The 57,671-nt window shown below is 43.8% G+C and carries 53 protein-coding genes (1 of these 53 only partly in view); 20 read left to right on the top strand and 33 right to left on the bottom strand.

The window, feature by feature from the left end; all coding sequences use genetic code 11:
* Positions 1 to 168 carry the 5' portion of an RNA polymerase recycling motor HelD gene (helD, locus tag FHS45_RS12660; protein ID WP_062442833.1) on the bottom strand. The gene continues 2,142 nt to the left of window position 1, outside the view, so 168 of the gene's 2,310 nt are visible here — the first part of the coding sequence; it begins with the start codon at positions 166 to 168; the stop codon falls past the left edge of the window.
* A gap of 265 nt (positions 169 to 433) precedes the next feature.
* On the opposite strand from helD, the gene cysK reads away from it, so the two are divergent.
* A complete protein-coding gene (gene cysK, locus FHS45_RS12655; protein ID WP_062442834.1) occupies positions 434 to 1,363 on the top strand; it encodes a cysteine synthase A in 930 nt (309 codons plus the stop codon).
* A 125-nt stretch (positions 1,364 to 1,488) separates the two neighbouring features.
* Here the strand turns inward: cysK and FHS45_RS12650 are convergent, their stop codons facing one another.
* Positions 1,489 to 2,100, bottom strand: a complete 612-nt coding sequence (locus tag FHS45_RS12650) for a trimeric intracellular cation channel family protein (RefSeq protein ID WP_062442836.1) — start codon at positions 2,098 to 2,100, stop codon at positions 1,489 to 1,491.
* Between the two features lie 264 nt (positions 2,101 to 2,364).
* On the opposite strand from FHS45_RS12650, the gene FHS45_RS12645 reads away from it, so the two are divergent.
* Both FHS45_RS12645 and FHS45_RS12640 read left to right on the top strand, forming a co-directional pair.
* Positions 2,365 to 2,889: a helix-turn-helix transcriptional regulator gene (locus FHS45_RS12645; protein ID WP_062442839.1), complete on the top strand. Its 525-nt coding sequence runs from the start codon at positions 2,365 to 2,367 to the stop codon at positions 2,887 to 2,889.
* Positions 2,890 to 2,910: 21 nt separating this feature from the next.
* Positions 2,911 to 3,066: a sporulation histidine kinase inhibitor Sda gene (locus tag FHS45_RS12640; protein ID WP_082411958.1), complete on the top strand. Its 156-nt coding sequence runs from the start codon at positions 2,911 to 2,913 to the stop codon at positions 3,064 to 3,066.
* Positions 3,067 to 3,235: 169 nt separating this feature from the next.
* Here FHS45_RS12640 and FHS45_RS12635 read toward each other — a convergent pair whose 3' ends face one another.
* The 12 genes from FHS45_RS12635 to pxpB all read right to left on the bottom strand — a co-directional run bounded on the left by FHS45_RS12635 (position 3,236) and on the right by pxpB (position 17,401).
* Positions 3,236 to 5,185 carry an aconitate hydratase gene (locus tag FHS45_RS12635; RefSeq protein ID WP_062442842.1) on the bottom strand — a complete coding sequence of 650 codons (1,950 nt, stop codon included), beginning with the start codon at positions 5,183 to 5,185 and terminating at the stop codon, positions 3,236 to 3,238.
* A gap of 752 nt (positions 5,186 to 5,937) precedes the next feature.
* Positions 5,938 to 7,350: an MBL fold metallo-hydrolase gene (locus FHS45_RS12630; RefSeq protein ID WP_062442847.1), complete on the bottom strand. Its 1,413-nt coding sequence runs from the start codon at positions 7,348 to 7,350 to the stop codon at positions 5,938 to 5,940.
* A 259-nt stretch (positions 7,351 to 7,609) separates the two neighbouring features.
* A complete protein-coding gene (locus tag FHS45_RS12625; protein WP_062442850.1) occupies positions 7,610 to 8,113 on the bottom strand; it encodes a DUF6933 domain-containing protein in 504 nt (167 codons plus the stop codon).
* A 150-nt stretch (positions 8,114 to 8,263) separates the two neighbouring features.
* On the bottom strand, positions 8,264 to 8,977 hold the full coding sequence (gene treR / locus FHS45_RS12620; protein WP_062442853.1) for a trehalose operon repressor: 714 nt from the start codon (positions 8,975 to 8,977) through the stop codon (positions 8,264 to 8,266).
* Between the two features lie 24 nt (positions 8,978 to 9,001).
* Positions 9,002 to 10,684, bottom strand: a complete 1,683-nt coding sequence (gene treC, locus FHS45_RS12615) for an alpha,alpha-phosphotrehalase (protein ID WP_062442856.1) — start codon at positions 10,682 to 10,684, stop codon at positions 9,002 to 9,004.
* 71 nt (positions 10,685 to 10,755) lie between these two features.
* Entirely contained in the window at positions 10,756 to 12,165 is a 1,410-nt protein-coding gene (gene treP / locus FHS45_RS12610; RefSeq protein WP_166761413.1) for a PTS system trehalose-specific EIIBC component, read from the bottom strand.
* A 21-nt stretch (positions 12,166 to 12,186) separates the two neighbouring features.
* Entirely contained in the window at positions 12,187 to 12,681 is a 495-nt protein-coding gene (locus FHS45_RS12605) for a PTS sugar transporter subunit IIA (RefSeq protein WP_062442863.1), read from the bottom strand.
* A 207-nt stretch (positions 12,682 to 12,888) separates the two neighbouring features.
* Positions 12,889 to 13,677, bottom strand: coding sequence for a putative hydro-lyase (locus FHS45_RS12600; protein ID WP_062442865.1), 789 nt, complete (start codon positions 13,675 to 13,677; stop codon positions 12,889 to 12,891).
* Between the two features lie 18 nt (positions 13,678 to 13,695).
* Positions 13,696 to 14,886, bottom strand: a complete 1,191-nt coding sequence (locus FHS45_RS12595) for an NRAMP family divalent metal transporter (RefSeq protein WP_062442870.1) — start codon at positions 14,884 to 14,886, stop codon at positions 13,696 to 13,698.
* 18 nt (positions 14,887 to 14,904) lie between these two features.
* Positions 14,905 to 15,675, bottom strand: a complete 771-nt coding sequence (locus FHS45_RS12590; protein ID WP_062442873.1) for a LamB/YcsF family protein — start codon at positions 15,673 to 15,675, stop codon at positions 14,905 to 14,907.
* Positions 15,675 to 16,688 (bottom strand): 5-oxoprolinase subunit C family protein, encoded by a 1,014-nt coding sequence (locus FHS45_RS12585; RefSeq protein ID WP_062442877.1) that lies wholly within the window; start codon positions 16,686 to 16,688, stop codon positions 15,675 to 15,677. Before FHS45_RS12585 ends, FHS45_RS12590 begins: the two co-directional genes overlap by 1 nt.
* Positions 16,685 to 17,401 carry a 5-oxoprolinase subunit PxpB gene (gene pxpB / locus FHS45_RS12580; protein ID WP_062442880.1) on the bottom strand — a complete coding sequence of 239 codons (717 nt, stop codon included), beginning with the start codon at positions 17,399 to 17,401 and terminating at the stop codon, positions 16,685 to 16,687. The genes FHS45_RS12585 and pxpB overlap by 4 nt, the downstream gene beginning before the upstream one ends.
* A 791-nt stretch (positions 17,402 to 18,192) precedes the next feature.
* Here pxpB and FHS45_RS12575 point away from each other — a divergent pair.
* The 5 genes from FHS45_RS12575 to FHS45_RS12555 all read left to right on the top strand — a co-directional run bounded on the left by FHS45_RS12575 (position 18,193) and on the right by FHS45_RS12555 (position 24,334).
* The gene (locus tag FHS45_RS12575; RefSeq protein WP_062442883.1) at positions 18,193 to 19,407 is read left to right on the top strand and encodes an MFS transporter; all 1,215 of its coding nucleotides are present in this window, start codon (positions 18,193 to 18,195) and stop codon (positions 19,405 to 19,407) included.
* A gap of 129 nt (positions 19,408 to 19,536) precedes the next feature.
* Positions 19,537 to 20,700 carry a CapA family protein gene (locus FHS45_RS12570; RefSeq protein ID WP_062442886.1) on the top strand — a complete coding sequence of 388 codons (1,164 nt, stop codon included), beginning with the start codon at positions 19,537 to 19,539 and terminating at the stop codon, positions 20,698 to 20,700.
* 260 nt (positions 20,701 to 20,960) lie between these two features.
* Positions 20,961 to 21,911, top strand: a complete 951-nt coding sequence (gene trhO / locus FHS45_RS12565; protein ID WP_062442889.1) for an oxygen-dependent tRNA uridine(34) hydroxylase TrhO — start codon at positions 20,961 to 20,963, stop codon at positions 21,909 to 21,911.
* Positions 21,912 to 21,972: 61 nt separating this feature from the next.
* Positions 21,973 to 23,388, top strand: a complete 1,416-nt coding sequence (locus FHS45_RS12560) for an amidase (protein ID WP_062442892.1) — start codon at positions 21,973 to 21,975, stop codon at positions 23,386 to 23,388.
* A 76-nt stretch (positions 23,389 to 23,464) separates the two neighbouring features.
* Entirely contained in the window at positions 23,465 to 24,334 is an 870-nt protein-coding gene (locus FHS45_RS12555; protein ID WP_062442895.1) for an SDR family oxidoreductase, read from the top strand.
* A 55-nt stretch (positions 24,335 to 24,389) separates the two neighbouring features.
* On the opposite strand, the gene FHS45_RS12550 is transcribed toward FHS45_RS12555, so the two are convergent.
* From FHS45_RS12550 to FHS45_RS12540, 3 genes are read right to left on the bottom strand one after another with little or no spacing between them, the layout of a single operon-like run.
* Positions 24,390 to 25,220, bottom strand: a complete 831-nt coding sequence (locus FHS45_RS12550) for an ABC transporter ATP-binding protein (RefSeq protein WP_062442898.1) — start codon at positions 25,218 to 25,220, stop codon at positions 24,390 to 24,392.
* A gap of 14 nt (positions 25,221 to 25,234) precedes the next feature.
* Positions 25,235 to 26,290, bottom strand: a complete 1,056-nt coding sequence (locus tag FHS45_RS12545; RefSeq protein ID WP_062442901.1) for a FecCD family ABC transporter permease — start codon at positions 26,288 to 26,290, stop codon at positions 25,235 to 25,237.
* The gene (locus FHS45_RS12540) at positions 26,287 to 27,291 is read right to left on the bottom strand and encodes a FecCD family ABC transporter permease (protein ID WP_062442904.1); all 1,005 of its coding nucleotides are present in this window, start codon (positions 27,289 to 27,291) and stop codon (positions 26,287 to 26,289) included. Before FHS45_RS12540 ends, FHS45_RS12545 begins: the two co-directional genes overlap by 4 nt.
* Positions 27,292 to 27,493: 202 nt before the next feature.
* Here FHS45_RS12540 and FHS45_RS12535 point away from each other — a divergent pair, with 202 nt between their 5' ends.
* A complete protein-coding gene (locus tag FHS45_RS12535) occupies positions 27,494 to 28,483 on the top strand; it encodes an ABC transporter substrate-binding protein (RefSeq protein WP_062442906.1) in 990 nt (329 codons plus the stop codon).
* Between the two features lie 287 nt (positions 28,484 to 28,770).
* Here FHS45_RS12535 and argH read toward each other — a convergent pair whose 3' ends face one another.
* The 3 genes from argH to thiD all read right to left on the bottom strand — a co-directional run bounded on the left by argH (position 28,771) and on the right by thiD (position 32,419).
* On the bottom strand, positions 28,771 to 30,195 hold the full coding sequence (argH, locus tag FHS45_RS12530) for an argininosuccinate lyase (protein WP_062442908.1): 1,425 nt from the start codon (positions 30,193 to 30,195) through the stop codon (positions 28,771 to 28,773).
* On the bottom strand, positions 30,192 to 31,451 hold the full coding sequence (locus FHS45_RS12525) for an argininosuccinate synthase (RefSeq protein WP_062442910.1): 1,260 nt from the start codon (positions 31,449 to 31,451) through the stop codon (positions 30,192 to 30,194). Before FHS45_RS12525 ends, argH begins: the two co-directional genes overlap by 4 nt.
* 164 nt (positions 31,452 to 31,615) lie before the next feature.
* Positions 31,616 to 32,419, bottom strand: coding sequence for a bifunctional hydroxymethylpyrimidine kinase/phosphomethylpyrimidine kinase (gene thiD, locus FHS45_RS12520; protein ID WP_062442912.1), 804 nt, complete (start codon positions 32,417 to 32,419; stop codon positions 31,616 to 31,618).
* A 151-nt stretch (positions 32,420 to 32,570) separates the two neighbouring features.
* On the opposite strand from thiD, the gene FHS45_RS12515 reads away from it, so the two are divergent.
* The 6 genes from FHS45_RS12515 to FHS45_RS12490 all read left to right on the top strand — a co-directional run bounded on the left by FHS45_RS12515 (position 32,571) and on the right by FHS45_RS12490 (position 39,344).
* Positions 32,571 to 33,719 carry a conserved virulence factor C family protein gene (locus FHS45_RS12515; RefSeq protein ID WP_062442915.1) on the top strand — a complete coding sequence of 383 codons (1,149 nt, stop codon included), beginning with the start codon at positions 32,571 to 32,573 and terminating at the stop codon, positions 33,717 to 33,719.
* Positions 33,720 to 33,781: 62 nt separating this feature from the next.
* Positions 33,782 to 34,210, top strand: coding sequence for a BrxA/BrxB family bacilliredoxin (locus FHS45_RS12510; protein WP_062442918.1), 429 nt, complete (start codon positions 33,782 to 33,784; stop codon positions 34,208 to 34,210).
* Positions 34,211 to 34,510: 300 nt separating this feature from the next.
* Positions 34,511 to 35,446, top strand: coding sequence for a PD-(D/E)XK nuclease family protein (locus tag FHS45_RS12505; protein WP_062442921.1), 936 nt, complete (start codon positions 34,511 to 34,513; stop codon positions 35,444 to 35,446).
* Between the two features lie 110 nt (positions 35,447 to 35,556).
* Positions 35,557 to 37,230: a M4 family metallopeptidase gene (locus FHS45_RS12500; protein WP_062442924.1), complete on the top strand. Its 1,674-nt coding sequence runs from the start codon at positions 35,557 to 35,559 to the stop codon at positions 37,228 to 37,230.
* Between the two features lie 191 nt (positions 37,231 to 37,421).
* Positions 37,422 to 38,942, top strand: a complete 1,521-nt coding sequence (gene exaC / locus FHS45_RS12495) for an acetaldehyde dehydrogenase ExaC (RefSeq protein WP_062442927.1) — start codon at positions 37,422 to 37,424, stop codon at positions 38,940 to 38,942.
* Between the two features lie 33 nt (positions 38,943 to 38,975).
* Positions 38,976 to 39,344 (top strand): DUF779 domain-containing protein, encoded by a 369-nt coding sequence (locus tag FHS45_RS12490; RefSeq protein WP_062442930.1) that lies wholly within the window; start codon positions 38,976 to 38,978, stop codon positions 39,342 to 39,344.
* Positions 39,345 to 39,379: 35 nt separating this feature from the next.
* Here FHS45_RS12490 and hutH read toward each other — a convergent pair whose 3' ends face one another.
* Together hutH and hutP are read right to left on the bottom strand one after the other, a co-directional pair.
* Positions 39,380 to 40,897, bottom strand: coding sequence for a histidine ammonia-lyase (gene hutH, locus FHS45_RS12485; RefSeq protein ID WP_062442933.1), 1,518 nt, complete (start codon positions 40,895 to 40,897; stop codon positions 39,380 to 39,382).
* A 98-nt stretch (positions 40,898 to 40,995) separates the two neighbouring features.
* Positions 40,996 to 41,433 carry a hut operon transcriptional regulator HutP gene (gene hutP / locus FHS45_RS12480; protein WP_062442936.1) on the bottom strand — a complete coding sequence of 146 codons (438 nt, stop codon included), beginning with the start codon at positions 41,431 to 41,433 and terminating at the stop codon, positions 40,996 to 40,998.
* 730 nt (positions 41,434 to 42,163) lie between these two features.
* On the opposite strand from hutP, the gene FHS45_RS12475 reads away from it, so the two are divergent.
* Entirely contained in the window at positions 42,164 to 42,343 is a 180-nt protein-coding gene (locus FHS45_RS12475) for a small acid-soluble spore protein H (RefSeq protein ID WP_062442939.1), read from the top strand.
* Positions 42,344 to 42,370: 27 nt separating this feature from the next.
* Here FHS45_RS12475 and FHS45_RS12470 read toward each other — a convergent pair whose 3' ends face one another.
* A complete protein-coding gene (locus tag FHS45_RS12470; RefSeq protein WP_062442942.1) occupies positions 42,371 to 43,810 on the bottom strand; it encodes a PAS domain S-box protein in 1,440 nt (479 codons plus the stop codon).
* Positions 43,811 to 44,040: 230 nt separating this feature from the next.
* On the opposite strand from FHS45_RS12470, the gene FHS45_RS12465 reads away from it, so the two are divergent.
* The gene (locus tag FHS45_RS12465) at positions 44,041 to 45,213 is read left to right on the top strand and encodes a pyridoxal phosphate-dependent aminotransferase (protein WP_062442944.1); all 1,173 of its coding nucleotides are present in this window, start codon (positions 44,041 to 44,043) and stop codon (positions 45,211 to 45,213) included.
* 76 nt (positions 45,214 to 45,289) lie between these two features.
* Here FHS45_RS12465 and FHS45_RS12460 read toward each other — a convergent pair whose 3' ends face one another.
* Both FHS45_RS12460 and FHS45_RS12455 read right to left on the bottom strand, forming a co-directional pair.
* Positions 45,290 to 45,451 carry a hypothetical protein gene (locus FHS45_RS12460; RefSeq protein WP_157620155.1) on the bottom strand — a complete coding sequence of 54 codons (162 nt, stop codon included), beginning with the start codon at positions 45,449 to 45,451 and terminating at the stop codon, positions 45,290 to 45,292.
* Positions 45,452 to 45,465: 14 nt separating this feature from the next.
* Entirely contained in the window at positions 45,466 to 46,485 is a 1,020-nt protein-coding gene (locus tag FHS45_RS12455) for an AimR family lysis-lysogeny pheromone receptor (protein ID WP_062442947.1), read from the bottom strand.
* A 256-nt stretch (positions 46,486 to 46,741) separates the two neighbouring features.
* On the opposite strand from FHS45_RS12455, the gene FHS45_RS12450 reads away from it, so the two are divergent.
* Positions 46,742 to 47,452, top strand: a complete 711-nt coding sequence (locus tag FHS45_RS12450; protein ID WP_062442949.1) for a nucleotidyltransferase domain-containing protein — start codon at positions 46,742 to 46,744, stop codon at positions 47,450 to 47,452.
* Positions 47,453 to 47,516: 64 nt separating this feature from the next.
* On the opposite strand, the gene FHS45_RS12445 is transcribed toward FHS45_RS12450, so the two are convergent.
* Positions 47,517 to 48,350: an STAS domain-containing protein gene (locus FHS45_RS12445; RefSeq protein ID WP_062442951.1), complete on the bottom strand. Its 834-nt coding sequence runs from the start codon at positions 48,348 to 48,350 to the stop codon at positions 47,517 to 47,519.
* A gap of 150 nt (positions 48,351 to 48,500) precedes the next feature.
* Between FHS45_RS12445 and FHS45_RS12440 the strand changes: the two genes are divergently transcribed.
* Entirely contained in the window at positions 48,501 to 48,950 is a 450-nt protein-coding gene (locus FHS45_RS12440; RefSeq protein WP_062442953.1) for a hypothetical protein, read from the top strand.
* Here the strand turns inward: FHS45_RS12440 and FHS45_RS12435 are convergent.
* A complete protein-coding gene (locus FHS45_RS12435) occupies positions 48,947 to 49,354 on the bottom strand; it encodes an HIT family protein (RefSeq protein ID WP_062442956.1) in 408 nt (135 codons plus the stop codon). The two genes, FHS45_RS12440 and FHS45_RS12435, sit on opposite strands and share 4 nt — an antisense overlap.
* 247 nt (positions 49,355 to 49,601) lie before the next feature.
* A complete protein-coding gene (locus FHS45_RS12430; RefSeq protein ID WP_062442960.1) occupies positions 49,602 to 50,360 on the bottom strand; it encodes a TrmB family transcriptional regulator in 759 nt (252 codons plus the stop codon).
* Positions 50,361 to 50,744: 384 nt separating this feature from the next.
* On the opposite strand from FHS45_RS12430, the gene FHS45_RS12425 reads away from it, so the two are divergent.
* Positions 50,745 to 51,902: an MFS transporter gene (locus FHS45_RS12425; RefSeq protein WP_062442964.1), complete on the top strand. Its 1,158-nt coding sequence runs from the start codon at positions 50,745 to 50,747 to the stop codon at positions 51,900 to 51,902.
* A gap of 425 nt (positions 51,903 to 52,327) precedes the next feature.
* Here FHS45_RS12425 and nagE read toward each other — a convergent pair whose 3' ends face one another.
* The 5 genes from nagE to FHS45_RS12400 all read right to left on the bottom strand — a co-directional run bounded on the left by nagE (position 52,328) and on the right by FHS45_RS12400 (position 57,596).
* A complete protein-coding gene (gene nagE, locus FHS45_RS12420; RefSeq protein WP_062442966.1) occupies positions 52,328 to 54,262 on the bottom strand; it encodes an N-acetylglucosamine-specific PTS transporter subunit IIBC in 1,935 nt (644 codons plus the stop codon).
* A 191-nt stretch (positions 54,263 to 54,453) separates the two neighbouring features.
* Entirely contained in the window at positions 54,454 to 56,193 is a 1,740-nt protein-coding gene (pabB, locus tag FHS45_RS12415; protein ID WP_062442969.1) for an aminodeoxychorismate synthase component I, read from the bottom strand.
* A 1-nt stretch (position 56,194) separates the two neighbouring features.
* Positions 56,195 to 56,797 (bottom strand): anthranilate synthase component II, encoded by a 603-nt coding sequence (locus tag FHS45_RS12410; protein WP_062442971.1) that lies wholly within the window; start codon positions 56,795 to 56,797, stop codon positions 56,195 to 56,197.
* Between the two features lie 106 nt (positions 56,798 to 56,903).
* A complete protein-coding gene (locus tag FHS45_RS12405) occupies positions 56,904 to 57,089 on the bottom strand; it encodes a YjzC family protein (protein ID WP_062442974.1) in 186 nt (61 codons plus the stop codon).
* A gap of 129 nt (positions 57,090 to 57,218) precedes the next feature.
* Positions 57,219 to 57,596: a DUF2512 family protein gene (locus FHS45_RS12400; RefSeq protein WP_062442977.1), complete on the bottom strand. Its 378-nt coding sequence runs from the start codon at positions 57,594 to 57,596 to the stop codon at positions 57,219 to 57,221.
* Positions 57,597 to 57,671 lie beyond the last annotated feature (75 nt).

The raw sequence follows: 57,671 nt of genomic DNA, 5'->3' as shown, positions 1-57,671 counted from the left end.
ATCAATATTGACGGTGACATCCTCCCAGAAGTTTTTACGTAGATCAATAATATTTTCTTTCAATTGTCCTGTGTTCTCTTCAAGACCCGTCCTTTTTGTACGGATTAGTTCAATAATATTATCGATACGTGATTGTTCAAGCTTCCATATACTTGTTTTCTTCTCCATCGGCCTCACTCCCCAACTTTTTATCCATTCCACTTGACAAGAGATTATCGATGCTGTAAAATTATAATCGGGTATTTGTAATCAAATATCACAAAACGAATAGACGTTTCTTATTTTACTATACGTTCAAAACAGATACAATATGAAAAGGGCACTTATGTGTCCTTTTTTGTTTGTGCTGACTAATCCCTATTACATTAGTAGGTATTAGAGGTTATGATATGTTAAAATCAATGATATATACAGACCTAAAGGATGTGACGACATGAAAGTAGTAAATAACATGGCTGAATTAATTGGAGATACACCCTTAGTCAAGTTGAATCGGCTGTCACCGGAAAACGGAGCGGATATCTACTTGAAACTGGAAATGTTCAATCCAAGCGGAAGTGTCAAAGACCGTGCTGCTTATAATATGATTGTAGAGGCTGAAAAAGCCGGGCATTTAAAAGAAGGATCGGTTATCATTGAACCGACCAGCGGCAATACCGGTATAGGTCTGGCTATGAATGCTGCCGCAAAAGGATATCGTGCTATTTTGGTCATGCCTGATACCATGACCCAGGAGCGCATCAATTTATTAAAAGCCTTTGGTGCTGAAATTGTTTTGACACCAGGAGCAGATAAAATGCCAGGAGCGATTGAAAAGGCAAAAGAATTAGTCGCCGAAACACCGGGGGGTTTTATGCCAATGCAATTCGAAAACGAAGCAAACCCGGACGCCCATCGCCATACAACAGCCACAGAAATTATCAAGGCTATGGAAAAGCTCGGTAAACCGTTATCTGCCTTTGTTTCAACCGCTGGTACGGGAGGAACGATCACAGGTACCGGAGAAGAGCTTAAAAAACATTTCAAAGATATGACGATTCATGTAGCAGAACCAGCTGGCTCTCCTGTTTTATCAGGAGGTAAACCTGGAAAGCATAAACTCGTCGGCACAAGTCCAGGGTTTATTCCGAGTATCCTGAACCAGGATGTATATGATGAAATCTTTAAGATCGAAGATGATGATGCCTATGACATCACACGACGTCTGGCACGTGAAGAAGGTATCTTGGTAGGAACTTCTGCAGGAGCTGCATGCTATGCAGCTATCCTGGCAGCAAAACAGAAAGAGCCCGGTGAAACTGTCGTTGCTATCGCCCCGGATACAGGCGAACGCTACCTCTCCGGCGATCTCTTCCGTATATAAACATCTTTTTAATAATGACAGATGAAATCGAGTATGAAATCGCATGGATTTTATACTCGATTTTTTATGATCCTGAGGGAAAGCGAAAAGAGATCTTTCCTTTTTTATTGTTAGAATAAAAAGCGTTACATTCGGTAGAGGTCCCGGAAGCGCAGATGCCAGCCGAGATGGTAGGAAAGCACACGCAACAAAATGATTACAAAAAACAGGAGGTACATTTCAAATGTATGGTTGATATCCACCCATCCTAAACCGATGGCTAACCCGGCAAACATCGCCCATACCGCATAAATCTCCTGGTGCAGGACCATCGGCTTACGCTGAGCCAATACATCTCTGGTCATTCCTCCGCCAACCCCCGTCAAAATTGCTGCAAAAATGACGCCTCCTAACGGAAATCCAGCGGCCACCGCAAAAGCGCCACCCTGAAGAGCAAAAGCAGATAGTCCAATAGCATCAAGGTAAATATTCCAGCGATCCCAGAACAGCACCCAACTTTTCGGAAAAAAATAGACGATGGCTATGGTTGCTACTGCTATATAGAAAAGATACCCCTGTTCCCATACATGAACTACAGGTACATCCAGCGCAATATTTCTTATTATACCGCCAGCGAAAGGCGTGGCAATCCCCAGCATAAATGTCCCGAATATATCGTAACGCTCACTTAAAGCAACAATCGCTCCACTAAAAGCAAACGCTGCTACGGCGACAATATTAAGTATTTCCCAAGTCATGAATAACGCTACCTTTCAACAATCTTTTAAACTTTATATTATCAGGATTAACGTAGGAGCACCACCGCTTCTTTCTTATTTGGCTTCTGATAGTCTAAAATAAATATTCTAAACGTTGTTGTTGACATTAATCATGTATTTAATTACCTAAGACCTATCTTTTTTATACTTTTCTATTATTGTTGCAATTTGCCACAAGGAAATCTAATGATAATGCCGAAATAAGTTTGTATAGAAGTATGGCTACAGTGAGGAAGCGGTTAAATGAGAACATGGCTGATCAAGCTTAGAAAAGAAAAAAGGTATACCCAGCAAGAAGTAGCATCCAAGGTTCATATCGATCGAGCCTATTATGCACAAATTGAAAACGGAACAAGAAACCCTAGTATTTTTGTCGCCAAACAAATCGCTGATTTTTTTCATATTCACCCATCGGTATTTTTCACGGAGCATATCAGCGATCCATTTCAAACGGCATTACTGCATTCACCGATAGTCCTCGCCCATTGTGGAAGAGATTTGCGTTATACTTGGGTTTTTAATGCTCCCCCTCCCCACAGTGAAGAAGTTCTCCTCGGGAAAAGGGATGATGAATTGGATGTAAACGAAGGGACATTAGAATTGATGAAAATGAAACAAGATGTAATCCATAACGGAAAGCCCCGCAGAAAACAGATACGCTTTCCCCTTCACGAAGAATTTGTCACCTATGATATATACGCACAGCCAATTTACGATCCACCAGGTACTATTATTGGGGCAGCTACATGTTCAACCAGGCTTTCCTGACGGGTGAAAGGAGTCGAACGCATGGAAAACCTATCCTATGAAATGCTGGTACAAGCCTATCGTGCTGCCCTCCAGTTAAATGTAGACGAGGATTTTATAAAGCTATTGAAAAATGAACTGAGACGCCGGGAAGAAAAAGGAGGAAAAACATCCCCAAGTTTCCCCTCTACCCGATAACCTCTTTCTGACCTCCTTCACATATTCCATTAGAAAAACTTGGCTTATCGCCAAGTACTTATGGCGAAAGCCTTAGATTTTCTTATACTTTAATCCTTTAACAAAGTTAAACATTCTTAAAGTATAAAAAAAGGACGCAGCTACCTACGCCCTTTATCAATCTTTCATGTCACCTGTTTAAACGTTCTTTTACCCAATTAATCAAGCCGCCCATCTGTATGAATTCTAACTGTCTTGGTGATAGGGCGTGCTCTACTTTAATCGTTTTGTCTTTCCCTTTCACCTTCACTTCCAATTGATTATTTTCCTGAATTTTATCCCGCAGCTGATTGAATTGCAGGACATCCCCTTGTTCAAGAACGTTCCAATCCTCTTTATCTACAAAAGTAACGGGTAATATACCGAAGTTAGCGAGGTTCTGCCAGTGGATTCTGGCAAAGTCTTTCACAATAGCTACTTTCAACCCTAAATACCGCGGAGCTAAGGCAGCATGCTCACGACTGGATCCTTGCCCATAGTTTTGACCTCCCACAATGGCATGACCGCCCTGATCGCGGATTTTCATCGCTCGATCATAATAAGTTTCGTCCACAATTTCAAAACAAAACTTACTGATTTCCGGAAGATTGCTTCGGTATGGCAGTACCCTTGCTCCTCCTGCTAAAATTTCATCTGTGGAGATGTCATCCCCCATTTTCAGCAGGATAGGAATTTCCAAATCCTGTGGAAGGGCATTCATTTTTGGAATCGTAGCTATATTAGGACCTTTTACCAGTTCTACCTGCTTCGCTTCTTCTTCCGGCAGTGGTACCTGGAGTAAATCGACGTCTACTGTCGGCTTTTTCGGTTCTTTCACATTCGGATATTTCATATCAAGCGTTCTTGGATCAGTAATCACCCCAGTAAGTGCAGAAGCGGCAGCGGTTTCGGGACTGACTAGAAAGACGCGGTCTTCCTTTGTCCCTGACCTCCCCGGGAAGTTACGCGGGGTCGTCCGCAAACTATTCCTGCCTGTAGCCGGTGCCTGTCCCATACCAATACAACCGTTACAGCCGGCCTGGTGCAATCGTCCGCCGGCCTGGATAAAGTTCGCAATGTGCCCCTCCTTCGAGAGGTCAAGCAACATTTGCCGGGATGTAGGGTTTAAATCAAACGAAATATTTTCAGCAACTTTGCGACCTCCCACTATTTTTGAAGCAATAGCAAAATCGCGATAACCAGGATTTGCTGAAGACCCGATATAGGACTGATAAATTGGTTCGCCGGCTACTTCACGGACAGGCACTACATTTCCTGGACTTGTTGGCTTGGCAATCATCGGCTCTAACTCTGATAGGTTGATTTCTTCTTCTAAATCATAAGTAGCATCTTCATCTGCAACTAGTTCGATCCACTCATCTTCCCTTTGCTCCTGCTTCATGAATCTTCTCGTTTCTTCATCAGAAGGAAAAACTGTACCGGTAGCTCCAAGTTCTGCTCCCATGTTGGCGATAACATGGCGATCCATAGCAGAAAGGTTCTTAACCCCAGGGCCATAATATTCAAACACATGGTTAGCTGCTGCTTTGACTCCATGCCTTCTGAGCATTTCCAAAATGACGTCTTTAGCACTTACCCAATCAGGCAGCTCCCCCGTCACTTTTACGCCCCATACTTTCGGCATTTTCACATAAAATGGCTCTCCAGCTATCGCCATGGCCACATCGATTCCTCCAGCTCCGATTGCCAGCATTCCCATACAGCCATTCGCGCATGTATGGCTATCTGAACCCAATAAAGTTTTTCCGGGTCTTGCTAACCGCTGCATATGAACAGGGTGGCTGACTCCGTTCCCTGGTTTGCTGTAATACAGGCCGAATCGTTTTGCAGCACTTTGTAGAAACAAGTGGTCATCCGGGTTCTTGCTATCCTCTTGAATCAAGTTGTGGTCGACATACTGGGCAGAGGCCTCCGTTTTCGCCCGATCGACTCCCATCGCTTCTAACTCTAACATGACCATTGTCCCTGTAGCATCCTGGGTCAATGTCTGGTCAATTTTCAAACCGATTTCTGCGCCCGGAGTCATTTCGCCCGAGACCAGGTGGTCCTTAATCAGTTTTTGCGCTACATTCAACCCCATCTTATTCCTCCTTTTCAATGAATAACTAGTAAGTATTTCTATTTGACACAGTATTATCCTTTATTATGTCTCTACCCGTGCCCGACTAATAGTATTCACTATATTTTATTAGAAATACTTTTCACTCCGTTAAGTTCCGGGTAAAGAGTATTCAAACTGACGACTAAACATTATTAATCATAAGGCTCCGTTAAACTTTTTTGTTGATTTATCATAATAGGCTTATTCCACAATAGGGCCGAAAAGTCGAAGACTTGATTTCAGATATCAAGGGTTCTTTGCCATAAAAGAGTCAGGGTTGGCTGGGAAACTACTCGCTTTCCTGCGGGGGAACTGGCGAGCTTCCTCGGGCTATCGCCCTATGGGATCTCGCCTAGATCCTTCTCCCACGGGAGTCTCGCAGTTTCCCAACCAACCCATCCGAAGGACGGAGAAAAGAACCCCCTGTTATAGTTAAGACTATCTTCTACAATCAATGGTTACAAACACGTTTTTACAAGTAGCTCCCCCTTTGGTTGGAGGACTGCATAAAGATGTTTCCGTTCCTCCAATAAACGCAAGGAGGTCCGGGAAATTGCGAGACTCCGATGGGAGGATAGTACATGGTGAGATCCCGCAGGGCTTTAGCCCGAGGAAGCTCACCGTACGCCCATGGAAAGCGAGTGATTTCCCGGAACTCCACACTGTTACTAACGTAACGGAAAGCCAATCATAAAAAAATGCACCCGCATTAGTTGCGAGTGCATGGTACATTATTTTTCTTCTACTACTGGCATGGCTTCTTTTACCCAGGCGTCAAAGCCGCCTTCAAGGTTTTTGACATCTTTATAGCCGTTTTTTTGCAAAACACTTGTGGCAATTGCAGAACGTGCACCAGATAAGCAATGAACAATTGGTGTTTTTCCTTCAGGAATTTCATCCAATCGATCTGGAAGTGTACCGATAAAGATGTGCTTGGCATCTTCCAGGTGTCCTTCATTCCACTCAGATTCTTCACGAACGTCAATGGTAACATAGTCATCATCATTACTATATTTTTCATGCAGTTCTTTTGGTGAAATGTTTTCATACGTTTCCAGGTTGGACTGTTTGGATACCTCTTCTGATTTTACATAAGCGACAGCACGATCGAGGCCGATGGATTGCAAAATGAGGTTGATATCATACGTCTCTTCCTCGTTAGTGATCAATATAATATCTTTATCATAATCCATCATCCAGCCTGCCCAGTTGGCAAAAGATTTATTGAATGGAATGTTGATTGTTCCTTCCAAGTGACCCTTGGCAAATTTCTGCTTTGGTCGCGTATCCAAAATAATGGCATCCTCTTTCTTATAGTCCGCTAGTTTATCGATAGAAATTTGCTCTAAATCTTTATCTTCCAGGAAGTCTGGTCCCTCTCTGTTGATTTTCTTCATCATTGCAAAGTATTTTGGTGGTTCAGGCTGACCATCAAGAAGGTTTTTCACAAAATCATCTTCATTTTCCTCTTTGACCGCCCAGTTATTTATTTTTTCATAACCTACGGTCGAAAGTGGTACAGCACCCAGTGACTTACCGCAGGCACTGCCAGCACCATGGCCCGGCCATATCTGCACATAGTCAGGAAGCTCTTTGAACTTTTTCAAGGATTCGAACATTTGGTGAGCACCTTTTTCAGAGGTACCTTCTTCTCCGGCCGCTTTTTCAAGCAAGTCCGGACGACCTACATCACCGACAAATACGAAGTCACCGGTAAAGATACCCATTGGCACTTCAGAACCGCCACCTTCATCTGTTAATAAGAAGGAGATACTTTCTGGTGTATGACCTGGTGTATGAATGACATCAAAACGTACTTTACCGATATAAAACTTATCATCATCGTTTAGCAGTTCATGATCGACATCATTCAGATACTGATACTCCCAGTCTCCTCCACCTTCATTGGAAAGATAAAGTTTAGCGTTTGTACGTTTAGACAATTCACGGGCACCCGAGACGAAGTCAGCGTGAATATGCGTTTCTGTTGTAGCTGTGATGTTAAATCCCTCTGCTTCTGCTGTTTCCAGATATGGTGTAATATCACGGGCAGGATCGACAACCAGTGCTTCTCCTGTTGCCTGGCAACCTACCATATAGGACATTTGTGCAAGATTTTCATCGAAAAAATATTTGAAAAACATGAAATACCTCCGTTTCTTGTGTTTTCATTGTATATACATTATATACCCCTACGCGTATATAGTAAACACATATGCTTCACTGATATATTGTGATTATATTATACCCATAACCGTTTCTGAAATATTTAAACGCAAGGAGGTACGGGGGGAGCTTTACTGTAATATTAGCTACGAAATTTAACAGAAAAAAGCCACCATATGAACTTCACCAGATTGTCTATGATGTAAGACAAAGGTGCATGTTCATTGGTGGCGTTCATTATTTTTCCTGAAAATAGTCATTTAGCGTATCCAGCGGGACCATTTTTTTCAATGGAGATAAAATGATCTGATTATTCTCTTCATTAACCTTTATAGCATCAATTTCATCATAAGATTGATCTATTATCCCATGCTCCATATATGACTTCACTTCATTCATCATACCAAGCACCCGGCGGTCATGTGTCTTTGTATAAACAATTTCCTGGCCAGCTTCCAGAAAATCATCAATAATCGTCTGATCGACCTTTAACAGCCTCAATAGTTCTCTTAACGAGCCCATCAGAACCTGATCGATATTTTTGAACTGTTCCTGTTTCAATCCGAATAACGTAAGGTTCAATCCTGTCTCGTCATTCATCAAAAGCACACATTTTCTTCTCTGGATGGTGAAAAAATTCATGTGCCATTGATAGATTTTTGGAACTTCCACGGAGTCAGCCGACTGGATCTCCCGCTTCAATTCTTTAGCCATTTTAGCTGTAGCTCCTATTTGCATCATTGCTGCTCACCCATTTCTAAAGGTCATTCATAGTCTATCCTTCATCATAAAGGAAAATCTATGTTTATCCAAGCGTAATCATTTCCGTAAATAAAAACACCTCTAGGGAGGAATTGCTTAATGCAATTCCTCCCTAGAGGCTTCATATAATTATTTACTGCGACGGGCGAAGTCTACGAACCTGAACTTATCCGGTCGATGCCGGGATTCTGTGAATTGAAATAACGTGGTATCTTCGAGGAAGACAAAGCTCCGAATGACGACCATCTGGTCATGCTCTTCGACGTCAAGCAATTCACGGTCTTCTTTTGTGACAGTCTCTACCACTATTTCTTTTTTAGCATAGCCGATGACAAGCTCTAATTTAGTTTCGATATATTCATATAACGAATTTTCACAAACTTCCTTTGTCAGTCCTGGCACAATATCTTCCCGGATATAGTCTTTATCCAAAATAACTTTTTCACCGTCAATTTCTCTGGAACGAACGAGGCGCCAGATCGGTGCATTGTTCGTATTATCTAACAGTTCTGCAAGCTTCCCGTCAGATTCCAATTGGTATAGCTCATGTACCTTTGTTCGGATCGTCTGGCCGGAGTGATGGGTTAACTCTTTAAAACTGGTCAAACCCGAGACAGGGAATTCATATTTGTCTAAATCCAGAACAATGGATCCCTTCCCCCTCACTTTTTGTATATAACCGTTTTGTGCCAATAAATGAAGGGCTTTACGGATGGTTTCGCGTGAAGTTTCATAACGGCTGCCGAGTTCGTGTTCCGAGGGCAGCCTTTCTCCCGCTTTAAAATTCCCTTCCCTTATTTCCATCACAAGCTCATGATAGATATCTAAATATTTCTTTTTCATAGTATCACCGCTATCATTGTAACATCAGTGGATGTGATAGACGACAGACTCATACGGCCTCAATCCAATTCCGTCCACGATGCTCTTGCTTGTGTCTTCATAATTGCTGATCAGAATGTCTACTTGTTTTCCGTGGACATTAAACTTTTCAGGTAATTGGAAGCGGGTGGCCAGTCCATAGAAATTGTTGACGACAAGAAGAGTTTCGTCGTTCCACTTACGTACATAAGCGAAAATCTGTTCATCGTCCTGGAGTATCCATTCGTAATCCCCATAAGTGATAATGTCAAATTCTTTTCGCAGTTGAATCAACTGTTGGTAATGATAGAATACGGAATCTTTCTGTTCTATCGCCTCTTTAGCATTGACCGTTTTATAGTTGTCAGCTACTCCAATCCACGGGTCAGCCTCAGAAAAACCGGCATTTACGCTATCATCCCATTGGACCGGGGTCCGTGAGTTATCGCGGGATTTCTGTTTCAAAATCTCGATGATTTCGTCTTCGGTGACCCCATCTCCTTTTAAAATTTGATACATATTCAATGATTCTACATCCCGGTATTGATCAATGGAATCAAAGTAAGGGTTGGTCATACCGAATTCCTCCCCCTGGTAAACATAAGGGGTTCCCTGCATCATGTGGATTGTTGTCGCCAGCATTTTCCCTGACTCTACTGGATAATTTACATCATCACCAAACCGGGAAAGTACGCGAGGCTGGTCATGATTGCACCAGAATAACGCATTCCAACCTTTACCTGCATTCATTTCTTTCTGCCAGGTAGACAGGATTTTCTTTAGCTCATAAAAATCAAAATCAGCTACGGTCCATTTTTCACCGTTCGGGTAATCGACCTTTAAATGGTGGAAATTGAAGGTCATGCTAAGTTCTTTACGTTCCGGACGTGTATAAAGAATACAATGATCGATGGTTGTTGAAGACATTTCTCCTACGGTAAGCAGGTCGTATTTTCCGAATACCTCGCGGTTCATCTCCTGCATGTATTCATGAACCCGAGGGCCGTCTGTATAATACTTACGCCCGTCTCCTGGTGCGACACTGCCATCATCATCCGGAAATGCCTGATTCTTGGAAATTAAGTTGATCACGTCCAAACGGAAACCATCCACGCCTTTCTCTGCCCAAAAGCTCATCATTTCGTAAATACTTTTTCTGACCTGTTCGTTTTCCCAATTCAAATCAGCCTGGGTGACATCAAACAGGTGCAAGTAATACTGGTCTGTCTGCTCATCATATTTCCATGCGGAACCGCCGAATTTTGATTTCCAGTTGTTCGGGGGACCGCCGTCCATGCCATCCCGCCAAATATAGTAGTCACGATATGGGTTGTCCTTCGACTGCTTCGCCTGCTGGAACCATTCGTGATCAGTGGACGTATGGTTGACGACGATATCCATAATCAGCTTCATACCCCGTTCGTGTACACCTGCAATCAATTCATCAAAATCTTTCATCGTTCCGTATTCCGGATGGATATCATAATAATCGCTGATATCATATCCGTTATCCCGCTGCGGAGATTTATAAGGAGGGGTCAGCCAAAGGACGTCGACCCCTAATTCGTTCAAATAATCCAGTTTTTCCACGATGCCTTGCAGATCACCGACACCATTCCCTGTCGTATCGTTAAAGCTTTTCGGGTAAATCTGGTAGACTACTGCTTTCTTCCACCAAGCTTGATTCATTAAAACACCACCAACATATAGTAATACTTAACTAATCATTTTAAAATCAGTCGTTTGTCACATAGGTAAAATCAGCAATCGCCTCTACGCTTCGCCCACAGATAAGTGATGACCATTGGCAGGATGATGACGATCGCCATTCCAACGAAGAAAGGCCCCCATTTTCCAGCGCTGATGGACAAGAAACCAGGGATGCCGCCGACGCCAATAGAAGTAGCGGTTACCCGAGCAACTGTAATATACATACCTGCAATACCAGAAGAAATCAGCGCTATTACAAACGGATATTTAAAACGCAGGTTGACACCGAATAAAGCTGGTTCAGTGATACCGAGGTAAGCTGAAATCCCTGAAGTAGAAGCCAGACCTTTCAACTTTTCATCCTTGGTCGCAAGAAACATAGCAAATGCTGCAGAACCTTGCGCGATATTGGACAAGGCAAGCATCGGCCATAGGAAAGTTGTACCTGTACTGCCGACCAGCTGTATATCAACGGCAAGGAACGTATGATGCATACCAGTGACAACTAGCAGTCCGTATAAACCACCATAGATCAAGCCGCCTAATGCAGCAAATTGGTCAAAAATGGATACTAATCCATCTGTCAGCAAGTTGCCGACAAAGAACATCGCTGGGCCGATTAATAAGAAAGTCAAGAACCCTGTCACTAATAAAGTTGTCGGTGCAACAATCAGTAATTGTAAAGAATCCGGTATACGTTTGCGCAGCCAAACTTCAGATTTAGCCAACACCCAGGAAGCTAACAAGACTGGCAGCACCTGTCCCTGGTAACCAATTTTTTCAATTTCCATTCCAAACAAGTTCCAAGTCGGGATATTACCTTCTTTTAAAGCATTACCATAATCCCAGGCATTCATCAGGTCGGGATGAACTAAAATAAGACCAAGAACAATACCGAACAAGGGACTGCCGCCGAACTTTTTGACGGCCGACCAGCCAATCAACCCTGGTAAAAACACAAAAGCTGTATTGGCGATCAGGTTTATCATTTCTGCCAGTCCAGCCCATTGCGGATAAACATCCACAAGGGATTGGCCTTCATAAAAAATATCCGGTCCGGCAAGAATGTTGTTCAGACCCATCAATAGACCCGCGGTAACAATTGCCGGAAGAATCGGGATAAAGATGTCTGCCAGTACTTTTATCGCTTTTTGAAGCGGATTCATTTTTTCTGAAGATGCAGCTTTGACATCTTCTTTTGTTTGTTCACCGATACCAGTGAGAGAAATCAATTCCTGGTACACTTTATCGACTGTACCTTGACCAATCACAATTTGAAACTGGCCGTTAGTTGAGAAAGAACCTTTTACTGCCTCTATGTTATTAAGCTTTTCCTGATCGACTTTACTTTCATCATTCAAGGCTAGCCGCAAGCGTGTGACACAATGGGTAGCGGCATTGATATTTTCCTTGCCGCCAATGGCTTCTAAAATCTGTTTCGCCTGATTATTTAAATCCATTATGGTTTCCTCCCGTAAAAGTTAGTTGGCCTTTGGCTTGATTTCCATAATTTCTGTGGACCCTGCTTGTACATCTCCCTGATTATAAAACTCCAAGGTATATTCATTACTATTCGTAATAATGACAGGAGTCACAGTGCTTGAAGCTTGTCCCTCAATTTTTGAAAGGTCGAAAGTGACTAATGTCTGTCCTGTTTTCACTTTATCCCCTTGTTTCACAGAAGCTTCGAACCCTTCACCATTCATTCCAACGGTTTCGAGGCCGATATGGACTAACACTTCAACACCGGCTTTATTTTTTAAGCCGATAGCGTGCTTGGTAGGGAATAATTGTACGACTTCACCGTCAAACGGAGCTACTGCCTTGCCTTCCGATGGTTCGATTGCAAGACCTTCTCCCATCATTTTCTGTGAAAATGTCGGATCCGGAACCTCCGTTAAATCTACCACTTTCCCTGTCACAGGTGCTGTCAGAATTGTCTCTTTATCATTTTTGCCAAAAAGTTTTTTAAACATTGGTTACTGCCTCCTCACAAATTCCTCAGTCGTCGTTACATGTATATACAAGTTATGATTCAAGTATAATTTGTATATACATGTTTTGCAAGCGTTCACACTTAATTTTTTTTAGTAAAATAGGCTTTCTTATCAAAATAGTGATGCCCATAAAAAAGGCTGCTCTTGAAAGGAATCAACAATCAAGAGCAGCTGCTAAGTTGCTTTTCAAATACTATATTCTTCATTTTTCTTATCGGTAATAAACATATGTCCTGGTGCATGGGTGATCATGATTTCCGGCTTCATATGCATGGCTACTGCCTGAGGAGTAACTCCGCAGGCCCAGAATACCGGAATTTCTCCGACTTTGATCGTTACCGGATCGCCAAAGTCCGGACGGGAAAGGTCAGTAATACCAATCGCTTCCGGGTCACCGACATGGACTGGTGCTCCATGTACTGAAGGAAATTTACTGGTAACCTGGACAGCTTTAGAAATATCGGCTGCTTTCACTGGCCGCATGCTCACAACCATCGGTCCGGAAAAACGGCCGCCAGGTACACATGGAATATTGGTTTTGTACATCGAAACATTCTTGTTTTCTTCTATATGACGAAGCGGTATTCCATAATCCATCAGTGCTTGTTCAAAGGTGAAGCTGCATCCGAGGAGGAAGCCCACCATTTTTTCGTCCCATTGTTCTGTTATGTCCCGCAGCTCTTCAGTGAGTTGTCCATTGCGATAAATACGGTAACCAGGAAGGTCTTTAAGAAGATCTGAATCTGGCGCAACGAAACGCGGTACGGGAGAACCTGGTTCTGTTACATCCAAAACAGGACAAGGCTTTGGGTTACGTTGACAAAACAATAAAAACTCAAAGGCCATTTCTTCTGGCAGGACGACCAGGTTTCCCTGTATATACCCCGGAGTCAAACCGGATGTCGGGCCTGTCCAGTATTGCGTTCGAATTTTTTCCCGTGCTTTAGCTGGTGTCCACTTTTCCGGTAATTCCATAAGTGTCTCTCCTTCCCTTTATTCAAATAGTTGCGGGATACCTTCGAGCAAAGTGACGAAGCCCATATAAGACATGACAATAACTATCAATGCACCGAAAATTGTCATCCACAGCGGATGCTTATAATCCCCGACGATAGATTTTTTATGGGCAGCGATAATCATAACTCCCAGCGCCAGTGGCAAAATCAAACCATTCAGGGAACCGACCAGAATTAATATACTGACAGGACGCCCAACGGAGACAAATACTAAAGTGGAAATAGCTATGAATCCTACGATAAACCATTTATGATGCTTTTCAATGGTGTTACTGAACGAACGGATAAAGGAAACGGATGTATACGCTGCTCCTACGACAGAAGTAACGGCAGCTGCCCAAATGACCACCCCGAAGATCTTATAACCGACATTCCCAGCCGCTGATTGGAAGACGGTGGCCGCCGGGTTGCCTGGATCCAATTGAATGCCCTGGGCAACTACTCCGAGGGCAGCCAAAAATAGAAAGACACGCATGATGGAAGCGAATCCGATTGCTGAGACCGCGCTGCGGTTGACATACCCCAGGGATTCCTTTCCCTTGACCCCCGCTTCTAATAAGCGGTGCCCGCCGGCAAAGGTAATATAGCCTCCGACAGTCCCGCCGACGAGTGTTACAATCGCAAGAAAGTCGATGGTGTCAGGGGCAATAGTCTTCACAGCTGCTTCTCCAAGGGGAGGGGTAGCGGTGAACATGACATAAACTGTCAAACCGATCATTAGGAAACCTAGCATTTGGGCGAAGCGGTCCATCACTTTACCAGCTTCCCGGACAAGGAAGACTCCAATAGCAACCAGACCGCTGAAGAGCGCCCCCATTTCTGGTGAAATTCCGAACAGTACGTTAGTACCCAATCCGGCACCAGCGATATTACCAATATTAAAAGCCAAACCGCCTGCCACAATTAAGGCAGATAAAACAAAGCCAAGGCCAGGAAGAAGCTTGTTGGCAATGTCCTGTGCCGGTTTTTCTGAGATCGCGATAATTCTCCAAATGTTCAACTGAGCACCAATATCAATGATAATCGATACCAGGATAACAAAGCCGAAGCTAGCCGCTAATTGTTCCGTGAAATGTGTCGTTTGCGTCAGGAAGCCAGGCCCGATGGCTGAAGTCGCCATCAAAAACGCAGCCCCTAATAGCAGCCTCATCCGTGATTTTTTGTCCATATGTTCCACTCCTCGCTGTTATTTCAATACATCCCTGACCTTTATTGTTTCAATGTCGGATTCCTTTAATGCCTGATTGATATATTTTGCAAAATCCAAAGCGTTTTCGCCATCCCCGTGAATACAAATCGTATCTGCCTGCACATCAATATCCTTTCCTTGGACAGTGTGTACTTTTTGCTCTTTGACCATCCGGATCACCTGGGAAACTGCCTCCTCATAATTTGTTATCAAAGCATTCGCTTCTTTCCTGGATGTCAATGTTCCATCTTCCTGATACGTCCGGTCGGAGAAAACTTCACTTGCTGTACGGAGGCCGGCCTGTTTACCTGCTTTCACTAATTCACTTCCAGCCAGCCCGAATAAAACAAGTTCCGGATCCACTTTGTAAACCGCTTCTGCTATCGCTTCAGACAAGTCCTGGCGTTTGGCAGCCATATTATAAAGAGCGCCATGCGGCTTCACATGCTGAAGGCTTCCTCCTTCTGCTTTTACAAAACCATTCAACGCTCCGATCTGATAGACTACCAGTTCGTAAGCCTCTTGAGGGGTGATATCTATATTTCGACGACCAAAACCCATCAGATCCGGCAAGCCAGGGTGTGCACCGATGCCCACTCCTTTTTCCATTGCCATTTCTGTTGTCTTTCGCATCGTCGTAAAATCACCTGCATGAAAGCCGCATGCTACGTTGGCCGATGTAATATGTTCTAGAATCTCCTCATCCCGACCTTTTTGATATGTGCCGAAGCTTTCTCCCATATCACAATTCAAATCTACGATTGCCATTATCGTACCTCCTCTTTTAATTTCAGGCGTATTCCCTGGGCAAGCTGCTGGATGCTCTTTTCTCTTTCTAAATAAAGCTGTTGGGCTTTTTCAAGTGAGATTTCCTGAAATCGTGCTTTCTCACCAGGTTTTAATTGCGCTACGACCGGTATGTCAACGGAAGCAACCTGGCCGATTTTCGGGTATCCCCCTGTGGTTTGCCTATCAGCAAGAAGGATGATCGGCTGGCCATTGGAAGGTACCTGGATTGTTCCGAACGCTACCGCTTCAGAAATCATCTCTTGTGCCTTATCCAGCTGCAGTTTTGGTCCTTCGAGACGGTAACCCATCCTGTCTGATTTGCTTCCGATCTGAAAGGGTTCGAAGAAGAACGCTTCCTGGCTCTCTTTTTTGAATAACTCATATTGCCTTCCCTTTATGACGCGTACCGGCTGTTCTTCTTTGAAGACAGGAATAAATTCAGATGCTACGTGCCAATCCATGCTAACGAGTGCTTCCCCTCCAGCTTGCTTCTGCAAGAAACTTTTGATCTTTGCAGCTGCTTCAGATAGTTCCTGTGCTGTAAGTTCGTCTCCTTCTTTTAAGGCTCGTCCGTGAAAACCACCCAGGCCGGCGCGAAGATAGGTGGACTTGCTCTCCATTACTTCCGGCACATTAAAGCTGCCGGCAACCGCTAAATAAACCCGGCACCCTTCTTTTGCCTGACCAAAACGAAGTTCACTTCCCTTCTTCACGTAAACCGGACGCCATGGTTTAACCTGCTTATCTCCGATTGATGCGGAAAGATCACCTCCACACAAGGAGATCAGCGCATCCTCCTGAAATTCCAGTACCGGCCCGCTCAGTGTTATTTCCAGCGTAGCAGCATCCTCCCTATTTCCTACAAGTAAGTTAGCGATACGGTGGGCTGCCGGATCCATTACACCACTGGCAATGACACCATATGTTTGATAGCCTGTTCTACCAAGATCCTGCACACTGGTAAGCAATCCTGGTTTCAAAACTTTAATCATGATTGCTCCTCCTTATAAGCGTCAAATTCGCTACGGCTGATTGCCTTGAATACAACTTTATCTCCAGCATGGAGCAAGGAAGGAGGCTCCTGGTCCGGTTTAAAAAGACGTACAGGCGTTTGACCAATCAATTGCCAGCCTCCAGGCGTTTCAATCGGATATACACCTGTCTGGCTCCCCGCGATCCCGACCGACCCAGCTGGTATGCTCAGACGTGGCTCTTCCTTTCTTGGCGTGGCAATCTCTTCTTTCATCCCCCCAATATAAGGGAATCCAGGGGCGAACCCTATCATATAAACCAAATAGTTACCGGCCGTATGAAGCTCAATGACTTCCTCTTCGGTCAAATCATTATGGTTGGCCACCTGAGTTAAGTCCGGACCTAAATCCCCACCATAGCAAACAGGAATTTCTACCACCCGGCCTTGTCTTTTTTCTCCCACTCCCAATTTAGGGAGCTCTTTCTTGATTGTTGCTCTGACAATTTCATAAGGTAAGGCAGAAGGTTTATCTTTCTGATCCATTACTTTTACAGGGTCGTAGAATACCGCCACGGTAGTAAAAGCAGGAATATACTCTATGAGCCAATCAAATGGTTTATCATTCAGAAATGCTGTTACTTGTTTGACTCGTTCATGAGACTCTTCATCAATCGTTTTACCAAGATCGATAATTGCTCCATGGTCGCCTAACGGGGATATGTTAAATTCCAAACCAGAACCTCCTCTATTAATCTTTCGTATCTTCTAAAAATTCTATATTACTAAATAGTAAATCAACTTTACTAATGGTTCAAATGAATATTCAGATTATTTTAGTGGTTAATTTCTATTTAAGCTCCCAATTACCGAAGACTCAGTTTTGAGATAGTTGGGTCCGTTACCGTAAGTGGAATGGGACGGGCAGGGAAACGACTCGCTTTCCTGCGGGGGACCTGGCAAGCTTCCTCGGGCTAAAGCCCTGTGGGATCTCGCCTAGCCCCTTCTCCCGCGGGAGTCTCCCCGTTTCCCTGCCCATCCAGTTATTTATGTAATAAACGGACCAGTCAAAAAGAGAAAGGACGTACAATAAAACCTTTATCCTCAGGCATTTATAAAGGATGTAAGGGTACCAAAATCTTCTTTATAATATCATAGGGCATTTTACAAGTGTGATTTCGAGAACTTCCTATGGCAAAGGGGCGTAGGGAAACGTTGAGACTCCTATGGGATATGCGGGATCGCTGAGACCCCGCAAGGCGAAGCCTGAGGAGACTCAGCACACGCCCACGGAAAGCGAATCGTTTCCCGGAGCCCCTATCCCCAATAAATATCTCGAAATCAAGTCTTCGACTTTTCGGCACTATTGTTGAATAAGTCTCTTGTAGTCTTTTATTGCAGGGAGTGTGCATTTTTCTTTCAACCAGGTAAAGAGTATGTTATAAGTTTATAATGATAGATTAATATTTAGGGTTACGAAATAATTAGTTTGAAAGAAGTGATTCATTATCGTAGACCAGGAAAGTATGGCTAAACGAAATTTGTTCATCATGTGGTTTGCTAACTTCTTTATCGCAGGAAGCATCACTATGGTACTTCCGTTTATTTCTTTATATATCGATAGCTTTGGCAATTTTTCTGAGTCCTACGTCCAACAATGGTCAGGCTGGGTATTTGGCGTCACATTCGTAACGGCATTTTTATTTGCGCCCATATGGGGGCGGGTCGGTGATCGTTATGGCAGAAAGAAAATATTAATCATTTCTGCCGTTGGCCTGGGGGTGTCCGTCTTTTTGATGGGGTTGGCTGATTCTGTCTGGCAATTATTCTTCCTGCGCTTATTCATGGGGGTATTTACCGGATTCATACCGATGTCACAAGCGTTGATCGCCACCCAGACACCAAAGCATATTGCCGGTAAAGTTTTGGGTACACTGCAGACTGGCAGTATTACAGGGAGTTTGATGGGACCGATGCTTGGGGGTGTGTTGGCTGACACATTCGGGTATTCCGCCACCTTCCAGGGGACCTCTATCACCGTCTTTCTATCAGCTTTTATCGTCATATTTGGAATCAAAGAATTCAAAATTAACGATGAAAGCAGTGATAGTAAGAAAAGTTATTCCCGGAAAGAAGTACTCCGTCATATCTTTCGCCATCCAGTATTGCTGATGGTTATGCTCGTATCCTTGTTTGTCCAAATCGCCCATTTCAGCATCCAGCCGATTTTATCCTTGTATGTTGCTGAATTACATGGTCCTGCCAATCTTGCATTCTTTTCCGGAATTGCCTTTTCCGCTGCGGGTCTTGGGAACCTGCTGATGGCAAGGCGCTGGGGCAGCATTGCCGACAAGGTCGGTTATATTAGAATCTTGGTGTTCCTGTTATTTATGGCAGGGATTGTCTATCTTCCAGGTGCCTTTGTTACAAGTATCTGGCAGCTGGTCATCATCCGATTCCTGTTGGGGGCCTCCATAGGGGGAATCATTCCCGTCCGCACTGCTTATATTCGTCAGGAGGCTCCACTTGCCATGCAAGGGGAAGTGCTCGGGTATAACACAAGCATTCGCTTCTTAGGAAATATGATTGGGCCCGCGCTTGGCGGGATGCTTTCCGGCTACTTGGGATTCTCTTCTGTCTTTTATGTAACCAGTGCTTTATTGGCAGCATCAGGAATAGCCATGTATCTGACCATACAGCGAAACCCTCGTACTGCCAAACGCCATGCTCATTCCGTATAACAACAGTCAAACCCCTCCTTTCTTGTCGAAGATTGGTGGGATTTGTTTTTATTTTTTTGAAAACGCTTTATACTATAGGTAAAAGGTCTTTCCAATTCCGACTATCTACTTATTGAAGGGGCACTTCTTATGAAAAAAATCTTTTTGCTGGTAATGCTTTCGTTTGTGCTGGCAGCTTGTGCGCAATCGCCCAACAAACAGTTTTTCGCCAATGACTTAACCGCAAAATTGTCTGACGACCCTACTAAACAAGAATATCCTGTTAATCCTAAAATAACACTGGCTGCCATCGGTGATATATTGATTCATGCCCCTGTCTATCGTGATGCCCAGACCGCTGATGGATATGATTTCACGCCGATGTTCAAGAAAATAACTCCCTACTTGAAGGAAGCAACCTTAGCCATAGCTAATCAGGAAACAATGATCGGCGGGACTGATTTCGGTTTATCCGGGTATCCAGCCTTCAACAGCCCGACTGAAGTCGGAGATGCCTTAAAGGAAAGTGGAGTCGATGTCGTTTCGATTGCCAATAATCATACCCTTGACCGAGGAGAACAAGCGATTAATAATGCCCTTTCTCATTGGGAGTCTATTGATATGACCTACACAGGAGCATACAAAAGCCAGAAAGACCAAAAGAAACTTCGCGTGGTTCAGACAGAAAAAGGAATCGATGTTGCATTTTTAAGCTATACGTACGGCACCAACGGTATCCCTTTACCATCGGGGAAGAATTATCTCGTCAATTTAATTGACGCACAAAAAATTAAATCAGATATCACACAAGCGAATAAACAAGCGGATGCTGTGGTCGTCAGTTTGCATTTTGGTTCGGAATATGAGCGTATGCCCAATCGCTACCAGAAAGAATTAGCTCAATTAATGGCTGATTCAGGAGCCCATGTTATTCTCGGCCACCATCCTCACGTCCTGCAGCCAATCGAAATGCTTGAAGGAAAAAAGGGAAATGAGACCCTGGTAATCTATTCACTTGGAAACTTCATCTCTGCACAGGAAGAAACCCACCGGAGGATCGGCGGTATCCTCCAGGTAGAAATCGAATTAGATAGACACGATGATTCCATAGCTTTGAACAAGCCTTCCTTCGTCCCTACTATTGTCGATTATGAACCATTCGCTGACGGGCAAGCCGGTACAAAATTTCAAGTAATTCCGATGCACGAAACTACAAGAGAAATCATACCTGACCAAAAGGAAACTTATAAAGAAATAAAAGACCATATGTCTCAATGGCTGCCTGAATTAATCTTTCCTCGTACTTCACAATGACCTTTGGCTTTTTCTTTTCAAAATGCTATGTCAAACATTGTAGTTGATTTTCCATAGGAGAAATTATCAAATTATTAGGGCGTAAAGTCGAGGACTTTATTCCGAGATGATTGTGGTAATTCCCGCAGCCAATAGAACATACCAAATAAAGGTTCTATTGAGAACGATATCTAGTTGAATTTTTTTCTAAAACTAGATATTATGTAGTGTGGCACAAAAATGTTATCACACTTGCAATGTGAAACAGGAGGAATAAATAAATGAGTACTAAAGACTACCGAGTATTGTTGTATTATCAATATGTCGACTTACCGGAATATGAAGAATATGCCGCTGATCATTTAAAGTATTGTAAAGATTTAGGTCTGAAAGGCCGGATCATCGTTGCCCCGGAAGGAATCAACGGCACCGTATCCGGAACTGTAGAACAGACTAATGAATATATGGAACACATGCATGCTGACGAACGTTTTAAAGATATGGTTTTTAAAATAGATGAAGTGGAAGAACATACCTTCAAAAAAATGCACGTACGTGCGAAATCTGAAGTTGTCAATTGGAGTATTGACAATGATGACATCGATCCAAAAACCTTTACCGGCAAACGGCTGAAGCCTAAAGAGTTCTATGAAATGCTTCAGGACGAAGATACGATCGTCATTGATGGCCGTAATGAATATGAATACCGGATCGGTCATTTTCGCAATGCAATTCAGCCGGAAGTAGAAACGTCCCGCGAGTTCCCTGAGTGGATCGCTGAAAATGCAGATCAGTGGAAAGATAAAAAAGTCCTTACCTATTGTACGGGAGGCATCCGTTGTGAAAAGCTTACGGGCATCCTGATGAAAAACGGTGTGGAAGACGTCTACCAGCTCGATGGTGGAATCACCACTTACAGTAAAGATCCAGAAACAAAAGGGCGTTATTTTGATGGAAAAATGTATGTGTTTGATGAGCGGATTTCTGTCCCTGTCAACCATACCGAAGAAGATACCGTTATCGCGGAATGTGAACATTGTGGTAAAAAAGAAGACCGCATGATCAACTGCAGCAATCCGGTCTGCAACCGTCAGTATGTCTGCTGTGAAGCATGTGAAATCGAGCAGTATGCTGCCTGTACCACCGAATGCCGCGAACACCCGGAAAACCGCTGGGATGTTGACAAACAAAAACAAATCGACAAATATGATAAAATCCCGAACAAAAACTAAAACGACGTTGGTCTGTATTCAGGCCAACGTTTTTTCTTAATCTTTAAGGAGGTTTTCAGCCATGTCAGATATAGCTTACCTTGATGCTACAGCACAGAAACAACTGATAGACAAAAGAGAAATTTCCCCCTATGAACTGACCGAGCATTACATAGAAAGAATTGAAGAGCTCAATCCTGAATTGAATGCTGTGGTGCATACCATGTTTGATGAGGCGCTCGAACAAGCAAAACGGTATAAACCGAATAGCTCTTTATTTGGTGGTCTCCCTTTTCTTATTAAAGACTTGAATAACATAAAAGGCCACCCGACAACCTCTGGTTCGAAGCTGATGGACGGATTTACGGCTGGAGAAGACGATGTTTTTGTGAAACGTTACCGGGAAGCAGGAATGTCTTTTCTTGGTAAAACCAATACACCTGAATTCGGCTTTTTACCCACAACGGAACCAGACCACCTGGGGGCAACAAAAAATCCATGGGCACTGGACAGGTCTGCCGGTGGTTCCAGCGGAGGTGCAGCGGCAGCAGTAGCTTCTGGAATGGCTCCTTTCGCACATGCTAGTGATGGTGGCGGATCGATACGGATTCCTGCCTCTGCATGCGGGCTGTTCGGTTATAAACCATCCAGAGGTCAAGTACCCTACGGTATGTATATGAATAACTTCGGTGTTAACCATGCACTGACCAAATCTGTCAGAGACAGTGCCGGACTGCTGGATATCATAAAAGGACCCGGGCCAGGAGAAAGCTACCCTCCCCTTCCCGCGAGAACTCCCCTTCTTCCCAATATCGTTCAAGATCCTGGCAGGCTTAAGATAGCAGTAGATCCTGACTGGAAGGGACGGGTCTCTATTTCTGAAGAGGCCAGGGAAGCGGTCAGCCATGCCGTTCTTCTGCTTGAATCTCTGGGACACGAAATCGAATACCAGCCGCTGCCGTTTGACTTTGAAGCTTTTGCCAACCATTTTATTACGAGCTGGATTGCCGGCGGATCCCTGTTGATCAAACATATGGCTGGGTTAGTAGATGTCCAGCCCACAAAAGAAAATCTGGAGTCGATATCCTATCATGTCTACAATCTAGGGTCACAGCTTTCTGCTTCTGATTATGAAGAAGCAAGAGTTATGCTTATGCGGGAATCACAGAAGATTCATAGCTTCCATCAACAGTATGATATCCTATTGACTCCTGTATTAAATGGATTGCCGGCAGTTCTTGATACTTTTTCTAATGGAAATGATGCGCCGAAAGATATGTTGTATAACTTCACGGATATATGCAGTTTTACACCGATTGCGAATGTAACCGGCCAGCCTGCGATGAGTGTCCCTTTATATTGGACAGAAAAAGGACTTCCGGTTGGCGTTCAATTTACTGGAAGACTTGGCGAGGATGACCTGATGTTCCGACTAGCTGCACAGCTGGAAAACGCACAAGCCTGGCAGTCCCATTACGATAACTTGAACCGGTACTAGGAATTTTCCAATTTGTTTACTGTAATCCTTTAGGTGGTAAAGTCCACTATCGACAAAATATAAGGAGGCAGTATTCATGAAACCAACAGATCGTCAAACAGAAGGACAACCTAAACAGGTACAGGACAGACAGCCGGGATTTCGTGAAGAAATGGATCCCAAGCCTATTGTAGAAGATGATGATTATAAAGGCAGCGGTAAGCTGAAGGATAAAGTAGCATTGATTACAGGCGGTGACAGCGGAATCGGACGCGCCGTGGCAGTTGGATATGCAAAAGAAGGCGCCCACCTTGCTATTGTCTATCTCGATGAACATGAGGATGCAAAAAGCCTTAAAGAGCGGGTAGAGCAAGAAGGCGTTAAGTGCCTCTTAATCTCTGGGGATGCCGGCGAAGAACAATTCGCCAAGGACGCCATTAAACAGACGATCGATGAATTCGGGGGACTGAACATTCTGGTCAATAATGTAGCGGAACAGCATCCACAAGCCAGTCTGGAAGAAATTTCGACCGAGCAGATGGAGCGTACATTCAAGACCAACTTTTATTCTTACTGGCACTTTACCAGGGCAGCGGTCCCTCACTTGAAAGAAGGAGATGCCATCATTAATACGACTTCCATTAATGCCTACCGGGGAAACAAAGAGTTGATCGATTACACCGCTACAAAAGGTGCTGTCGTCGGCTTTACACGTTCGATGGCCCAGGTATTGGTAGATAAAGGGATCCGCGTCAACATGGTAGCTCCAGGACCGATCTGGACACCACTGATTCCATCCAGCTTTGACGAAGACAAAGTCGAAGTATTCGGTACCAACACACCAATGGACCGTCCTGGTCAGCCGGTCGAACATGTAGGCAGCTATGTACTATTAGCATCTGATGATTCTTCTTATATGACTGGTCAATGCATTCACATCAATGGCGGCCATTGGATGAGCAGCTGATAATAAAAAAGTAATGCCCCAGGAGAGCGTTTAGTTCTCCCGGGGCATTTTTTGTTTAGGATGAAATTTGGCTAGCCTGCTTTTGGGCCGCTTTAATAAGGCAGCGTCCTTTTCCATGCGGGATGCACATCGGGGTACCAAACAATGGGTCCTCTCTGACATCACAAGTCATATCAAAAACATCCTGCACCATTTTACACGTAACGATTTCTTCCGGTTTCCCTTGCGCGTATACTTTTTTATCTTTCAACGCCACGATATGATCGGCATATCGGCAAGCAAGGTTAATATCATGAAGTACCATTACAATGGTACGGCCATGCTCCTGGTTCAAATCAAATAAAAGGTCCAGGATTTCAATTTGATGTGTCATATCCAAATAGGTCGTAGGCTCATCCAGTAACAACGTATCCGTGTTCTGAGCAAGCGTCATCGCTATCCATGCCCGCTGCCTTTGCCCTCCGGATAAAGAATCAACAGAACGGTCCTTCAACTCCAGCATGTTAGTGGCTTCTAAAGCCGTCTGTACCGATTCCTCATCCTGCTTAGACCATTGGCGCGCCCAGCTTTGGTAGGGGTAGCGCCCCTGCTTCACCAATTGCAGCACGGTCAGTCCTTCAGGAGTAACGGGGCTTTGCGGCAGGATAGCCATCTTTTTTGCCACTTCTTTCGTGCGCATCTTTGAGATGTCTTTATTATCCAGTACAATATGCCCGGATTTCGGCTTCAGAAGTCTGGCTAAGGAACGGAGCAAGGTGGACTTCCCGCAGCCATTCCCTCCGATCAATACCGTTACTTCCCCTTTTGGTATGGAAATATCCAGTGAATCGATAATAAGATCTTCTCCGTAGCTTAGCGACAATTCATTGGCAATCAGCGTTTTCATATCAATCTCTCCTTTTAAGACCGCTTGCTTTTATATAGCAAAAAGATGAAGTAAGGCGCCCCGATCGCTGCCGTAAAGACTCCGGCAGGGACTTCCAGCGGGGAAAACATGGTGCGTCCGACCAGGTCCGCTCCTAAAACAACAATGGCACCGACTAGTGCAGATACAGGTATCAATGCGCCGTAAGAAGACCCTACTAAACGCCTGGCAATATGGGGAGCCATCAAACCGACGAAACCAATCCCGCCGGCAAAGGCAACTGCGGCTCCTGTCATGGCAGTACATAATGTGAGAAAAATCAACCGGTCCCGTTGCAGATGGGCACCGATGCCTGCCGCGGCTTCCTCCCCTAACTCTTGCGCATTAATCCTTCTTGCTACCATCAACGATAATACGAACAAAACAAGGACGACAGGGACCAGAATTTTCACTTCAGCCCAATTAGATCCATACACGCTTCCCGTCAGCCATATATTAGCCTGAGAAGCACGGAAGATCGGTCCCAATATCATGAACATCGTCGTCAGGGCTTGTGTTAATAATGAAATCCCAATCCCTATCAGAACGAGCGTCATGGGCGAGATGCCATTTTTATAGGCAAGAATATATACCATAAATCCGACCACCACCGCTCCGATGAAGGAAGCAAAAGGCAGCCATTGCAGACTTACTGTCAAAGCATTGTCAGCATTGCTGAAAATCGCCAGGAAAGCGACAACAGCAACTCCTGCACCACCTGTGATTCCGATAATGTCCGGAGAAGCGAGCGGATTTCTAATCATTCCTTGTAGAATTGCTCCACTTACAGATAAGGCAACCCCGACAAAAAGTGCTGTCAAAATTCTCGGCATTCGGAAAGAGTTGACGACCATCTGATTCATTTCATTTCCCTGCCCGATTAAAACTTTGATGACATCCAAAGGGTGTACAAAAATTTCACCCAAAGCAGCTGAAAATAGAAACAATGCAGCTAAAGCAATAAATAGCAGGGCTGTTACGATAATAGACCTGGGATCGAAAAGAAACGATATCCAATCATTTTTTGTACGAAATACGCGATATCTGCTCATGTGCTTTTCAATCCTTTACGGGCAATGTAGATAAAGAATGGCGTTCCGATGATGGCAGTCATGACACCGACTGGAACTTCCTCCGGCATAATGACGTACCTGGCAGCAATATCGGCAGCTAATAATAAGGTAGCTCCTAATATCCCTGCGTAAGGAATCACCCAGCGATGATCCTGCCCGACAATCGACCTCGCGAAGTGAGGAACCACGATGCCAATGAACCCTATAGGTCCGGCGATGGCAACCGCTCCACCCGCTAACAGTACAATCAAAATACCAGAGGCTGCTTTTATCCATCCGGTCTTCTGACCAAGACCCTGAGCCACATCCTCTCCCATAATCAAGATATTGATATGACGGGAAATTAACAGTGAACCAATCCATGCAGCTGCCAGATATGGAAAAACGGAGGATAAATACTCCAGGCTTCTTCCTTGTACGGATCCAGCAAGCCAGAACAACACTTCGTCCAGGGCTTTTTCATTCAAAACAAGCATCCCCTGGGTGAAAGATGAAAATAAAGCGGCAATCGCAGCACCGGCTAATGTAAGCCGTACTGGTGTTAAACCTTGCCGGCCAACAGAGCCTACCACGTAAACGATGATAGCAGCCACTGCTGCCCCGGCAAAGGATATCCAAGTCATTCCTTGGAGAGAAATGACTTGAAAATAAGAGACCGCGAGAACAACGAACAAGGAAGCACCTGCATTGATGCCGAAAATCCCGGGAGATGCAAGCGGGTTCCTTGTAAGTGCCTGCATCAACACCCCGGCAATTGCTAAGGACGCCCCTACTACGGCGGCAATTAATGCCCTGGGCAGCCGGACGTCTTTTATAATGATATGTGTATTGGTTTGTTCAAAATGAAAAAAAGCCTGGTATGCTTCTTTTAGTGTTACATCGGTATAACCTAATACGATACTGCAGCAAAGAAATACAATCAGCAGCAACAATCCGGCAAGAATACCTGACCATTTCAACCCGGCTGTCCTCAACACCATAATTTTTATCCTCTCATTATACAGAAACTAGTAAATTCTCTACATTATCAAGTCTATTTGACCTATGACATGCTGTCAATGATTTTGAGAATCATTTTCATTTATGTCACAAAATATTTCAAATTTCAGTTGACTAAAGGGAAAATTTTATATAAGCTACTAATTGTGAATGATAATCATAATCAATTAGGGAGTGGGAATTATGAGTAAAAAATATTTACCCGCATTTATTTTAATGTTGGTATTATCTCTTGTATTAGCAGCCTGCGGAGGTTCATCCAGTGAAGATACTTCCGATGAGCAAGAGCAAAATAATGAGGACAGCAGCAGTTCGGAGGACTTCGAACCTTATACCATTGAACATGCGATGGGTGAAACTACAATCGAAGAGAAGCCAGAACGTGTCGTTATACTTACAAACGAAGGTACGGAAGCTTTATTGGCTCTTGGTGTCCAGCCGGTAGGTGCTGTGAAGTCATGGCTGGGTGATCCTTGGTATGACCATATCAGCGACCAAATGGAAGGCGTTGAAGTAGTCGGTGATGAATCAAATGTAAACATAGAAAAAATCCTTGAATTGCAGCCTGACCTTATCATTGGTAACAAAATGCGTCAGGAAGATATTTACGACAAATTGAGCAAAATCGCACCGACTGTTTTTGCTGAAACCCTGCGCGGCGAATGGCAGGAAAACTTTATGACCTATTCTAAAGCATTGAATAAGGAGGAAGAAGGTCAGCAATTGATTGAGGAATATGATCAGCGATTGGAAGACTTCGCAGATCAGGCCGGTGACAAACTGGATCAGGAAGTATCCGTGGTGCGCTTCATGCCGGATCATGTCCGTATTATGCATAAAGACTCCTTCTCAGGTGTCATCCTGGATCAAATCGGCTTTAACCGTCCTGAGTCACAGCAAGCGGAAGACTTCATGGAAAAAGCGACAAAAGAACGAATTCCAGCGATGGATGGCGATATCCTTTTCCATTTCACTTACGAAACAGGTGACGGCGCAGCAAAAGAAGTACAGCAAGAATGGCTGCAAGACCCTTTATTCAAGAACCTTGAGGTTGTAAAATCTGGAGAAGTACACGAAGTAAGCGACGCAACCTGGAATACAGCAGGTGGATACCTGGCTGCCAATGAAATGGTCAATGATCTGGAAAAAATATTCCTGGAGGAAGAAGAATAATTGTTAATCATAGGCTGCCCCCTCAGGGCAGCCTTTCTTTATATTACAAAAACCGCCCTGCCGTATGCTGCCGGCCAGGGCGGTTTTTCTTCTTGTAAGAGAGACAACTGCAGTGTTTATGAGCTAATAATGCAAGCTTCTGAGACAATTTTTAAAGTTTTTGAGACAAAATCGAAATTTCATGAGACATATTTGAAAATTTATGAGATAAAAAATTTATTTATGCGCTCACTTATTAATAAGAGAGACAATCCAACTTCCAATGGGTACCAGACATCCTTTCACAGTCAGCCATCCAATTTAACCGCAGATTGCAGCGACTGTACCCAGCTTAAGCTGGCTGTAATCGACTTTTCGGCACTGAGAAACTGTTCCTGTACCCGGTTCTTCGCCGGCCCTCCAGGCACATTTCGTGCTGCCACTACCGACTCAGGTGTCAACGCTTCATAGATATCTTCTTCAATAGCGTCAGAGAATTGATGGAACTCTTCCAATGACAGGTCGAGAAGATAACATCCTTTATTGATGCAATGAAGCACTACCTGACCGACTACAGCATGGGCTTCACGAAAAGGTACATTCTTCCCTACCAGGTAATCGGCAAGGTCGGTCGCATTGGAATAGTCTTCCGCTACCGCTTTGTACATCGCCTCTTTGTTGACATGCATCGTTTCGATCATTGGAGCAAACAACGCTAACGCCCCTTTCAAGGTTTCAGCTGTATCAAACATCCCCTCTTTATCTTCCTGCATATCTTTGTTGTAAGCGAGCGGCAACGACTTCAATGTCGTCAGCATACCGATCAGGTTGCCATAGACCCGGCCGGTTTTCCCGCGGACCAGTTCAGGGACATCGGGATTTTTCTTTTGCGGCATCATGCTGCTTCCGGTACAAAACGCGTCATCCAGCTCGATGAAGTTGAATTCCGTGCTTGACCATTGGACAAGCTCCTCCGAAAGCCGGGACAAATGCATGGAAATCATCGATGTATTCGCCAAAAATTCAATGACAAAATCCCGGTCACTGACGGCATCCAGACTGTTTTCGCATAGACCGTCGAACTGCAGCTTGTCGGCCACCTGCTGACGGTCAATCGGGAAGGTCGTGCCTGCCAGGGCTCCCGCGCCAAGCGGCATCTGGTTGATCCGCTTGAAGCTGTCCTGCAAACGCTCGACATCACGCTGGAACATGAAGACATACGCCATCATATGGTGAGCGAACGAAACAGGTTGTGCCCGCTGCAAATGCGTATATCCTGGAAGGATCGTATCCAGATTGGTTTTTGCCTGGGTAAGCAAGGCTTGCTGCAATTGAACAAGCTGCTCCACCATATCGACGACTACCTCACGCAGATAGAGACGCATATCAAGGGCAACTTGATCGTTACGGCTTCTTCCGGTATGAAGCTTTCCACTGAGCGGCCCGATTTCCTTGCTCAACAGCTGCTCGACGTTCATGTGAATATCTTCATGGCCGACATCCAGCTCCACTTTTCCGCACTCGATTTTATAATCGACTTTATTCAGGCCTTCAATGATGATAGCCGCCTCCTGGTGGGTGAGAATCCCACAGGAAGCGAGCATATCTACATGAGCCATGCTGCCGATGATATCGTAACGGGCAAGCTTTCGGTCAAAGTTGATAGATGCTGTATATTCTTCTACGAGTTGATTGGTCGCTTTCGTGAAACGACCTCCCCATAATTTAGTCACGACTTAACCGCCTCTTTCAGGTCTAATTTGACTTTATCTAAAGAGCTGCCTGTGATTTTTTCCCCTTGGGTGACAGATGCATGGACTTTCGTCGGCAGCCCCCAAAGTTTGATGAACCCAAGTGCTGCTTCATGGTCAAAGGCATCATCCGGGTTATAAGTCGCCAGGTTGAAGTCATAAAGGGAGAAATCAGATTTCCGGCCAATTACCTGCGCCTGCCCCTTATACAATTTAACTTTCACAACACCGGAGACATGTGTTTGTGTCTCTTCGATGAATGCTTTTAACCCATCCATCAATGGAGAATACCATAGGCCTTCATATACCATTTGGGCGAATTTTTGTTCCACGATCGGCTTGAACTGAGCCACTTCACGAGGCAGCGTCAAGGATTCCAATGCCTGGTGAGAGGTGATCAACGTTGTTGCAGCAGGAGTTTCATAGATTTCTCTCGATTTGATACCGACAAGACGGTTCTCGACGTGGTCGATACGTCCGACGCCATGCTTCCCTGCGATGTTATTCAGCTTCAAAATCAAATCTTCCAATGGAAGGGTCTCGTCATTGATAGCTACAGGCATCCCTTTCACAAAAGTAATCTCCAATTCTTCCGCTTCATCTGGTGCTTTTTCTGGTGCTGTCGTCAGATCATAAGCTTCTTCCGGCGGCTGTGCCCAAGGGTCTTCCAGAACACCACATTCGTTACTTCTTCCCCACATGTTCTGGTCGATACTGTAAGGATTGTCAACATCAACTGGTACCGGGATGCCATGTTCTTTCGCATAGGCGATTTCTTCATCTCTGGACATTGCCCATTCTCTGACAGGGGCCACGATTTCCAATTCTGGATTCAACGCTGTAATCGCGACATCGAATCTTACCTGGTCGTTCCCTTTTCCAGTACAACCATGAGCTACCGCTACCGCTCCCTCTTTTTCCGCGATTTCTACCAGTACTTTAGCAATCAACGGACGGGATAATGCGGAAACGAGCGGGTACTGCCCTTCATACATGACATTCGCCTTCAAAGCCGGCAACAGATAATCCTCCGCGAACAATGCCTTCGCATCTACGGTATAAGATTTCAATGCACCGACGTTCAATGCTTTTTCTTTTACAAAATCAAGGTCTTTACCTTCTCCGATATCTAAACCGACAGCGATTACTTCATAGTTGTATTTATCCTGCAGCCATTTCACCGCTACCGAAGTATCTAATCCACCTGAATACGCTAATACTACTTTTTGTTTTTCCATTATAGTCAGCTCCCCTTTGCTGTTGTTTTCTTCGTTCTTTTAAGATATGAATTATTATGCATTATTAAGTATATTAATTCAACCGTTAATCGTGAATTTTTTTAAAAAGTTTTTGAAGGAATAAAAAAAGCGCGCAGTGACAGGGTTCTGCGCGCTTATTACTTTTATATTTTTTTGTTGCGGCAGGCGGCATGATTGGTGGATCCGATTCCTCGTTCGAATGACAAAGCATGACGAATCGCCTCAGTAACAAACGATTTAGCCAATCCTACTGCATCTTTCATTTCTTGCCCTTTAGCCAGTTCAGCAGTGATTGCCGCTGCATAAGTACAACCTGCCCCACTTGTATGAATCGTATCAATACGCTCTGAACGAAATTCCTTGAAATCTTCACCATCATATAAAATATCGACTGCCGGGTAGTCAGCAAGTGCACCGCCTTTGACTAATACATAACGCGGGCCTAGTTGATGGAGTTCTTTAGCTGCCTGATACATCGCTTCGATATTATCAATCGTTTCCCATTCTAAGAGCTTAGCCGCTTCCATCGTATTAGGAGTGATAATATCGGCAAGGGGGAAAAGCTGTTCTTTCATCGCCACAATCGCGTCATCTCTCAATAACTGTGACCCCATTTTGCCAATCATGACCGGGTCCACAACAATATGGCCTGTATTTTCTTCTTTTACTATAGCAGAGACATGATCAATGATTTCTTGCGTGAACAACATGCCGGTTTTCAAAGCATCCACCCCGACATGTTCGAATGCCGCGTATATCTGTGCTTCAATCGCCCCCAGCGGCTGGGTGAAAATTCCTTGTTCCGTTTTGGCATTATTAGCAACGATAGCAGTGATGGCACTCATGCCATATACATCCCGCTCCTGGAAAGTCTTCAAATCTGCCTGGATACCGGCACTCCCTTGTGCAGCTGACCCTGCAATCGTCAATGTCCGGGCAATAGTCATAGCGAAAATCCTTTCTTCTCTCTTTTTTTCATCATCATACTACGACTCCTGTTATTAACCAATCAGGATGCTGCAGGCTGCGGGAATGGATAGCAGCGCCAATCTCTGTTAAAATCATCAATAAGAATAATGGAAAAAGGGGGACAACCATATGAAAATCGTGTCGATTGAACCGACGCCGAGTCCCAATTCAATGAAAATCAACCTCGATGAAGAGCTCCCAGCAGGTGATACCTATAACTATAAACAAGGGGATAACCTGGAAGAGGCACCCCAGCATATAAAAGACCTTCTTGCTATCGAAGGAGTGAAAAGTCTCTACCATGTCATGGACTTTATCGCACTCGATCGTAACCCGCGCTCTTCCTGGGAAAATGTCCTCCCTGAAGTAAGGGAAGCACTTGGTACAAAAGAGGAAAATCGAGAACAGGAAGCTAAGCAGCAACAGACCGAACAAGCAAAAGATGCTTTCGGAGAAGTGAAAGTGTACGTTCAAATGTTTCGTGGGCTCCCCATGCAGATTAAGCTTGATGACGGTAATGAAGAAAAGCGGGTCGGGCTGCCGGAGATGTTTATGAATGCAGCTATGAAAGCATCCCCCGCTTCTCCTAATATGGTCATGGAACGAAAGTGGGTCGAACAGAATCCTCGTTATGGCGATATGGAAGAGATTGGCCAGGAAGTCGCCGAGGAACTGGCTGCAAGCTACGATGAACAACGACTGGAGGCACTGGTTGAGCGGGCTTTTGAAGAAGGAGCAGAAGTACCCGTCGAGCCTCACAGGGATAATCAAGAAGATATTATGTCAACCCTTGACAATCCCGATTGGAAGGTGCGTTATGCCGCACTTGACCGTATGAACCCGAGTTATGATGATCTTCCGGTGCTAGAAAAAGCGCTGCATGATGAAAAAGGATCGATTCGCCGGCTGGCAACCGCCTACCTTGGTATGATTGAAGAACCGGAAGTCCTCCCTTATTTATACCAGGCGTTGAAGGACAAGTCCGTCACAGTCCGGAGAACAGCCGGGGACTGTTTATCGGATTTAGGTTTCAAAGAAGCTATGCCAGAAATGATTGTTTCCCTTTCTGACCCGAATAAACTTGTCCGCTGGCGGGCGGCGATGTTTTTATATGAAATCGGGGACGAAACAGCAATCACTAAGCTGGAAGAAGCTATTGACGATCCGGAATTTGAAGTAAGGATGCAGGCGAAAATGGCACTGCAGCGGATCAAAGGCGGCGAAGAAGCAAAGGGCTCCGTCTGGCACCAAATGACCCAGGCCCGAAAAAACAATTGATTTTTTCACTAAAGGGATCCATTATCTTATAACTACGTTAATTATTTAAAGGAGGATTTAACATGAATGCTTATGAAGAATATATGAAACAAATGGCGCAGCCAATGCGCGATGAATTGACGAATGCTGGTTTCAGAGAATTAACCACGCCCGAGGAAGTAGACGAATTCATAGCGAATACAAAAGGCACAGCACTCGTGGTCGTTAACTCTGTATGCGGATGTGCAGCGGGGCTTGCCCGCCCGGCAGCCCGTGAATCCCTGGCTTACGAAAAAACACCAGAACACCTGGCTACTGTATTTGCAGGTCAGGATCGTGAAGCAACAGCTCGTATGCGTGAACACTTTGAAGGGTTAGAACCTTCTTCTCCCTCCATGGCACTGATGAAAGATGGCAAAGTCGTTCATTTCATTCCACGTGAGGATATTGAAGACTTTGAAGTTGAAGAAATCGTAGATAACCTTACCAACGCTTACGACAACCATTGTTAAACAAGTATTCGCAGCTATACAAATTGACAAGCCCCCTCTTCCGATATACCATTATAGGTATATAACGAGGAGGGTTTTTTCTTGAGCAAAGAAATCAAGAAACATTGTTACCAGAGCTCCTGACAAATTTCCAAATCCGATGATGGTCAAAAGGGGAATAACGGTGGCAAGCCGAAAATCCCACCAATATGACCAGGTACCATCGGAATACTCCTGGCAGGAGTATATATTGTCATCATGCCGTTGATGCGCTAAAGAGGGCCTTTTGTGCCCCTCTCATTACATATTCGGAGTGATTATATGTTTGAAGTCAAACCCCATCCGGAATTATCATGGTCGATTTCCCGTCACAAAACACTGATGGAATGTCCGAGAAAATATGGTTACGACTATTACGTTTCTCATAATGGATGGCTTCGTGACGCAGATTCCCTCGCACGTCATACCTACCGTCTAAAAAAGCTGACCAATCTGGAAATGCTCTTCGGAAGTATTGTCCACGATACCATCTATCAAGTAATCCAGCATTTCTTAAAGACAAGGCAAATCCCATCCGAGCAAAAGCTGGTTGACCGGATCAGGCAGCAATTGAATCAGGGATTCATTGACTCGACTCGACGGGAGCACCTTTGGCATGACAAGCCGAAGCATTATACAATGCTGCATGAAATCTACTATAGCCAGCAGGATAAGCTCCCTCCCAACAAAACAGCTAAGATCCAGTCGCGTCTGGGCACAGCGATGAATAACTTTCTCAAGAGCCAAACGTTTCAGGATATCCAGACACCGGAAAATATTCGCTTTGTCGCCTCTGAGGACTTTCGCTATATGATGATTGGTGATGTGAAAATCTATATCGTTATGGACCTTGTCTACCGAGACATTAACCAGGATAAATGGGTGATCGTCGATTGGAAGACAGGGAAAGCATCAGCAGAAGACCGCAATCAGCTGGCTTTATATGCCCTTTACCTGAAGCAAAGGTATCAGATAGATTCCTTAGATAAAATCGTTATCAGAAATGAATATTTGCTGGAAGGCTACCATAAAGAACATGCTTTGAATGCTACGGATTTGATAAACGTGCAGAACCTGTTCGGAATGAGCATCCAGGAAATGTCCCATTACCTTGCCGATGTAGAAAAAAACGAACCCTTATCCATCGATCAGTTTCCGAAATACCAGGAAGACCATAAGTGCGCACGGTGTAACTACCAGGAATTATGCTTTGGCTAGTAGATTAATAGAAACAGAACTTTTGAACTAAAAAAATAGTACGTAATATTCTGACTTTTCTGTCTCCTCTCTTTTATAATGGGTATCAAACCATTCGAGGAGGAATTTTTTTGAAGAAAAAACGTTTATTACCAGCAGTCGTGTTATCAACGGCCATGCTCGCCGGGACGTTTGCCCCACTCCCTGCCGAAGCTGTACATACGAATGTTTCAACAGAGGCTATCGCACAAAAACATGGCCTTGATAATGGAAACAAGCCTATGTTCGTAATCGAAAAGCAGGCTGAAAAGCAGCACGCCAGCAATGCAGCTGCAGCGCTTGATCATTTAGAAAAGAATACAAATAAATATAAAATCAAAAACCCGAAAGCCAGCTTGTTGGAAAAAAAGACCGAAAAAGATGAGCTGGGCATGACACATGTCCGTTTGCAGCAGAGCAAAAATGGCATCCCTGTAGAAGGGAGTGAAGTGATTGTCCATTTTAACGAGAATAATGGCGTAACTGCTGTAAACGGTGAGTTCAATACGGTTGTAGATAAGGCTGAAATGGATACCGACCCTTCTATCACACAATCTCTAGCGTTAGCTGCGGCTAAGCAAGCGGTGAAAGCCCCTAAAAAGCTGGAATATCAGCCAACAAGTGAGCTGGTTGTCTATCCTTTCGAAGGGGATAGCTATCTCGCCTATAAAGTAAATGTCAATTTTATGGGTGAAAAACCCGGGAATTGGTTTGTATATGTGAATGCACAGACTAATGAAGTAATCGATCAATACAACGCCTTGATGCATGCCGACGGTTTCCTGCCAGCTGAGGGATCAGGTTTAGGTGTCCTTGATGATCACCGCAAACTACATGTCTCTCATAAGAATGAAAAGAATAGAGAAGGTACAAAGTTTTACCTTAGTGATTACTCTCATAATAATTTAGATGGCATCCATACCTATGATCTGGCAAACCAGTGGGGAGGCACTGGTGAAGTGCATTCAAAAATAGGCAGTGCCTGGAAGGATGACTACGACCGCCCTGCTGTTGATGCCCACTATAATTCCGAAAAAGTATATGAATACTACTTAGAAGAACATGACCGTAATTCGATTGATGGAGAAGGAATGGCCATCGTATCCAAGGTCCATTTTGGTGAAGATTATAATAATGCCTTCTGGAATGGACGTGAGATGACTTATGGCGATGGGGACGGAGAATTCTTCATTCCACTTTCAGCCGGCCTTGATGTGGCAGCCCATGAAATGACGCACGGGGTCATCACTCACTCTGGCGGCCTTAAATACCGAAACCAGTCTGGAGCTTTGAATGAAGCCTTCGCAGATATATTCGGAGCACTTGTAGATGAAGACGATTGGGAAGTCGGTGAGGATATCATGGCTGATCCTGCCAAGGAATCTGGCAGAACCTCTCTCCGCAGCCTGAGTGATCCGAGTAAATATCCTGTAGGTGCGGATTATGTGCCATATGGTGATGGCAGTGGCATGTACCCTTCTCATATGGACGAATATTATGACCTTCCGCTTAATCTTGATAATGGCGGTGTCCATATTAATTCATCGATCATCAACCATGCCGCCTACCTTACAGGCGGGCAGATCGGAAAGGAAAAACTTGGACAAATCTATTACCGGGCACTGACTGTCTACTTTACCCCTGATACTAACTTCAGTCAGGCCAGACAGGCTTTGATCCAATCTGCAGTTGATCTATATGGCGAATCCAGTGAAGAAGCACTTGCTACAGAAGACGGATTGAACCAGGTAGGTATTACAGAATAGTTCAAGGATAACTACCCCGGAGCCCTCCAGAATTTGGAGGGTTTTATTACTGCGTATAGTTTTAACAATCAATACAAATAATTGACAATATTCTGATAAAATGGTAATCTCGTTGTACACTAAGTGACAAGTTTAGTGCTTTATTTTGTAAGCGGTTGCAAATATAGAAAAGTGAAATGGAGGAATCAAAAATGGTTTATGCATTTCCGAATACTGAAGGATCAATTGTTGAATTTAAAAAGAGGTATGATAATTACATAGGTGGAAAATGGACGCCTCCAGTCAAAGGGCAATACTTCGAAAATGTCACACCGGTGACCGGCAAATCATTCTGCGAAGTAGCGAGATCGACGGAAGAAGATGTAGAACTTGCACTGGATGCCGCGCATGAAGCCAAGGAATCCTGGGGTAAGACCTCTGTAACCGAACGCTCCCTTATTTTGAACCGCATCGCGGATCGCATGGAAGAAAACCTTGAAAAGCTTGCGGTAGCGGAAACATGGGAAAATGGAAAAGCGGTACGTGAAACATTGAATGCCGATATTCCGCTTGCCGTGGATCATTTCCGTTATTTTGCTTCTGTCATTCGTTCTCAGGAAGGAACAATTGGTGAAATTGACGGAGACACTGTTGCTTATCATTTCAATGAGCCTCTTGGTGTTGTCGGACAAATCATCCCTTGGAACTTCCCATTACTGATGGCAACGTGGAAGCTTGCCCCTGCTCTGGCAGCCGGGAATGCCGTTGTTCTTAAACCGGCAGAGCAAACACCGGTGTCTATTCTTTATTTCTTTGAAATGATTGAAGACCTGCTTCCACCTGGTGTTGTAAATATTGTGAACGGTTTTGGTCTGGAAGCTGGTAAGCCACTCGCCTCCAACCCACGAATTAATAAAGTAGCATTTACAGGAGAAACGACTACAGGTCGTATGATTATGCAATATGCGTCGCAAAACATCATTCCTGTTACGCTTGAACTTGGAGGAAAATCACCGAACATTTTCTTCGAGGATATTATGCAAAAAGATGATGATTTCTTTGATAAAGCGATTGAAGGTCTGGTCATGTTCGCTCTTAACCAGGGAGAAGTCTGTACCTGCCCTTCCCGTGCCTTGATTCAGGAATCCATTTACGATGAGTTCATGGAGCGTGCGCTCGAACGAATCAAACAAATTAAAATCGGTAACCCGCTGGATCCGGAAGTAGCGATGGGAGCCCAGGCTTCATCGGAACAAATGGAAAAAATTCAATCTTATCTTCAAATTGGTAAAGAAGAAGGTGCTGAATGCCTGATTGGAGGTGAGCGTAATAAGCTTGAAGGAGATCTGTCTGAGGGGTATTACATTCAGCCGACCGTATTTAAAGGGAATAATAAGATGCGGGTTTTCCAGGAGGAAATTTTCGGACCGGTCCTTTCAGTTACTACGTTCAAAGACCATGAGGAAGCGATGGAAATTGCCAACGATACACTTTATGGTCTGGGAGCAGGGGTATGGTCGAGAGACATCAATACTGCCTACCGATTCGGTCGTGGTATCGAGGCTGGGCGCGTGTGGACAAACTGCTACCACGCCTATCCAGCACATGCGGCATTCGGCGGTTACAAGATGTCTGGTGTCGGACGCGAAAACCATAAGATGATGCTGTCTCATTATCAACAAACAAAGAACTTGCTGGTCAGCTATAGCCCGCAGAAACTTGGATTTTACTAAAATCAGGCAAGTTCGAAAAGGAGCGTGACTACGATGGTTGAGCGCGTAACTGCAACAGATTCCGCTCTCCAGCTGATCGAAAAATTGAAGGTGAAACACGGTCCCCTCATGTTTCACCAGTCAGGCGGCTGCTGTGACGGCAGCTCCCCGATGTGCTATCCGGAGGGTGACTTGATTATTGGGAGTCAGGATGTACTGCTGGGTCAAATTGGCGACACGCCATTTTATATCAACAAACAGCAGTATGAATATTGGAAACATACGCAACTGATCATCGACGTCGTCGACGGACGTGGCGGCATGTTTTCCCTGGAAGGTGTCGAGGGTAAAAGGTTCCTTAGCCGCTCCCGCGCTTTTACAGACGAAGAATACAAAGAGCTCAAATCCGAAGGAGCACTATAGAAAAACAGGTCCGCTGAAAGTCAGCGGACCTGTTTTTAATTGGTGACCGACACAGATACAGTCTCCCAGGAAAAATCGCCTTCTTTTAACCAAACTGCAAGACGTTCGATATCTTCCGAAAAAACTCGATCTTCTGTAATCGAAGGGATAAAACTTCTCACTTTCTGATAAAGCTCTCTTGTTGCGGAGGCCATGTTTTCGACTCCACGATATTCAACAGCCTGCATGGCGCAAATCAATTCGACGGCTAACACCCGGCGAAGGTTTGTGATAATCTGATAGGCGTGGCGGGATGCAATCGTCCCCATGCTGACATGGTCTTCCTGATTGGCTGAAGAAGGAATCGAATCAACACTCGCCGGATGAGCAAGCGTCTTATTTTCTGAAACGAGTGACGCGGCAGCATATTGCATAATCATTGCACCTGACTGTAACCCAGGGTTTGGGCTTAAAAACGGCGGAAGGTCATTCAGCTGCGGGTTAACCAGCCTCTCGATCCGCCGTTCTGAAATATTGGCGAGTTCTGCTACAGCTACTTTCATAAAGTCCATCGCAAGAGCTATTGGCTGACCATGGAAGTTCCCTCCTGAAACGATCAGCTCACCATCTTCGAGAATCAACGGGTTGTCTGTAGCTGCATTCGCTTCGATTTCCAGTTTATCATGCACATAGGCTAAGCTTTGCCAAGAGGCACCATGCACTTGAGGAATGCACCGAATCGAGTATGCGTCCTGGACACGCTTTTCCCCCTGGCGTGTGGTAAGTGCGCTGTCAGCAAGCAAGCTCCTCATCCTTTCTGCTACATCCATCTGTTCCGTGAAACCTCTCGCCTCATGGATCGCCGGGTGAAAGGCATCGATGATTCCATTCAAACCTTCCATCGTCATAGCTGCTATCCATTCGCTTTGCCGGGCCAGTCGTTCTGCTTCGATCATATTGATTACCCCCATGGCAGTCATAGCCTGGGTGCCATTGATCAACGCCAGACCTTCCTTCGCTTTTAATTTCATCGGCTTGATACCAAGACTGTTGAGTGCATCAGCCGCAGGCATTTCTTTTCCGTGAAAATGAACACGCCCTTCTCCTATCAAAGCTAAAGCCAGGTGGGAAAGCGGGGCTAAATCCCCAGAAGCCCCAAGTGATCCCTGGCTTGGAATGATGGGATGAATATGTTCATTAACAAACAGACACAAGCGATTCACGACAGCTTCCCTTACCCCGGAAAAACCTTTTAAAAGTGCGTTCAACCGCAGCAATACCATGGCACGTGATACTACTTCCGGAAATGGCTCTCCAACCCCGCAGGCATGGGATCGGATCAAATGTAATTGCAGCTCATTAACATCATCTTCTTCAATGGATACGTCACTGAATTTGCCGAATCCAGTATTAATACCATAAACAGTCCGATGTTCCGAAACAATCTTCTCTACCGCCTTTCTCCCTTTACGTACCGCTTTCAAACTTTCTTCAGCGATACTGATTTCTTCTCCATCCATACATATTTTTTTTATATCCTTGATTGTCATTGATTTACCATTTAATTCAATCATGCCCATCACTCCTTTTCAATAATAGAAAAAGGAGACGACAATGAACTATGAAATAGCCATTGTCGCCTCCTATTATCTAAATACTCTAGGCAACATTTTTATATATGATTGATTCCTAACCCCATCGTTTCATGCTCAAGGCCCTTTACAGGTGCTCCGATTGTTCCATAAAAAGCTACCGCCAGCCATTCCCCTTCTCCATTCCGTGCATAGGGTTCCCCTCTTACAACTGCGAATTTCAGACCTACCGTCCGCATCATATCCCCTATCGCTATCTGACCCCTGGTCACTCCTTCCAGTGCTTCCAGAATAGCATGATACAGGGAGTGGGTCTCCCGGTATACCTCTTCAGAAATGATGTGCTGACGCTTTGCAGCCGTCTCTACAGCTGCTATTACCTTTTGCATGTTCATGGAACCAGCCCGGCCGGTGCAAAATTTCACGCCCTCCAGCTGATCTTGAAAAGGTGTAAGTTCCTCCTTATCCAAAGAAGCAAGTAGCACAGCTAATTTTCCGATCTTCACACGTTGACTCATTACAACCACCAACTTCGTAAGCTTAACTAGTCACTAGTATCTAGTTTAATTGTAATCGCTTTCATAATTGTCTGTCAATACAAGAATGGAAATTTTAGTAAGTTACCATACTAAACAAATAAATCAATAAAATCTTTTGTGTAGGTTCTGTTAACCTTGTGGTTGATTGCTCATAAGAGTATTTATTCAATTATAAGACCGAAAAGTCGAAGACTTGCTTTCGAGGTATTGGTTGGAGGAGCGGGACGTGGGGGAACGAGTCGCTTTCCATATAAGATACTCGAAACCGTGTTTGGAAAGTCCAACCCTATTTTGAGATGAGAATCCTATTACAATGGTTAATTGTACGTACTTTCTGCTTCAAAAGCACTCTATTTCTGATCGAAGTTTCGAGAAACTAACGAACGTATGGTGGCTGGGAAAACGGTGAGACTCCTCGAAAATGCTACGCATTTCCTTCGTGCGGTGTCTTTTCGAGGAAGCATTTCAAAGTCCTGTGGGATGAACATGAGCGGTGAGATCCCGCAAGGCGAAGCCTAAGGAAGCTCACCACATGCCTACGGAAAGCGATCCGTTTTCCCTGCCACCATAATCGCTGCCTAAAGTCTTGAAACTGAGTCTTCAGTAAAAGGGAGCTTGAATGTAAAATCAACACGGAGATTTAACAGAGTCTTTGTATAAAATATAAGTTGCTCTGCAAACTAATAAGAAAATATATGGAGGTGGCCAAATGCAGACACATCGAGCCAAAGAAATCACAGAAGCTCCGAACATGATCAACGTTACGTACAATGGAACCCCTATTTACATCCAGCATGTGGACGAAAAAAATGAAACCGCCAGAATCTATCCGTTAGACAACCCACAGGAAGAAATGGAAGTAGCTCTACGTGGTTTAGAAGAAAAGTAAAAAAGTGCTGGGTGTCCAGCACTTTTTTCATTGTCCTGAAACAGGAATGATAAGCGAAACTTTTGTACCTTCACCGACTCGGCTTTCCACTTCCATCTCTCCATCATGACTTTTAATGATGTTATTTGTGATCATCATTCCAAGACCGGTTCCATCTGTTTTTGTGGTAAAAAATGGGGTGGTAACCTTCCGTAATTCTTCCTCTGTCATGCCGCATCCTTCATCGGCAAATTGGATGGTTATATTACCATTCCATTTGCGGATTGTAATATGGAGATTTCCTCCACCCTGCATTGCTTCAATAGCATTTTTAATAATATTAATGAATGCTTGCTTCATTTTATTTTCGATTGCCTGGATCAACGGGATTGGTGGAACCTTTTCTAAATGGATCGTTACGTGATGAGCTGTGGCGTGTGCGTTTAGTAATCGAATGGATTGTTGTAAAGCTTCGTGAAGATCGGTTAGTTTCATATCTTCTTCTGATGGCTTGGCTAAGGTAAGAAATTCATTGACCATGAGATGAATGCGATCGATTTCAGAAAAAATGAGGTTTTCATATTGAGTGTATGCTTTATTTTGTTTGCTGATTTCAATCAATTGGATGAACCCTTTCAAAATGGTGAGAGGGTTTTTAATTTCGTGTGCGACACTGGCGGCAAACTCACTGACCAGATTCATCTTTTCATACTGCTGCAATAGATAATTGCTCTTCGTTTCAAACTCTTTTTGCGCTGTATTGTTCCGAAATACAGCCTGAATCGCTTTTTTCCCTTGATAATTGATGACAGATCCTGTGCTTAAAATATCCATAAGCTTCCCGTCAGGCAGGACTACCGTCAGTTCGACTATACCTTCCGCCCTGCCAATCTCGAGTGCCTCTGCCACTCGCTCATGAAAACCTGGCCATTCTTCCTGACGGATGATTTTTGTCAATGGTTGTCCAACCAATTCCTGTGGGGAGGATTGTAATGCCTCGGCACCAGCCTGGTTGATATATATAAATTTTTCCGCATCATGAATTACCATAGCATCAGGGGCGTTTTCCACGAGCTTACGATATTCTCTCTCTCGCTCCAGGAGTTCTTCTTCATGGAGCTTCCGTTCTGTAATATCCTGAAGTTGAATGATGAGGTGCCTATCTTTTTCATCCTGGTAAACGGAAACACTCAGCCGCCCCCACATGATTTCCCCGCCTTTTTTATAGCAGCGCTTTTCAATTTCAAAAGCTTCTGTTTCTCCATTAAAAAGTCGTTGCAGCTGGCAGGATACCAGGTTGTAATCCTGGGGTGGCGTCACATCTATTACGTTTTTTTGCAACAATTCTTCTTGTTCAAATTCCAGTATGCGGCAAAACGAACGATTGACCATAATAAAGTTTCCATCCACATCTACAATAGCCATTCCAATGAACGCATGCTTAAAAGCATTCATAAAGGCTCCTTGCGTTTCTATGTTATCCAGCATTAAAAAGAAACCCCTTATTAATTATTTTTGTTACCCTTATTATAAACGATTCAATATGAAATTCCTGTAACATCAGTAAAAAACTCTCACACATTTCGCCATAAGATGGATTGCGTTTGCCGTAAACAGCCGTATGGCCAGTGCTTTACAAAAATCAAATTTCGTTATACCATGTTAAGCATTAAATTGAAAGAAGTTTGAGAAAATTTGTGTAAAAGGGTGGCTCATATATGAAAACATTCCCGAAATCTGATATGTTAAAGCAATTGCCAGAGCAATTCTTCGCCGTATTAGCCGACAAAATGGAAAATGCAGTTGCTGAAGGGCACGATGTCATCAACCTGGGACAAGGAAGTCCAGATAAACCAACTCCCCCTCATGTAATTAAGCAGTTAGAGGAAGCTTCACAGCAAGTGGAGAACCATAAGTATCCGCCATTCCGTGGTAAGAAAAACCTGCTGAACGCGGTAGCTGAATTTTACCAGCGTGAATACGGGGTGGATATCGACCCAGACACCGAAGTTGCTGTACTTTTCGGAGCGAAAGCCGGGCTTGTCGAACTTCCATTATGCTTGATGAATCCCGGGGAGAAAATGCTTGTGCCTGACCCTGGTTACCCTGATTATTGGTCAGGACCCGCGATGGCAAGTGTTTCGATGTATAAAATGCCGTTACTGGCAGAGAATCAGTTTTTACCTATCTATGATGATATTCCCCAGGAAGTTAGAGAAGCCTCAAAAATGCTGCTATTGAATTATCCGAACAATCCCACTGGCGCAATGGCTTCCCCTGAATTTTTTGATGAAACAATTGCATTCGCTGAAAAGCACGATTTATGTGTCGTCCATGATTTCGCCTATGGTGCGATTGGTTTTGACGGCAACAAACCAACAAGTTATCTAGAACGCCCAGGGGCCAAGGATATAGGAATCGAAATTTATACCATGTCGAAAACCTATAACATGGCTGGATGGCGGATCGCTTTTGCAGTAGGAAACCCATCAGTGATTGAAGCAATCAATATCATCCAGGACCACTTGTACTGCAGTGTGTTCGGCGCCGTCCAGGATGCTGCAGCCGAAGCCCTGACAGCCTCCCAAAAAGGAGTAGATGAGCTGGTGGAGCTTTATGAAGAACGTCGGAATGCCCTGGTGGAAGGTGCACATAACATCGGCTGGGATATTGACGCTCCTGAAGGGTCATTCTTCGCGTGGCTAAAAGTTCCTGCCGGCTACACATCAGCTTCCTTTGCCGATTTGCTGCTAGAAGAGGCAAAAGTATTGGTTGCACCGGGTATTGGTTTCGGTGAGCATGGAGAAGGATATGTCCGGGCAGGTTTAGTGATGGAAAAAGAACGAATATTGGAAGCCCTGGACCGGATTGATAAACTAAATATCTTTTAACCATGTTTTATTATTAAAAAGGGTACGAAAAGAAATCAAGCAGCTTGTAGCATTTTTGCTTCAAGCTGCTTGATTTTTATTTATAACTGCCCATCCCGCCGTCACCAGGATCAGAGGATTGTATGACTTTCTGTTCTAATTGTAGATTGTCCCCATTGACTATACCAGGATTGTCCAACTGTTCCAGCGATCCAAACAATACGAATATCAGCCCAATAACCACTACAAGCTTTTTCATCATCCTACCTCATTTCATTTGATATATTTCAAATAATAGAATGGCAGCCTGGCAAAAAAATGATCCCCGTATTCATTTTTAAAACGCTGGTAGGCTTTATGCAGTAACAACCGGTCATTTCGTGCCACCCCTAAGTAGGTTTCCTGGAATGGTGTCAAGGATGTCAGGGAAGATAATATCTCATCTGCCTGCTTCCTATGATCTCTAGCTATTGCAAGGTGGGCAGTTTCTACTAAATCACGCGTAGTAACTCCATCTGTTTTACGGTGGAAAGCTGCAATAAAGGGCAGCGACTGCTCTTTCAATTCGTACAGGGAATTTGTAAGTTCATATTTTTTTGCCAGAGTGATGGACGTCTGCAAATGATTCATGGATGAATGGTAATCATCAAAAACGTCTGTCAAAGCAAGATGGTGATACATGCCGGACTTTTTTTCAGGAGATAAGGTTGCATTAATCACTCGATAGGCATATTTCTTAGCTACCACACCCATATTCACTTTCCAATAATGCTGGAACATTAATTCATCAAACCGAAGCTGATAATAATATTTAAGTAAAGGTTTATTAATCTGATTCATGACGAAATGAATATCATCAACATAATTATCAAGGATGCCATACTTTTTACTATCATAATAATGATATACCAGCAGAAAGAGTCGTAAAGCCTCAGCAGCAGCATCTTCCTGCTTAATCGATCTTAGCTTCCTTGCTTCTGATAATTTAATTTTCCTACCCGATTTCCGGTTTTTTAACAAGGTATAAAAAAAGTCATACGGGCTTTCTATTTCGTCCCTTGCCAAAATAACCTTTACCTCGTCAAAATAGCCGTTCATGTAGAGGAATTCTAATGCAATCACTGTTTCTTTCTGAGTCAGCTTATTTTGCATACAAAAATTCTTGGTCATTTCTGTCGCTTTTTCCCGGGAATGATCTTTAAGTAAGTGATGGTAGGTAATATAAATGCTTGAAGGCACAGTCATCTTCCACTGGTCAACTCGACTGGGTTCTATTAGTTGATAGTCTTCCACATTCACACCTTCTACTCTGTTTTGTTTATTGGTTAAAAACTTAGAAATCATCCTCTACACGCACGTTTCACCCGCAAGATTAAATGACACAAAAATAGTTTCCTAAATCTTTGAAGTATTAACTCTATTATATAATGATTCCTGCTAAAGTGCCATTTAATAGGATTGAAAGTCCGCCATATAGCCTAAAAAGGTTCTAATCGCAAATATGTAACAGGTGAATACCCTGATAGGAGGAATAGGAGAGGATAAAAAAATGGATAAAAAAATAATGGCAATCGCTGACCGCTTTATTAAAGCTCATTTTCCTCACGCCGCTATTGTTTTTATCGGAGGAAGTACCGTCCAGGGAAATATTACGTCGGAATCTGATATCGATTTGATTATCATTGATGAAGAGGAATTTTCTTCTGCCTTGGAATGCCATCTGTTCGAGGGATGGAGAATAGAAGCCTTTGTTTATCACCCATCCTCCGTTCCGATTCATTTTGAAGCCGGCAGATATAAAGGACTTCCTACATTCATCAAAATGTGTATGGAAGGTGTGCAGATTACTGGGGATAGGAAGGAAGGAAACAAAATCAAAGCAAAAGCCCGGGAGATCTATGAAGCTGGACCCTCTCCCTGGAGCCAGCAACAAATAGATGAAGCCCGATATGCAGTTACAGACTTATTATCAGACTTTACTAGTTCTACAAGGGCGGATGAAGAAATATTTATTCTCCATGAACTGACCAACAAGTTGACTGAACTGGTGTTGAGAGGTAATACTCACTGGCTGGGATGGGGAAAATGGCAGGCAAGATCACTTCGAAGCTATTCCCCTGAACTATCCGAGCAAATCACACATTTATATAAAGCTTATATACAAACCAACCAAAAAGAGGATGTATTAAGGTTTGTGCAACAGCAATTAGAGGAATTCGGGGGAGAGAAGTTCTCCGGCCATAGAGAAGAACATCTCTGAAATAAGCTCTGGTTACAAAAAACAAAATGCCACCCTTATGACATGTAAGGTGTGGCATTTTTCATTAATAATTATTCACCAGATATTCTTCTAACGCCTGCTGGAGATTTCCTTTGATGTCGGCCTTCTCACCAAAATCAATTTCACCCTCAATCATATGTTTAACAATGTCAGCGCTCATGCCGGTTATGACAGATTCACACCCCATCATAGCAATTCCATCTAACATTTTTGTCAGGTAATGACTGACTTCTTTCTCCATATCAGCAACGCCCGAAAGATCGATGATCAATGTTTGAATATGTAATCGGGCTACTTCCATCAGGACTTTTTCTTCAATGATCTGGTACCGTTCCCGATCAATTTCCCCAATCAACGGAAGGATACAGACATTGGATTTAATCGGGATGATCGGTACAGATAAATTTTTGACGAGGCTTTTTTGTGACTCAAGAAGTTGATCTTTAAAATCGGAAAAGCTGATAAAAAACCAATTCAAAAACTTATCAATCTGATCATTGATTTTTTCTTCTAATCGGTAGAATGCTTCTCTGTTTTCCGGTTGTCCACTCAGCTTCTCATACTCATAGAGGAAATTCCAAATTGTACGGCGAATCGCCTGAACCCATTCTAATTTAAAAGAGAGCGTCATGGCATATTTTGCCCAAATTACCCCCTCTTGCTTGGCGAATGCTACAACTTCCTCCTCCTCTTGTTCAACAACGTGAACGGTCAGCTTGTGAGCATTCTCTAACAAATTAATATTGCCCGTAAGAAGGATCTCTTCAATTTTATCTCGTACATTCACTGCTTCATTCAATAAATTTTCTTCAAATTGTTTTTCGTTAGCAGCGATGAAGGCCCTGATGTCTTGTCCCTCTTCATATTTCAAATTCATAGGTTTATCCCCCCTTCATACTTTATTAAAATAAATTACCAATATATTTAAAGTGTTTTTTTAATATACTCCATTTTATCAAACTCATCCTTTTATTAAAAATAAAAACCATTTCTTCAGGGAACGATAGGAGAAAAGGAGGTGAGCTTGATGTGGAGCAACCTGATATTTGGCCTTGTCATTCCGTTATTCATACTTTTTTTCTTATATAAAAGGAACCCTGCACTTGTACTTTTAATGTACCCTTTGGGTGTTACCATCGCTTACACAGCCAATGATTGGGGGTTCGATTTGTTCTGGGATGTGGAGCCGGATCATGAAAACCCTTCTTTATCAGCAATACCGCCAAGCCTTGGCTATTTCCCTATGATAACAGCATTATTTGCATTTACCAGAAAGAAATACCACGTTCATATCCTGTGGCATGTTTTTATCTATGCATCTGTGGCTACCTTGATCGAGGGAATGATGGTTCTTACAGGAAAGGTACATTATTACCACGGCTGGAACATATTATTCACTTTTCTTATCTATATTAGTGGGTTTATAACCGTAGCCATCTATGTTCATGTTCTCCGGAAATACCATATCAGGTTCTAATCCCGACCCTTTTCTTTTTCCCGCTTATTTTCTGGCTGCTTCAGCCAATAACGGATGCCCTTATAAGCATAAGGTTCATCAGCAAATCGTGGAATGACGTGCAGATGAGCGTGAGGAATGGACTGCCCCCCCACTTCACCTGTATTCCACCCAGTACTGTATCCATCAGGGGAATACTTTTCATCCAGTAAAACTTTTGCTTGCAGTAGTAATGACCTGGTGCCATTCCATTCTTTTTCAGTCAGCTCAAAGACATTGGTACGATGGGCTTTGGGGATGATCAGCCCACTTCCTTCTAATACCTGCTGTTCTGTATTCTTCTGAATATAATAGCAAGTGTCATTTTCAAGCACAATTTTCTGATTGCCATCTTCGACAATATGACAAAATATACACTCTTTCACCTATTCCCCCTCTTTCTTTATATGTTTTTTTGGAAATAAAATTAAAAATCGATCCGTTTTCGACAAGTTATACAGAACATTTCCAAAATATGAATATTTCTGAGTGCTTTTGGTGGATTTACTTTTTTGCTTTTATGCGTTAACGTATAGTGGAAAGGGTGACCTCCCTTTTGTATATTCACTTTCCCACACCCTCTGAACGCCTCGGAGGGTCTTTTTTTGTTTAATTTCAGTCAGGTTTTCCTTCTTAATATCTCAGTTTCAACAATACTTCCTTAATTTCTTCATCCTTCATAATGGTATCCTTATACTTTTGGGTGATTTCCGTCAGAGCAACGTCATGGTAAAAGAATTCCGTAAAGAATTTGACCAATGGACCTGACTGGGTCTGGATTGCCTGCCACTTCTCATCCTCCACCCCGGCAAACAACATTTCTTCTTCATCTACAATCAAAACTCTGCTACGCTCCAATGCTTCATGGTGAGTATCCGGAATCAATGTAGATACACCAGGTATTTTGGTATTGATTTCTCCGATTACATGGATGTTCACTAACAATCCGTCTTCATATTTCTCCTCCAATACATCCAGGTTGGCCTGAATGTCATCTTCCCAACCGGAGATAAAAATGGACCGGTTTGCTTTCCTCATCATCTCTCTTAAGGAAGCCTGGATGGATCGGTCTTCCTTCAATGTCCAAACCCGGTCGTCTTTAGGCGTCTGCCTGGTTTTGGCCGCTTTTAACCTTTCAATATTCGATTCAAAGTCAGCCTTTAATTTCTCTATTGTCATCTCAACTGGCAGGGCGGAATAAACCCTTTTTTTTTCTGTCGTAGCTTCCAAAATCATTCCTTTTTCGCTTAAGCGACGAAGAACCTCGTACACCTTTGCCCTCGGTACTCCCGACTGTTTGACGATGGTCGTGGCGTCCATCGGCTGATCGAATGCAATCAATGCCAGATAAACTTTACTTTCATATTGGGTGAATCCGAACTCTTGCAACATGGTAATTTATGCGCTCCTTGTAACAATTTATTGCTTACATCATAGCACATAAGAAAAGCGCAAGCGCCCTGAAAGACACGACATGCATAAGCAAAACGGATGGAGGAAGGCGTTCTTTCCTTCCGCAAGACGGGTTGCTTATGTCGCGAGTGACTGGGCGCTTGAAGCTAGCCATTTCTTCGCGGTCCAAATTTTATACTTTCCTACCTCATTAGAAAAGCTTGGCTTATCGCCCAAGATACTTATGGCTAAATCCTTAGTCTCTTCTTATACCTTAATCCTTTAACAAAGTTAGTAGAAAAATCGCAGTATTTCCCTCTTGCTTTCACTCTTTTTAATAGTTACTATTGTAGTGGTAACATAAAAGAAAGGACGTCATCATTTATGGATAAACGTGTATATTTATTGACCATCGTTTCCTTTATCGTCGGTATGGTCGAATTGATTATTGGCGGTATTTTAGATTTAGTAGCAAACAGCCTGAAAGTAAGTCTCGGCCAGGCCGGTCTTCTTATCACTATTTTTTCACTTGTCTATGCCATAGCAGCTCCGATTCTTTTGACAGCAACCGCGAAAGTAGAGAGAAAGCGTCTCACATTGATTGCGCTGTCTATTTTCCTGCTTGGTAATATCATTGCGGTCATCAGCCCTTCCTACCTGGTCTTGCTGCTGGCACGGGTCGTTTCAGCGGCAAGTGGTTCCTTACTGGTTGTTTTGTGTGTCACCCTTGCTTCTAATATTGTGGAAGAAAAATACCGCGCCCGCGCTATCGGAATCGTATTCATGGGCGTCAGTGCTTCTCTTGTATTAGGAGTACCGATAGGGCTGATGCTTGGTAACGCTTTTGGCTGGAGAGCGCCATTTGCCCTGATCACCGTTTTGACGGTTGTTTCTATGCTTGGGGTTCACTTCTTCATGGGCAGGATTGAACCGAAACCAGCCATTCCTATTAAACAACAGCTGGCTACCTTGAAAAATCGCAGAATTCTTTTCGCTCAGTTGACGTCCTTCTTATTTTTGACGGGACATTTAGCATTGTATGGTTATTTGACACCATTCTTAAAAATGACGATGGGATTGAATGGCACATGGGTTAGCATTGTCTATCTTATTTTTGGAGTGGCTGCTGTAATTGGCGGTGGTGTCGGCGGAATGCTGGCTGATCGCTTCGGAACAAAGCCGACGATTGTTGGTATTATCATCACCTTTGCCTTCTCCATGTTCATAATTCCTTTTACTACTTTCTCCCTTCCGATTTTCTTAATCGTCATGGTCGTGTGGAGTATGCTTAGCTGGGCAATCACCCCTGCTATGCAAAGCTATTTGATTGAATCATCACCGGAGACATCAGATATCCAGCAAAGCCTGAACAATTCAGCCCTTCATTTTGGTATTGCGTTCGGTTCGTTCATCGGAGGTATTGTCATTGAACAGGCATCGGTCGATTACAACGCAACCATAGGAGGCCTGTTTATCATTATCGCTCTTGCAGCCGCTGTATTTTCGATGCTCAAACAAACAAAGGCATTGCTGTCTCATTAAAACTAGTGCCAGTCACCTATTTAAGGTGGCTGGCTGTTTTAATGGATTGGTTAATCTTGTTGATAGCCGATAAATGCATGGCTTCATGGGAGATATGAAATAAGAACATCTCACCCAAAGTGGTCATATGTAAAAACGGCTCCTCCAGTGGTGTATCCAACTTACCCTTACTAACCTCAATCAGTTTATATTGTAATATCAAAACGGAGGTTTAACAGAGTGTTATATTTAAACCAATTTATTAATACAATCTCTTTCCGTGACCATCTTCCCTGCTTAATTGGATTCCAGGGCAGCCAGGAATTAAGCGAGACACTAATATGATCGGTGAAATATGACTGAAAACCCGGATGATTCTCACATCGGGTTTTCACTATACAAAGTAAAATCCGGGGTTCCACGTTGGGAACTCCGGATTTTTAAATTTAACTCAAAATATTTCGTTCATTAGCGCTGACATCTTTTACTTGTGTGACCGATACTTTTTCTCCTTCGTTTAAATTGGTAAATACGATTGGAGATATCGTGGATGGCACATTCGCTTTCAAATGCTCAAGATCTGCCTGCAACAGCTTATCACCTTTTTTAACGTGCTGTCCTTCGGAGACAAATACTTCAAATCCTTCGCCTTGAAGTTTTACGGTATCGAGCCCGACATGGACTAAAATTTCATGACCGCTGTCAGCTTTGATTCCAATTGCATGCTTCGTCGGGAATACATTGATAATTTCTCCATCTACCGGGGAAACGAATAGTCCGTCTGCAGGGTCGATGGCAAAGCCTTCGCCCATCATTTTCTGCGCGAATACTTCATCAGGAACATCGCTTAAATCCATCAATTTTCCTTTTGCTGGTGAAACAATATCTGCTTTATCCAATGCAGGTAACCCAGCGCCTCCATCAGTCTTTGTATCCTTCTGGCTCTCTTCGTTACCTGGAGCCTGCATATCATCGCTATCCATTCGTTTACGCATCGCGTCTGCAAGAAAATCGACAGTTGTACCGACGATGACGTGCAAGTTAGTTTTATTCAGTTTCATAACCCCATTGGCGCCCTGACGCTTCAATGCTTTTTCATCTACTGCTTCCATATCATTTACCTGGAGGCGAAGACGTGTGGCGCAATAGTCTAATGTTTTAATGTTTTCTGGTCCTCCAAGTGCAGTCAGGTAATGATAGGCTTTTGCATCATAATTCCTTCCTTTACCGCTGCCAGGCTGACCGACTTGCTGGTTTTCTTCGGCAAGCTCTTCGTCTTCATCTTCTCGTCCTGGTGTTTTCAGATCAAGTTTCACTATCAAGAAGTAGAAGACAACAAAATAAATGGCCGCAAACACTAAGCCCTGGACAAACAACATGATCGGTTTCTGTGCAATACCGAAGTTTAGCAGATAATCAATGAACCCGGCAGAGAATCCGAACCCATGCCTGATATCCAGCCATAAGGAAACCATCATCGATAGTGCAGTCAGTATCGCGTGAACAACGTAAAGCAATGGTGACAGGAACATGAAAGAGAATTCAATTGGTTCTGTGACACCGGTCAGGAATGAGGTGACCGCGATACTGAACAACATCCCTCCGACTGCCGCTCTACGATGCTTCTTCGCTGCTGCATACATGGCAAGACATGCCGCAGGCAGACCGAACATCATGATTGGGAAGAAACCGGCTAAGAAGCTTCCCGCACTAGGGTCTCCTGCCAGGAACCTGCTGATTTCACCGCGTACCGCTTCGTCTGCTCCTGGCGGCATATACGAACCGAAATCAAACCATACGACCGTATTGATAACGTGATGCAGACCGATTGGAATCAACAATCGGTTGAAAAAACCGTAAGCCCCTACACCGAGCGCTCCTGCGCCAAGCATCCATTCGCCTAATCCATTGATAGCTGCCTGGATTGGCGGCCATAGGAATCCAAAGATACCAGATAATATAACCATAACGACAGCAGTGACAATTGGGACAAACCTCTTCCCTCCAAAGAAGGAAAGCCAATCAGGAAGCTGAGTCTGGTAATAACGATTGTATAAAAGACCTGCAATAATCCCAGCTATAATACCTCCAAAAACTCCCATGCTTAAATCATCACCAAAAGACTCTACCCCTCCTGTCAGGACGAGATAACCTACTGCCCCCGATAACGCCGCTCCCCCGCTGCCGTCTTTAGCGAAGCCCATGGCAACACCAATAGCAAAAATCAGCGGAAGGTTAGCTAAGATTCCGTTACCAGCCTCAGCTACAAACGTTATGGCCAGCATGTCATCCGCGCCAAGCCGTACAAGCAGTGCAGCTGCCGGCAGCATCGCAATCGGGAACATCAACGACTTACCGATACGTTGCAAAAATGCTAACATTTCTTTTCCTCCTTTTTATGTAAATGAAATTGAAACCGCTTAATTGAATTATAACATCAGCTCATATAGACGTATAGACCAGAGGTGTAGATACTCCGCTATAATATATTAATTAACCTTATGTAAGATAATTCCTGCCTTATTAAAAAATAAAAGTGAATGGCTTCGTTTTCCTGCCATTCACTTCCACGCTATTCTTGTAACTCTACTTTCACCCAGCCTCTGACTCCATTAATCAGCCAAACGGCTTCGGCCTTATCCAGTTCACACTTGTTAATTTTTCTCTCCATGACGACTCCTTTCTCCATTAATTCTTGTCGGAATGTACCATTTAAAAGTCCACATTCCACGGGAGGGGTGTACAGCTTCCCGTGTTTTTCTATCACCACATTACCAATGGTGAATTCTGTAATCTCTTCTTTTTCATTCCAGAGCAGCACGGAAAAAACGTCTTCGGGCGAAGCTTTGGTGTGCGCATCATAAACATCACGATGAGTCGTTTTGTGATATAAAAAAGGATCCTGCTTATCCACTGGAGATTGGGCCAGAGAACAAACTACAGTTTCCAGCGGACGGATGGCAGCAGCTTCCACTGTAACTTCCCCAGCCTTGCTTACCAGCAGACGAACTTTGAAAGCACCCACTGGATTATCATCGGCAACATTTTGCAAAGCTTTTGACACGCGTTCGGCATCCATGGAAAAACAAAAATAACGGGCTGAGGAGATTAGTCGGTTCATATGCCTCTGATACAAAGGATAAGATCCATTCTGCAGTTTCAGAGATTCCAGAAGGTGAAATTCCTTTCTTTTTTCCTTTAAGAGCCGGGCTTTTGCCATTAACTCCTCATGCTCCCCATCCACGGTAGAATCCCATGTAACACCGCCTCCGGCTCCGTAAATGGCTGTTTCCTCTTCTTTATCTATTAATACTGTTCTAATAGGAACATTAAATATCGCCTCTCTATCAGGAGTAATGTAGCCGATCGCTCCACAGTATACATGACGAGGAGATTTTTCCAATTTGTAAATATAATTCATCGTACTGATCTTCGGCGCACCTGTGATGGAACCACATGGAAAAAGAGCATGGAACCAATCCAAAATGGTAGTATCAGGCTCCAATTCTGCTTCAATAGTAGAGGTCATTTGATGAACGGTCGGATAGGAATCAATAGCGAATAAGCTCGGCACCTTTACCGTTCCCGGCTTTGCGATACGTCCCATATCGTTGCGCAGCAGGTCAACGATCATGAGATTCTCTGCCCGGTCCTTTTCAGAAGTAGAAAGTTTATGCTTAAACTGCTCATCCTCTTTCATACTCCTTCCCCTTTTTGCTGTACCTTTCATCGGTTTTGTTGTAATGACTCCATTACTGACTCGAAAAAAGAGTTCGGGAGACGCCGATAAAATCCGGTACCGTCCTATATTCAAATAAGCGGCATAGTCAGATTGCTGATTTTCCTTCAATTGCTGATAAAAAGAATAATCATCCCCTTGAAACTGGGCGATCAGCCTTGCTGTATAGTTGACCTGATAGGTGTCTCCTGCTTCAATTGCCTGTTTAATAGCCATAATTCCCTGCCGGTATTCTTTCTGGGTCGTGTCAAGCTTCCAATCAGAAATCTGATACTTGGAAAGGGACTCAGTCCGGGAATTAGGTTCGACAGGATTTTCAAAAATCCCAAACCAGACGAATGGGAGGTCTCCTGTTACCTGATGGACCTGGTACGCCGTGTCAAAACCTGGAGCCGCTTCATAAGAGACAAACCCCGCTGCATAATACCCTTCTTGAATGGCAGCTTCTATTTTTTGAAAAGCTGCTGGAACTTCTACTGGGCTATATACCGCAATCACCTGGACAGGGTTCACAAAACATATTGGCTGATTATTGTCTGCTTCAGTAAAGTCAAATTGTAAGAACGGTTCCATATCACACCTCTTTCTGTATCGACCTCATTGCCCAACGTTTGGCGTTACGATAAACATTTTCAAGCATTTGTAAACCGGTTTCTGACAGGATGGATTCAGGATGAAATTGCAACCCCTCGATGGGATATTCCTTATGCCGGACCCCCATCACTATTCCATCCTCGGTCTCTGCGGTTATCATCAAGCTTTCTGGCATGGTAATTCGTTCCGCTGCCAAAGAGTGATAGCGTGTTACCAAAGCAGGAGAAGGCAGGTTATGAAATGCACCCTGATGATCATGAGTAATTCTGCTTACTTTTCCGTGCACCGGTCTTGCCCCTTTGACTACGTTTCCTCCAAAGTACGTAACAATTGCCTGATGTCCAAGACAGACTCCTAAGATCGGGATTATGGCATGGAAAGTATCCAGAATAACCTGGTTTCCCAGCGTATCCTTTGGGCTTCCCGGGCCGGGAGATAGGACAATCAAGTCTGGGCCTAAGCGTTGGAGCTCCTTCACGGTCACCTGATTATTTCGATACACAAGAACTTGTTCATCCATCAGTCTGAAATATTGAACCAAATTATATGTAAAAGAGTCATAATTGTCTATGATGACAACCATCTTGCCCACCACTTTCTGAAAGATGCATACCCACTTATTATAAACCGCAGGAACAATCGCTACAAACTAAAATTCCCCTAAGAACCTAAGTCTCAGGGGAATCTCTTTATTGTTCAACTCTTATCCAATAAGCAGGCTTTCCGCTTTCAGGGGCTCCCGGAAATTGTTCATCCTGCGCTATCCGAATCACACTATTCTCCTGCTGCTGTGAAAAACCTTCGACCAGACTGTCAAACCGGTACTGTCCTGTCTCCGGTGCCTTATCACCCGTTTGATAACGCTCCTCTGACATTATGCTCACCTCCATTGGGGATCTGCTGACTATTTAGGTGTATTTTTACCGAATCGCCTCATTTATAAACGTAGCCAGGTGAAATATTAAGCCCAAAGACAGTGAGCTATCAGAAGTTAACAGGACTGCTCAATATTTATGGTTTTCAAAAGGATATTTGCGATGGAGGACAATCCTGGCTATATATTTGTGAAAATAATATTCGCCGACAGCCATGGCGAATGCAACTATTGCCCCGGAAATAATAAGCGATGCCGAATTCTGAACCAAAACGTTTCCAAGCAGCCAAATCACGCCAAACACCATTGTAAAATCGACAAGCGTTGCTACCTTATTACCGGCTTTAGGGAATACTTTCAGATCACCTAATGGATAGGAAAGCGCTGAAATGGCGACAGTCAATATCATAACTTGGCCTAATGTCATCTGAAAACCTAAACCAAGGATTAAAAAAACAGCAGCAAAGGTCATTATACTTTTGATCCCAATGGCTTTAAAGTGTTCCATCATCGACCTCCTTACCCGAGTTCTCAAAGTGGATATTTCCTGATTTTATCTGATAAAAACATAATCTGACAAAGC

The organism is Thalassobacillus devorans (assembly GCF_011761345.1).
GTDB classification, from domain to species: domain Bacteria; phylum Bacillota; class Bacilli; order Bacillales; family Halobacillaceae; genus Thalassobacillus; species Thalassobacillus devorans.
The sequence above is the reverse complement of the archived record's forward strand: the minus strand, read 5'-3'. Positions and strand labels throughout refer to the sequence as shown.

Excerpts from the sequence above, each read along its gene's own strand:
- FHS45_RS12515 (WP_062442915.1), top strand. The coding sequence starts at position 32,571 with ATGAAAATCGTGTCGATTGAACCGACGCCGAGTCCCAATTCAATGAAA.
- FHS45_RS12475 (WP_062442939.1), top strand. The coding sequence starts at position 42,164 with ATGCAGACACATCGAGCCAAAGAAATCACAGAAGCTCCGAACATGATC.
- FHS45_RS12535 (WP_062442906.1), top strand. The coding sequence starts at position 27,494 with ATGAGTAAAAAATATTTACCCGCATTTATTTTAATGTTGGTATTATCT.
- FHS45_RS12405 (WP_062442974.1), bottom strand. The coding sequence starts at position 57,089 with ATGTCAGAGGAGCGTTATCAAACGGGTGATAAGGCACCGGAGACAGGA.
- FHS45_RS12450 (WP_062442949.1), top strand. The coding sequence starts at position 46,742 with ATGGATAAAAAAATAATGGCAATCGCTGACCGCTTTATTAAAGCTCAT.
- FHS45_RS12600 (WP_062442865.1), bottom strand. The coding sequence starts at position 13,677 with ATGGAATTACCGGAAAAGTGGACACCAGCTAAAGCACGGGAAAAAATT.
- FHS45_RS12490 (WP_062442930.1), top strand. The coding sequence starts at position 38,976 with ATGGTTGAGCGCGTAACTGCAACAGATTCCGCTCTCCAGCTGATCGAA.
- FHS45_RS12570 (WP_062442886.1), top strand. The coding sequence starts at position 19,537 with ATGAAAAAAATCTTTTTGCTGGTAATGCTTTCGTTTGTGCTGGCAGCT.
- FHS45_RS12545 (WP_062442901.1), bottom strand. The coding sequence starts at position 26,290 with ATGAGCAGATATCGCGTATTTCGTACAAAAAATGATTGGATATCGTTT.
- FHS45_RS12505 (WP_062442921.1), top strand. The coding sequence starts at position 34,511 with ATGTTTGAAGTCAAACCCCATCCGGAATTATCATGGTCGATTTCCCGT.
- FHS45_RS12560 (WP_062442892.1), top strand. The coding sequence starts at position 21,973 with ATGTCAGATATAGCTTACCTTGATGCTACAGCACAGAAACAACTGATA.
- thiD (WP_062442912.1), bottom strand. The coding sequence starts at position 32,419 with ATGACTATTGCCCGGACATTGACGATTGCAGGGTCAGCTGCACAAGGG.
- FHS45_RS12650 (WP_062442836.1), bottom strand. The coding sequence starts at position 2,100 with ATGACTTGGGAAATACTTAATATTGTCGCCGTAGCAGCGTTTGCTTTT.
- FHS45_RS12645 (WP_062442839.1), top strand. The coding sequence starts at position 2,365 with ATGAGAACATGGCTGATCAAGCTTAGAAAAGAAAAAAGGTATACCCAG.
- FHS45_RS12470 (WP_062442942.1), bottom strand. The coding sequence starts at position 43,810 with ATGCTGGATAACATAGAAACGCAAGGAGCCTTTATGAATGCTTTTAAG.
- FHS45_RS12430 (WP_062442960.1), bottom strand. The coding sequence starts at position 50,360 with ATGTTGCAAGAGTTCGGATTCACCCAATATGAAAGTAAAGTTTATCTG.
- FHS45_RS12605 (WP_062442863.1), bottom strand. The coding sequence starts at position 12,681 with ATGTTTAAAAAACTTTTTGGCAAAAATGATAAAGAGACAATTCTGACA.
- FHS45_RS12630 (WP_062442847.1), bottom strand. The coding sequence starts at position 7,350 with ATGTTTTTCAAATATTTTTTCGATGAAAATCTTGCACAAATGTCCTAT.
- FHS45_RS12525 (WP_062442910.1), bottom strand. The coding sequence starts at position 31,451 with ATGGAAAAACAAAAAGTAGTATTAGCGTATTCAGGTGGATTAGATACT.
- exaC (WP_062442927.1), top strand. The coding sequence starts at position 37,422 with ATGGTTTATGCATTTCCGAATACTGAAGGATCAATTGTTGAATTTAAA.
- FHS45_RS12410 (WP_062442971.1), bottom strand. The coding sequence starts at position 56,797 with ATGGTTGTCATCATAGACAATTATGACTCTTTTACATATAATTTGGTT.
- cysK (WP_062442834.1), top strand. The coding sequence starts at position 434 with ATGAAAGTAGTAAATAACATGGCTGAATTAATTGGAGATACACCCTTA.
- FHS45_RS12635 (WP_062442842.1), bottom strand. The coding sequence starts at position 5,185 with ATGGGGTTGAATGTAGCGCAAAAACTGATTAAGGACCACCTGGTCTCG.
- FHS45_RS12445 (WP_062442951.1), bottom strand. The coding sequence starts at position 48,350 with ATGAATTTGAAATATGAAGAGGGACAAGACATCAGGGCCTTCATCGCT.
- FHS45_RS12510 (WP_062442918.1), top strand. The coding sequence starts at position 33,782 with ATGAATGCTTATGAAGAATATATGAAACAAATGGCGCAGCCAATGCGC.
- FHS45_RS12425 (WP_062442964.1), top strand. The coding sequence starts at position 50,745 with ATGGATAAACGTGTATATTTATTGACCATCGTTTCCTTTATCGTCGGT.
- pabB (WP_062442969.1), bottom strand. The coding sequence starts at position 56,193 with ATGGAACCGTTCTTACAATTTGACTTTACTGAAGCAGACAATAATCAG.
- treR (WP_062442853.1), bottom strand. The coding sequence starts at position 8,977 with ATGAAAAAGAAATATTTAGATATCTATCATGAGCTTGTGATGGAAATA.
- FHS45_RS12440 (WP_062442953.1), top strand. The coding sequence starts at position 48,501 with ATGTGGAGCAACCTGATATTTGGCCTTGTCATTCCGTTATTCATACTT.
- FHS45_RS12585 (WP_062442877.1), bottom strand. The coding sequence starts at position 16,688 with ATGATTAAAGTTTTGAAACCAGGATTGCTTACCAGTGTGCAGGATCTT.
- hutP (WP_062442936.1), bottom strand. The coding sequence starts at position 41,433 with ATGAGTCAACGTGTGAAGATCGGAAAATTAGCTGTGCTACTTGCTTCT.
- FHS45_RS12550 (WP_062442898.1), bottom strand. The coding sequence starts at position 25,220 with ATGAAAACGCTGATTGCCAATGAATTGTCGCTAAGCTACGGAGAAGAT.
- FHS45_RS12590 (WP_062442873.1), bottom strand. The coding sequence starts at position 15,675 with ATGGCAATCGTAGATTTGAATTGTGATATGGGAGAAAGCTTCGGCACA.
- FHS45_RS12640 (WP_082411958.1), top strand. The coding sequence starts at position 2,911 with ATGGAAAACCTATCCTATGAAATGCTGGTACAAGCCTATCGTGCTGCC.
- FHS45_RS12465 (WP_062442944.1), top strand. The coding sequence starts at position 44,041 with ATGAAAACATTCCCGAAATCTGATATGTTAAAGCAATTGCCAGAGCAA.
- FHS45_RS12625 (WP_062442850.1), bottom strand. The coding sequence starts at position 8,113 with ATGATGCAAATAGGAGCTACAGCTAAAATGGCTAAAGAATTGAAGCGG.
- treC (WP_062442856.1), bottom strand. The coding sequence starts at position 10,684 with ATGAATCAAGCTTGGTGGAAGAAAGCAGTAGTCTACCAGATTTACCCG.
- FHS45_RS12575 (WP_062442883.1), top strand. The coding sequence starts at position 18,193 with ATGGCTAAACGAAATTTGTTCATCATGTGGTTTGCTAACTTCTTTATC.
- FHS45_RS12400 (WP_062442977.1), bottom strand. The coding sequence starts at position 57,596 with ATGGAACACTTTAAAGCCATTGGGATCAAAAGTATAATGACCTTTGCT.
- trhO (WP_062442889.1), top strand. The coding sequence starts at position 20,961 with ATGAGTACTAAAGACTACCGAGTATTGTTGTATTATCAATATGTCGAC.
- treP (WP_166761413.1), bottom strand. The coding sequence starts at position 12,165 with ATGGATTTAAATAATCAGGCGAAACAGATTTTAGAAGCCATTGGCGGC.
- nagE (WP_062442966.1), bottom strand. The coding sequence starts at position 54,262 with ATGTTAGCATTTTTGCAACGTATCGGTAAGTCGTTGATGTTCCCGATT.
- FHS45_RS12555 (WP_062442895.1), top strand. The coding sequence starts at position 23,465 with ATGAAACCAACAGATCGTCAAACAGAAGGACAACCTAAACAGGTACAG.
- hutH (WP_062442933.1), bottom strand. The coding sequence starts at position 40,897 with ATGATTGAATTAAATGGTAAATCAATGACAATCAAGGATATAAAAAAA.
- FHS45_RS12460 (WP_157620155.1), bottom strand. The coding sequence starts at position 45,451 with ATGAAAAAGCTTGTAGTGGTTATTGGGCTGATATTCGTATTGTTTGGA.
- FHS45_RS12540 (WP_062442904.1), bottom strand. The coding sequence starts at position 27,291 with ATGGTGTTGAGGACAGCCGGGTTGAAATGGTCAGGTATTCTTGCCGGA.
- FHS45_RS12595 (WP_062442870.1), bottom strand. The coding sequence starts at position 14,886 with ATGGACAAAAAATCACGGATGAGGCTGCTATTAGGGGCTGCGTTTTTG.